Source organism: Nocardioides sp. J9 (assembly GCF_007829375.1).
Taxonomy (GTDB): domain Bacteria; phylum Actinomycetota; class Actinomycetes; order Propionibacteriales; family Nocardioidaceae; genus Nocardioides.
Genome location: NZ_VLJQ01000075.1, coordinates 1 through 44,502, shown reverse-complemented (window position 1 = coordinate 44,502; position 44,502 = coordinate 1). Strand labels below are relative to the sequence as shown.

Below are 44,502 nucleotides of genomic sequence, written 5' to 3'. Positions count from 1 at the left end.
CGCCGTACGAGCTGATCTACCTGCCCGCGCTCGAGAGCGGCGCCTTCACCGAGGTGGAGGCGGCCGGCTCCCTGCGCGTGCTGCAGCGCACGTCAGGCGCGGCCGGCGACCCGCTCGTCTGAGGTCTCGCGGCAGCCGCACTCGAGCGCAATCTCGTCGAAGTGCGGGGCCAGCGAGGTGCCGCGCATGATGCCCGAGCCCGGGGTGGCGTGCCCGTAGGTCTCCCCCAGCGCGTCGACGGCCAGCACCACGGCCGCCGCCGTGTACGTCGTGTGCTCGTGCGGCCAGTGCACGTTGCGCGGCTCGTCGGCCGGGCCCGGGCGGCGCGGGTCGTCGTAGACCCAGCCGGTCCAGTAGCGGCCGTCGTCCTCGCGCAGGTGCTGCACGTCGCGCAGGAGCGCCAGCGCCTTGCGCGAGGACTCCAGGTCGCCGACGGCGTCGAGCGCCATCGCCAGCTCGCAGGTCTCCGCACCGGTCACCCAGGGGTTGGTGTCGACGCAGTGGATGCCGAGGCCGGGGACCACGAAGTCGTCCCAGCGCTTCGCGAGCAGCTCGCGCGCGGCCTCGCCGCGCACCGGGCCACCGAGGACCGGGTAATACCAGTCCATGGAGTACGACGACTTGTCCGCGAACTCGTGCGCGTGCGAGCGCACGGCGTGGCCGAGCCGGCCACCGGCGAGCTCCCACTCGGGCTGCGGGTCGTCCATGAGGTCGGCGAGGGCCACCCCCGCACGCAGCGAGTGGTAGATGCTGGAGTTGCCGGTCAGCAGGCAGAAGTCGTCGACGGGCGTCCACCGGATGCCGCCGAACGGCTCCTGCAGCGAGACCACGAAGTCGAGCCCGGCGCGCACCGAGGGCCAGTACTTCTCGACGAAGCGGATGTCGCGGCGCACCAGCCAGTGGTGCCACAGGCCGACGGCGAAGTACGCCGACATGTTGACCTCGCCGCGCTCGTCCTCGGGCTCGCCGCCGACGATCTTCATCGGCCACGAGCCGTCGGCACGCTGCATCGTCGGGATCCACGCGTAGGCGCGCTCGGCGGCCTCGACCTGGCCACCGACGAGCATCGCCATCGCGGCCTCGACGTGGTTCCAGATGTCGACGTGCTCACCGGTCGTCCACGGCACGGCGCCCCACGGCTCCTGCATCGCGGCGATCGCGGCCGCGGTGTCGGCGACGTCCTGCGCCGACAGCACGCCGTCGACGTAGGGCAGGCGGCTCAGCGGGACCTCGGGCACGGTTCCCTTCGTCACGAGGCCTCCGGCTTGCGGAAGTAGAGGACCATGCTCTTGCCGACCAGGGGATCGAGCACCTTGCCGGCGAGGCGGAGCGCCCGGGGCTGCTTCATGATCTCCCACACCAGCAGCTGGTGGTAGGCCTTCGCGAGCGGGTGGCCGTCGTTCTCGACACCGACGGCGCACTTGATCCACCAGTACGGCGTGTGCAGGCCGTGCGTGTAGGACTTGCCCTCGAACACCATGGCGTCACCGGGGGTGCCATCGTTGGGGCGGCCGCCCTTGGTGACCTTGTCGATGAGCTCGAGGTCGGTGTAGATGCGGATGTGGCCGCCCTCGGCGTTGTGGTAGTCCGCCGACAGGCGCCAGTTGACGACCTCCGGCAGCCAGCGGGGCACGGTCACGGCCAGGGTGCCGCCGGGCCGCAGGACACGGATCAGCTCGCGGATCGCGGAGACGTCGTCGTGGATGTGCTCGAGGACCTCCGAGCACACGACGCGGTCGAACTCCTCGTCGGCGAACGGCAGCGCCAGGGCGTCGCCCTGCTTGATGTCGGCCTCGGCGCCCTCGGGCACCTCGCCGGCCTCCTTCATGGCGACGAACAGGTCGCGGACCTTCTCGAGCTCGTCGGCGTCGAGGTCGAAGGCGATGACGTCCGCGCCGCGGCGGTACATCTCGAAGCTGTGGCGACCCGCACCGGCACCCATGTCCAGGACGCGCTCACCCGGCCGGAGGCCGAGGCGGTCGAAGTCAACGGTCAGCATGTGTCAGTTCTCCTCGGTGGTCGGTGCGGCGGCGGCGTTGCGGCCCCGCTCGGCGTCGTACTCGGCGATCACGTCCTCCAGCACCTGGGCGGTGCTGGCCGCGACGGCGCTCCAGCTGAACAGCTCCTTGACCCGGCGGCGGCCGGCGGCCCCCATCTCGGCGCGGCGCTCGGGGTCGTCGAGCAGCGCGGCGAGGGCGGCGGTCAGCTCACCCACGTCGCCGGGCTCCACCACGTCGGCGCACAGCCCGTCGGGACCGACGACCTCGGGGATGGCACCGGCGCGGGACACCACGAGCGGGGTCTCGCAGGCCATCAGCTCCGCGGTCGGGAGCGAGAAGCCCTCGTAGAGGGAGGGCACGCAGGCGAGCTCGGCGGAGCCCATCAGCGCGACCAGCTCGTCGTCGGTGAGGCCGTTGGCGAAGGACACCCGGTCCTCGATGCCCAGCTTGGCGATGAGCTTCTCGGTGACCCCGCCCTCCTTGGGCTTGGTGACCAGGACCAGCTCGAGCTCGCGCTCGGTGACGAGCTTGGCGAAGGCCTCGAGCAGCACGGAGATGCCCTTGAGCGGGGCGTCGGCGCTGGCCATCGCCAGGATCCGGCCCGGGACGCGCGGCTCGGTCGGCGGCACGAAGCGGTCGTCGACGCCGAGCAGGATCGTCTCGATCCGCCCCGGGTCGACGCCGAACTCGCGCACGACGTCGCGCTTGGACGACTCCGACGGGACGATCACCCGGCGCAGCTGCGGGGCGGTGCGCTTCTGCTGGTTGAGGAAGGAGTACCAGCGCCACACACCGAGCTTCGGCAGCTCGACGCGGATCCTGGAGCCCTGCTTGCGCCTGAGCCACGGCGCCGCGGCCAGCTCGATGCGGCGGTCCATCGTGATCGGGTGGTGGATCGTGGTCGCCAGCGGCAGGCCGACAGTCGAAGGGCCCTCGATGCCCAGCAGCGGCGTCGCCAGCGTCTGGTTGTCGAAGACGATGTCGAAGTCGTCGCGGCGCTCCGCGAGCAGCTTGACCACGCGCTTGCTGAAGGTGACCGGCTCGGGGAAGGCCCCGCTGCGCATGGTCAGCCACTCCTCGACGTCGACGAGGTCTCGGAACTCGCTGGGGCGCGGGTTCCGGAACTCGTCACCGGGCCGGTAGAGGTCCAGGCTCGGCACCTTGGTGAGGGTGACGCCCTCGTCCAGCTCCGGGTAGGGCTGGCCGGAGAACACCTCGACGGTGTGGCCGAGCGCCACGAGCTCGCGGGTGAGCCGGCGGATGTAGATCCCCTGTCCCCCGACGTGTGGCTTGCTGCGGTAGGACAGCATTGCGATCCGCATTCAGTTACCTCTCCCCTTCACTAGCTCCCGGGGAGCAGGGCCGAAACAAAAACGTAGTGGAACGTGTTCCAAATTATGCGCTACCTGCCGGTAGCCTATCGACTGGGTCCGAACAACCCGCCTCGTCACACCACTCCAGGGGGTCAGTCCGTGAGCATCGCCAACCCGTCCACCTCCGACGACCTCGGGTCGGCAGCACAACGGGAGCGCCGCAAGCGGATCCTCGACGCGACCTACGAGCTCGCCAAGTCCGGCGGCTTCGACGCGGTCCAGATGCGCGCCGTCGCCGAGCAGGCCGACGTGGCGCTCGGCACGCTCTACCGGTACTTCCCCTCCAAGATCCACCTCCTGGTGAGCGCCCTGGGCCGGCAGTTCGACGAGGCCGCTGTCCGCCTGCGCGAGCGGGAGATCCCGGGCGACACCCAGGCCGACCGCGTGCTCTACGTGCTCAAGCGGATGGCGCGCGGCATGCAGGGCGACCCCAAGCTCACCGAGGCCCTCACCCGCGCCTTCATGTTCGCCGACAGCAGCGTCGCCAACGAGATCCACGTCGTCGGCATGGCGATGACCTCGATCGTGACCCACGCCATGCACGGCGGCGTGGCGGGCGAGGAGGCGGTCGACGACGAGGACGTCGCCATCGCCCGCGTCATCGGTGACGTGTGGCTCTCCGCGCTGGTCTCCTGGGTGACCGGCCGCTCCTCCGCGGCGGAGACGGCCGCCCACATGGAGACCGCGATCAGGCTGATCCTGCGCGACTGAGCGCACGATCAGGCGCCGAAGGCGTGGGTCGAGGTGACCCCGCCGTCGACGGCGATCTCGGCGCCGTTGACGTACGACGACTCGTCGCTGGCCAGGAAGACGTAGACCGGGGCGATGTCGCCCGGCTGGCCGACCCGGCCCAGCGGCACCTTGCTGGCGCCGAACTCCATCGCGGCGTCACCGCCGTGCACCCGCGTCATCGGGGTGTCGATCATGCCGGGGTGCACCGAGTTGACCCGGATCCCCTTCGGGCCGAGCTCCATCGCGGCGCACTTGGTCATGCCCCGGATCGCCCACTTGGTCGCGGCGTAGGCGGTGCACGACGGCATGCCGGCCAGGCCCTCGACGGACGAGGCGTTGATGATCGAGCCGCCGCCGTTCTTGCGCATGGTGCGGCTGACGGCCTGCATGCCGAGGAACACGCCGAGCTGGTTGACCCGCCAGACGAGCTCGACCTCCTCGGGCGACTGCCGCTCGATGTCACCGAAGCGCAGGATGCCGGCGTTGTTGGCGAGGATGTCCACGGGCCCGAAGCGGGCGTTGGTGTCCTCGACCAGCGCGGTCCACGAGGCCGCGTCGCTGACGTCGTGGTGGGCGAAGTGCGCGGCGTCGCCGAGCCCGTCGGCGAGGGCCTGGCCCTCGTCCTTGGCGACGTCGGCGATGACGACCTTCGCGCCCTCCTCCACGTAGGCGCGCGCGATCGCCGCGCCCTGGCCCTGCGCGCCGCCGGTGACGATCGCGACCTTGCCTTCCAGCCGTCCGGCCATCACACGCTCAGCTTCATGATCGAGTCGGCCGCGAAGCCGACGTTCGGGTCCCGGTCGGCGAAGAAGCCGCCGAGCTGCTTGTCGAGGTCCTCGCCGGTCCACAGCTCGCCGGAGGCGTCGAAGCGCTGCTCCACGACCGGTGCCGCGACGAGGGCCACCATGCCGCCGTACACGACGAAGACCTGGCCGGTGATCCGCTCGGCGGCCGGCGAGGCCAGGTAGGCGACCAGCGGCGCAACGTGGTCGGGCGAGTACGGGTCGACCTCGCGGCCGGACTGGTCCTCGCCGAAGACGGCCGCGGTCATGGCGGTGCGGGCGCGGGGGCAGATCGCGTTGGCGCGCACGCCGATCTTCGACAGGCCGCGGGCGCTGGACAGGGTCAGCGCCGCGATGCCGGCCTTGGCGGCGGCGTAGTTGGGCTGGCCCGGCGAACCACCGAGGAAGGCCTCGGAGGCGGTGTTGACGATGCTGCCGTAGACCGTGCCGGTCTCGCTCTCCTTGGCCTTGCCGCGCCAGTACGACGCCGCGTTGCGCGAGAGCAGGAAGTGCCCGCGCAGGTGGACCGCGATGACGGCGTCCCACTCCTCGTCGGACATGTTGAAGAGCATCCGGTCGCGGGTCATGCCCGCGTTGTTGACCACGATGTCGAGGCCGCCGAGCTGGTCGACAGCGGCCGCGACCATGGCGTCGGCCGTGGCCCGCTCGCTCACGTCGCCCGGTACGACGACCGCCTCTCCCCCGAGGCTGCGGATCTCCTCGACCGCGTCGTCACCGGCGCCGGGCAGGTCGTTGACGACGACCCGTGCCCCGGCGCGGGCCAGCGCGACCGCCTCCGCGCGGCCGAGGCCGGCGCCTGCGCCGGTCACGATCGCGACCTTGCCCTCCAGCGACGTCGTCGCGTCCGTCATGCTCACTCCTCAACCAGCGTGATCGCGGCCCGCGGGCACGCGGCGACCGCACGCCGGACGTTCTCGATGTTCTCGTCGGTGGTCTGCTCGGTGTGGAGCTGGAGGAAGTCGTCGTCGTCCAGCTCGAACACCTCGGGTGCCATGGCCTCGCACAGGCCGTTGGACTCGCAGAGGTCGAAGTCGACCTTGATCTTCATGTCTCGCCTCTCAGGTCATCTTCCGGTGGTCCCAGGACGCGACCCGGTCGGGGTGGATCACCACGCCGACCCGCTTGGTCGCCTGCTTCTCGACGGTCCTCATGCCGATGTCGCCGAGCGCCTCGAAGGAGTCGACGCCGAACATCCGCACCGAGACCGCCTTGCCGATCTCGAGGATCTCCTCGCGGTCGCGGACGATCTCCGCGCGCCCCTCGATGGAGACGCCGCGCAGCTCGAAGTAGTCGACGCCGTCCTCGACGAGGGCGGTGACGCGCGGGTCCCGCTCGAGGTTGACGACCTTCTGGCTGCGGCCGTAGGTCCAGAACGCGATCCTCCCGTCGCGCACGACGTAGAAGAGCGTGGTCAGGTGGGGGTGGCCGTCCTTGCCGTTGGCGGCGACCTGGACCTTGAGGTTCTCGTGCAGCAGCTGCTGCACCTCGTCGTCGGTCAGCCGCACCTGGTCGCGTCCGTTGCTCACCTCAGCCCCCTTCCGAGGAGTGGCCCGGGAAGACGTGGGCTGACGGGTCGATGACGACGGCGGCGTTGTTGACGGCGGTCGCCGCCTCGCCGAAGCCGACGGCGATCAGGCGCACCTTGCCGTCGTACTCGGTGATGTCGCCGGCGGCGAAGACCCGCGGCAGCGTTGTGCGCATCGCGCTGTCGACGACGATGTGCCGGCGGTGCGTCTCCAGGCCCCACTGCTGCAGCGGGCCGAGGTCGGCGACGAAGCCGAGCGCGGCGACCACGGCCTGGGCCGGGCGCACGGTCTTCTCGCCGTCGACGGCGACCTCGACCTCGGCGAGCGGGCCGCGGTCTCCCCCGTCGGCGTCGCGCAGGGCGGTGACCTCCGCCTTCGTGACGATCTCGACGCTGGAGGCCCGGACCTCCTCGACGGTGCGCTGGTGGGCGCGGAAGGCGTCGCGGCGGTGGACCAGGGTGACCGACCGGGCGACCGGCTCGAGGTGCTGGGCCCAGTCGAAGGCGCTGTCGCCGCCACCGACGATGACGACGTCCTTTCCGGCGTAGGGCTCGAAGCTGGGCACGAAGAACTCGACGCCGCGGCCGACCCAGCCGTCGGCGGCCGGCAGCGGTCGGGGGCTGAACTTGCCGATCCCGGCAGTGATGACCAGCGCCTTCGCGTGCACGACGGTGTCGTCGTCGAGGGTCAGCTCGACGCCGGTCTCCTCGTCCACGGCGAGGCCGGTCGCGGTGCGGCCGAGGAGCTGCACCGGCTGCGCGGTGAGCGCCTGCGCGACGAGGCCGTCGACGAGGTCGCGGCCCTTGACCGACGGGAAGCCGGCGACGTCGAGGATCGCCTTCTCCGGGTACATGGCGGTGACCTGGCCACCGAGCTCGGGCAGCGAGTCGACCAGCGCGACGCTCAGCCCGCGGAAACCCGCGTAGTAGGCGGCGTACAGGCCGGCGGGACCCGCGCCGATGATGGCGAGGTCGCAACGCACGGTGGTGTCCACGCCGGAACTGTAACGTGTTCTACTTGCTCTTGTCTCGCGGTGCGTCCGTGTCGAGGCCGTCGACGAGCCACCCGTTGTCGGTGTGCACCATCGTCACCAGCACCTTGAACGGCGTCAGCACCGTCTCCGGCTTGCCGTCCCGGGTGCGGGTCACGACCTGGTTGAGGAACACGAGCGCCTCGAGCCGGGTGCGGTTGGCGCGGACGACGCCCTGCGCGACCACGTTGGCCTGGACGACGGTCTTGTTCGCGACGAAGTCGTCGCGGATGTCACCGGCGGTCTTGCGGTACTGCGCCTCGAACTGCGAGGTCATCAGCTCCGCGGCGGCGTCGACCTCCTCGTCGTACTTCTGGAAGTCGACGGCGACGATCTCCTGCGCCGCCTTGGCGGCCGACTCGACGCCGTCCTGGACGGCGAGCTGGTCGGCGACGACCGGACGGTCGTCGGGCACGGTGACCGAGCCTGCGTCGACGGCCTTCGTGCCGCCGTCGTGGCGGATCCACCACACGGCCTGGCCGGCGAGCAGCAGCGCGAGCAAGCCCAGGGCGATGATCAGCACCCGCGTCGTCTTAGGCCGGGCGAGCACGCCCCGGCGGGAGCCGTCCTGCGCGGCCGGGGCCCCTGGCCCGGTCGCGGCAGCCCTCGGCATGCCTTCGCCCTTCGTCAACGAGACACCTGCCGAGGACGGGTGCGCCGTGGCGGTCTTCCCGGCCTTCTCCGCTGCGGGCGTGGCGGGTGTGGTCGACGTGGTGGGCGTGGTCGACGTGGTGGGCGTGCTCGACGTGGTGGACGCGCTGGGCGTGGTGGACGTGCTGGACGTCGTGGACGACTGGCCGGCGATCTTGCGCGGGCGCGGGGTCTGCCCGCGGGAGCTGGCGGGGCGGCGGGGCGTGGGGCGGCTCATCGGGTCACTCCTCAGCCCAGCTCGACGTACTGCAGGTCGCGGGTCAGCCACTGGCCGTCCTTGCTCACGAGCTCGACCTGGATCCGGTAGTTGCGGGCCTGCTCCTTGAACTTGGTCGTCTTGTTGGTGACGGTGCCGTCGGTGGCGACGATGACGGTCGCGGAGTCCTCGTCGCCGGCGACGAGGCCGGCCCACACGACGCGGGCGGTCATCGTCGACTTCGCCTCGGTGGCCAGCTTGCGCAGGTCCTTGGCGCCGGCGTCGTACTGCTTGCGGAAGTCGCCGGTCGAGAGCTTGCGGACCTTCTCGATCGTGGAGTCGGGATCCCGGTGGTCGAAGTTCACGAACGCGGTGACCATCGTGGTGGCGGCCTCGAGCTGGTCGGCGACGCGGTCCTGGTCGGCACGGTCGGCGAGGCGGACGGCCTGGACGGTGCCGCGGCCGACGTCCTGGCCGGCGCCGGGGACGATGTCGACGCCGCCGGCGCGCTCATCCCGGGCGTCCCAGAGGAGCACGCCGAGCAGCACGGTCACGCAGGCGAAGAGCACCGTCGCGGCGTACAGCGCGATGTTGAGCCGGACCCGGCTCCGCTCCTCCTCAGCAGCCTGCGCCGCGGTCACCGGCTCGCCACCGGCCCGATCAGCAGCCACTTCCACGCATCCCCTCCCAGGACCGACAGGTCCTCCGGCTTGTTCAGCTTGACGGGGTTCCCCGCGTTGTCCACGAGCCCCGGCACCCTCCCGGTCGACGGGTCGTAGACGCCACTGTAGACGCGTCCGGGCGACGCCTTGCCGGCACGGTTGCTCGGCGCGTACTTCGTGCCGCGCATGACGTACGGCGGCCCCGACTCGCAGCTGACGTCGGCGATGGGCCCGTCGGTGAGGTCCTGGGTCGAGCGCCACTCCTCCGGCGGGAGGTAGCCCTTCGTGCACGGCGGCACGCTGTAGTCGAGCTGCAGGTTGACGTGGCCCCAGCCGTCGGAGGTGGAGCCGGTCGGACCGCTCGCGAGCACCGCCGGGTAGGTCACGAGCAGCTGCTCGATGCCGTCGAGCTCGCTGACCAGGACCTGGTCGAGGGTGATCAGGTCGCTCAGCAGCACCGGCAGGGTCGGCTCGAGGTCCTTGAGCAGCCGGTCCAGGGCGCGGGCAGCGCCGGGAGTCGCCTGGAGCACGGTGCGCAGGTCGCGGTCGCTGCCGCGCAGCATCGACGTCACCGTGTTGAGGTCCTTCGCGAACCGGCGGATGTTCTCCTTCTGTCCGCGCTGGGTGCGCAGCACGGTGAGCCCGTCGTCGAGCAGCGCGATGGTCTCGTCGGTGTGCGCCTGGGCCTCCTCGATGAAGGCGGAGCCGCCGTCGAGCAGGCGCTCGAGGTCGCGGCCGGTGTCGCCGAACATCAGCCCGAGCTCCTTGACGACCTTCTTGAGGCTGTCGCGGTCGACGGAGCCGACGAAGCGGTTGAGGTCGACCAGCAGGTCGCCCTCGTCGACGGGCAGCGAGTCGGCACCGCCCTCGTAGCGGGTGCCGTCCTCGGCGTACGGGCCGCCCTCGCTGGTGGGCAGGAAGTCGAGGTACTGCTCGCCGACGGCCGAGAGGTTGTGCACCTCGACCCGGGCGTCGACGGGCAGCCTGGTGTCGTGGCGCAGGTCGATGGTGACGTCGACACCGTCGTCGGTCGCGTCCATGCGGGTCACCTTGCCGACCTTCACCCCGCGGTAGGTGACCTCGCTGCCCTCGAAGAGGCCGCCGGAGCCCGGCAGGCTGGCGGTGACCGTGATGTTGCGGCCGGTGACCCGGTCGACGACGCCGAGGTAGCTGGCGGTGATGTAGGTGATGCCGACGGCGCTGAGCACGACGAAGGCCATCAGCCGGATCCGTACCCCGCGGCTCATGCTGTGGCTCCCAGGAGGCTCTCGGTGCTCTGGTTGTCGTACGACGCCCCCGGCTCGGCCAGGCCCTTCGTCAGGCCGGACAGGATGCCGTCGGTGCCGAGCAGGCCGCCCTTGAGGAGGCTGCCGAGGTCGAGGTTCGGCAGCGAGTTCAGCAGCTTGCAGACCGGACTGGTGCGCAGGTCCGGCGCCTTGCACTTCTGCTTGAGGTCCTTGAGCAGGTCGAGGTCGTTGAGCACCTTCGCGCRGGCGGTGCCGGTGAGSCTGCCGCTCTGGAGGCAGCGCGAGACCTGGTCGAGGACCTGCCCGAGGTCGGGCAGCTGGATGTCGGGGATGCCCAGCGTGCGCAGCAGGTTCGCCAGGTCGATGTCGACGCGGGCGATGGTGTCGGCGTAGTCACCCTGGACGATCTTGTTGGCCGACTGCGGGAACGGGAAGCTGATCAGCAGGTTGAGGCCGGGGGCCAGCTGCTCGTCGGCCTCGCGCAGGCGGCGCAGGATCGGGCTGAGGTCCTCGAGGATCGCGAGCACGTCCTTCTTGCTGGCGTTGATCACCCGGGTGCCGACCTTGCCGAGCTTGTCGAGGGCGCCGAGCATCTCGACGAGCTCGTCGTGCTGGGCGGCGAGGACCTTGATCGCCGGGCCGGTGGCGTCCAGCGCCTCGCCGATCGTGTCCTTCTCGGCGTTGAGCGTCTCGGTGAGGTTGTTCAGCGACTCCAGGGCGTTGATGATCTCGACCTTCTGCTGGTCGAGCGTCCCGACGACGGAGTCCAAGGACGACAGCAGCGACTTGAGCCGGTCCTCGCGGCCCGACATCACCTGGTTGGCCTCGCGGAAGACGGTGCCGAGCTGGGCCACGCCACCGCCACTGAGCAGGAACGACAGCGCGCCGAGCACCTCCTCGACCTCCGGGTTGCGCCCGGTGGCGGGGAGCTCGATGACGTCGCCGTCGGCCAGCCGCCCGGTGGGCTGCTCGTGGCGCGGCGCCTCGAGGGCGACGTACTTCTCGCCGAGGAGGGAGACCTGGCGGATGTCGGCGATGGCGTTGTCCGGCAGCTCGACGTCCTTGCGGACGAGCAGCTTCACCTCGGCGTTCCAGCCGGACCGCTCGACCTCGGCGACCTCGCCGACGACGACGTCGTCGACCATCACCGGCGAGCGCGGCACGACGTTGAGCACGTCACGGAAGTACGCCGTCACCTCGAACGCGTCGTCGGCGTCGACCTCGTGCCCGGGCAGGGGCAGGTCGTAGGCGCCGTCGAAGTCGCTGCAGGCGGTCAGGCCGGCCAGCAGGGCCAGGCCGACACCGGTCGCGAGCGCGGTACGCGTGCGGCGACGCAGGGGGCGCGTGCTCATGAGCCACCTCCGAGCAGGGTCTCGACCGAGGCGCCGTCGCCGGTCGCGTAGGAGATCTCCGTGACCTCGGGCAGCCGCACGCCCTGGTCGGTGTCCGAGCCGGCCTTCGCGCCCTTGGCGCCCGCCCCGGTCTTCGCCTTGGGGAGCAGGGACTTGTACTCGGGTGGCAGCCACGGCAGCTTCGTCAGGATCGGCTCGAGGAGCTTCTCGATGACGGTGCAGGCAGTGTCCTTGAGGGCCGCGGGCATCGCCGGGTTCTGCTGGATGATCGCGCAGATGAACCCGTCGGCGTCCCAGATGTAGCCACCGATGCCGACGCGGCTGTTCTGCGACCCGGTGACGTGGTCGAAGCCGACGTGCAGGTTGCCGATCGCGGTCGGCGCGACGCGCAGCGCGGTCTCGATGCTGTCGGCCTCGGACACGATGGTGCTGAGGACGTCGGTCAGCTTGCGGACGTCGGTCACGAGCGCGTCGCGGTTGTCGTTGACGAAGCCCTTGACGCTGCCGACCGCGCGGGCGACGGCGGCGACCGCGCGCTGGAGCTCGTCGCTCTCCTCGGCCAGCATCGCGGAGACGCCGGTGAGGTCCTTCATGAACGCCTGGACGAGGCGGTCGTTGTCGGCGAGGGTCGCGGTGAACTTCGCGAGCTGGGTGACCGTCTCGAACAGCGGCCCGGCGCCGTTGCCGAAGGTCTCGGCCGCGGCCGCGAGGTCCCGGATCATCCGGTTGCCCTTGGCCCCCTGGCCGTCGAAGGCCTTCTCCCCTGCCTCCAGCAGATTGTCGAGGGTGCCGTCGGCGTTGACGCCGTTGGGCCCGAGTGCCCGGGTGAGGTCCTGGAGGCTGCTGTAGATGCGGTCGAGCTCGACGGGGACGCCGGTCCCCTCGAGCGGGATGTCGGCGCCGTCGGCCATCACGTCGTCACCCTCGCCGTAGACGGGCGTGAGCTGGACGAAGCGGTCGGCGACCAGGGTCGGGGTGACGATGACGGCCTTCGCGTCGGCGGGCACGCGGTACTTCGCGTCGTACTCGATGTCGACGCGCACGGAGTTGCCCTCGGGGATGACCGCCGTGACCCGGCCGACGTTGACGCCGAGGATCCGCACGTCGGTGCCCTTGTAGACGCTGACGGCGCGTGGGAAGTGCGCGGTGACGGTCTTCATCTCCGCCGGCGAGCGGAGCACGTTGACCATCACGCCGACGAGCAGGAGCACGCCGACGACGACCAGCACGCGGCGGTCGAGGCGCTTGAGGATCGTGGACACCATCGCCGTCACTCCTCCACGAACCCGGGCAGGAACTCACCCGTGGGCAGCGCGAGCAGGTTGGACGCGTAGGCGTCGAACCACGGGCCGGTGCCGAGGATGTTGCTCAGGATGGACACGTACGGGCCGAGGGCGTCGAGGGTCTCCTTGATCCGCTTCTTCTTCGACACCAGGAAGGAGACCAGGCCGTCGACCTCCTCCAGCGCCGGGCCGATCTGCTCCTCGTTGTCCTTCACCAGCGCCCGCAGCTCCTTGGCGAGGGTCTCGGCGTTGACGAGCAGGTCGTGCACGGCGTCCTTGCGGTTCAGCAGCTCCTTGAAGACCAGGTCGCTGTTCTTCATCAGCTCGACCAGGTCGTCGCTGCGCTCGGCGAGCACCTCGGTGACGACCTGCGAGCTCTCGAAGAGGGACTGCAGCTCCTCGTCGCGCTGGGCCACGGTGCGCGAGAGCCGGGAGATGCCGTCGAAGGACGCCTGGATCTCCGGCGCGGCGACGTCGAGGGTGTCGGCGACCGTGTCGAGGGCGGTCGCGAGCTGGTCGGTGTCGATCTCCTCGGTGGTGGCGGTCAGGTCACCGAAGACCCCGACGATGTCGTACGCCGCCTCGGTGCGGTCGAGCGGGATCGTCTCCCCCGCGGCGAGCTGGCCCTTGCCCACCGGCTGCAGGTCGAGGAACTTCTCGCCGAGCAGGTTGAGCACCTCGATCGAGGCCGTCGACTCCTCGCCGAACTCCACGTCTCCGTCGAGCTCGAACTTCACCCGCACCCGGTCGGTGTCGAGGGTGACGTCGGTGACCCGGCCGACCCGGATGCCGCCGACCTGGACGATGTTGCCCTTGTGGATGCCGCTGGCGTCGCTGAACTCGGCGTAGTAGGTGGTGCCGCGGAAGCCCGGGAACTTGCCGAGGTTGAAGGTCGCCGCGGAGACCACGGCGAGCACCACGAGGGTGATCACGCCGAGGCGCAGGACGCGTGCTTCGCTCGCCCGGGCCATCAGTCGTTGCACCTCGGCGCGGAGGAGTGGAACTCGATCTTGTTGAGGTACCTGTTGAGCTCCTTGAGCAGGGACTGCTCGCCGAGCAGGGGCAGCCGGATGCTCGCCGACACCCCGCAGACGTAGTACTGGTACCAGGAGCCGTAGGTGCCCGTGCGGGTCTGGTCGGTCATCGTCTCCGGCATCCGGTCGAGCAGCTCGGCGAGGTTCTTCTGGTTCTCCGGCTTGTTGAGCAGCTTCGCCAGGGAGCGCAGCGCCGCGATGTCCTCCTTGAGCAGCGGACGGCCGCGGCGCACGAAGTCGGCGACGGTCACGGTCAGCTGCGAGATGTTGTCGAGCGAGGAGCCGATCGCGTCGCGGTCGCGGGCCAGGTCCGTCATCCAGTCCTTCAGCTCGACGACGAGGGTGCTCAGCTGGCCGCGGCGATCCTGGACGGTCTCCATGGTCTCGCTGAGGTTGGTGACGACCTCGCCGATCAGCTTGTCGCGGTCGGCGAGCGCCGAGGTCAGCGACGCGGTGTTCGCGAGCAGGCTGCGCACCGTGCCGCCCTCGCCCTGCAGCACCTGGATCAGGTTCATGCTGAGCTCGTTGACCTGGTCGGGCGTGAGCGCGGCGAACAGCGGCTTGAAGCCGTCGAAGAGGACGGTCAGGTCCAGCGCGGGCTTGGTGTTCTCGATCGGGATGGTCGCGCCGTCGCGCAACGGCTCGGCGTCCTTCGCCTCGTTGCCCTGCACGAGCGCCATGTAGCGGTCGCCGACGAGGTTGAGGAAGCGGATCTCGGCGCGGGAGGCGGTCGTCATCTCGACGCCGGAGTCGACCTTGAAGGTGACCAGCGCCTGGGAGCGGTTGTGGTGCTCGACCTTCTTGACCTCGCCGACGTTGACGCCCGCGACCCGGACGTCGTCACCCTTCTCGAGCATGGTCGCGTTGGCGAAGACCGCCTTGAACTCGTTGCGGTCGCCGAAGCCGATGTTGCCCATGATCACGGCCAGGGTGCCGGTGACCACGACGGAGATGATCGTGAAGATGCCCAGCTTGACCGCCGCGGCGGTCGTGGCGGCGTTGCGCCTCCTCAGCAGGGCACTGGTCGCGTCCTTCACCCGGCAGCCCTCCCCTGACGCACGACCGGGCCGTAGAGCAGCGAGCCGAGGGCACCGTACGCCGTGGGGTCGCCGCCGCTGCGCTCGGCGAGCATGACGTTGACGATCTTCTGCTCGCTCGAGGTGCCGGCGTAGCCGCTGTCGATGCCGGAGCGGTGCGCGACCGGGTTCGGGTTCGACAGGCCGGGGACCGGGAACGGCAGGTAGCCGCCCTTCTCGTCCTGGTCGGTGCCCTGGTCCAGCGGGTTCCGGTCGCTGGGGACCTTGAAGCTCGGCAGGCCGGCGCACCACGGTCCGTGGCCGACCTCGCCGTAGGTCGGCAGGTCGCGCTCGTCGTACACGCGGAACTGCGGGGCGCCGAGCTCGATGTACTGCTTCACCCAGTTGCCCTCGAAGGTCTTGGAGAGGATGGGCTCGTAGTTGGCGGCGCCGCGGATGAGGCACGGGAACTCGGGCGAGTACTCTGCGAGCAACGCGATCACCGGCGCGGTCACCTCCCCCATCCGGATCAGGTTTTGCTCGTTGTTGCCCAGCACCCGCGTGGCGGTGTTCGCGAGGCCGGTGAGGTCGGAGAAGAAGACGTCGAGGTCAGCGGCCTTCTCCTGCAGCGTCTTGCTGGTGACGGTGACGTTGTCGAGCACGTCGAGCAGGTCGGGCGCGGCCAGGTCGTAGGCGTCGGCGACGTCGGCGAGGGCCTCGAGGTCCTGGCGCAGCGTCGGCAGCGAGTCGTCGATGGCGCCGATGTAGGTGCCGAGCTGGTCCATGGTCCTGCCGAGGTCCTGCCCGCGGCCGTCGAGCGCGGTCGACAGCGCATTGAGGGTCAGGTTGAGGTCGACCGGGCGCACGGCGCGCAGCAGCGGGAAGAGGTCGGCGAGGATCTGGCTGAGCTCGACGTTGGTCTCGACCCGGTCGGAGGGGATCACGTCGCCGTCCTCCAGCGGCCGGCCGGGCTCGCCGTCGGGCTTCATGAAGGCCACGAACTTCTGGCCGAACAGCGTGGTCGGCAGGATGTGCACGCCCGAGTTGGCCGGGATCTTCTTCGCGGCGTCGGGCTGGAGGGCGAGGGTGATCTCGGCCTCCTTGCCGTCCTGGTCGATCTTCTCGACCCGCCCGACGAGCACCCCGTTGATCCGCACGTCGCCGAACTTCGCCAGCTGCAGGCCGGCCCGGTCGGCCTTGACGGTGACGCGCGTGACGTCCTCGAACGTCTTGTTGTAGAGCGCGATCGAGAGCCACAGCAGCAGCGCGATCACCGAGATGAACGCGATGCCCGCGACGACCAGACGGTTGTGCTCGCGGGCGCTGTCGTGATGGATGTTCACCAGCACCTTGGAATCACCCCGTGATCCTGACGGTGGTCGTCGAGCCCCAGATCGCGAAGCTCAGGAAGAAGTCCGCGACCACGATCGTCACGATGCTCGTCCGGATCGCCTTGCCGACGGCGCGGCCGACACCGGSGGGACCGCCGGAGGCCGTGTAGCCGTAGTAGCAGTGGATGAGGATCACCGCGACGGCGAGGAAGAGCAGCTTGAAGAACGACCACACCATGTCGATGGGCGGCAGGAACTGCAGGAAGTAGTGGTCGTAGGTGCCGGCGGACTGTCCGTAGATGAGCGTCACGATCAGCCGCGGCGAGAGGTACGACGCACAGAGGGCCACGATGTAGAGCGGGATGACCGCGACGAAGGCCGCCACCATCCGGGTGGTGACCAGGAAGGGCAGCGACGGGATGCCCATCACCTCGAGGGCGTCGATCTCCTCGGAGATCCGCATCGCGCCCRGGCGGGCGGTGTAGCCGCAGCCGACCGTCGCAGCCAGCGCGATCGCGGAGACGAGCGGCGCCACCTCGCGGGTGTTGAAGTAGGCCGAGATGAAGGCGCTGAACTTCGCGACGCCGATCTGGCTGAGCGAGGCGTAGCCCTGGATGCCGACCTCGGTGCCGGCGAAGAACGCCATGAACGCGATCACGCCGACCGAGCCGGCGATCAGGCTGAGCCCGCCGGCGCCGAAGGCGACCTCGGCGAGGGTGTTGCTGATCTCGCGGGGGTAGCGGCGGATCGCGCGCGGCGCCCACATCAGCGCCTTCGTGTAGAAGAGCAGCTGGTCGCCGTACCCCTCGAGCGTGGAGCGGCCGGCCCGTACGCCGTCGGACATGAAACCGGGGAAGCCCGCCATCACAACCCCACCGGCGGTGCGACCTGGAAGTAGATGGCCGTGATCACCGCGTTCAGGAAGAACAGCGCCATGAACGCGACGATCACCGACTCGTTGACGGCGCGGCCGACGCCGCTGGGGCCGCCGCCCGCGCCGAGGCCCTTGTAGGCCCCGATGATCGCGGCGAGCCACCCGAAGATGACCGCCTTCACCATCGCGATGTAGAGGTCGGGCAGCGAGGCGAGGGCCGTGAACGAGGACAGGAAGGCGCCCGCGGAGCCGCCCTGCACGATGACCGTGAAGAAGTAGCCGCCACCGATGCCGGTGCCGATCACGATGCCGTTGATCATCAGCGCGACGAACATGGTGGCGACGACGCGGGGCACGACCAGGCGCTCGAGCGGGTCGATGCCGAGCACCTCCATCGCGTCGATCTCCTCGCGGATCTTGCGGGCACCGAGGTCTGAGCAGATGGCCGAGCCTGCGGCACCGGCGATGATCATCGCCGCGGCCATCGGTGCTGCCTCCCGGACGGTCGCGAGCACGGCCGTCGCACCGGCGAAGGACTGGGCGCCGAGCTGTCCGGTCAGGTTGCCCACCTGCAGCGAGATGACCGCGCCGAACGGGATCGAGACCAGGATCGTCGGCATCAGCGTCACGCTGGTGACGAACCACGCCTGCTCGAGGAACTCGCGGACCTGGAAGGGGCGGGTGAAGATCCGCTTGGTCACCTCGACGACCATGACCGCGATCTCACCGGGGCCGCGAACGACCGAAACGGCGTTGAACGCCACGCCCCACTCCTCTCCCCGTACTGACTGCGCCGGGACCGGGCCCCTTGCGCCCGGCAATACTAGAACACGTTCTCGTTGTGACCAACGCGACATGTTGTGACGGCGCCCACAGGCGTCCTCCCTCTGAGGGCTCAACGGACCCCCTCCGCGTGGGTCACGGGAAGTGACGCCACTCACATCCGGGTCCCTAGGATCGTTCCGTGCCGCCTCCCGCGTCCGACCTGCCCACGCCCCTGCGGGCGGTGGTGGGGCACCCCTCAGCGGTGCTCCTGGTCACCCAGCTGCTGCTCGTGCTCGCCTACCCCGGCCTCCAGGGCTCGACCGTCGGCCGCGCCGTCGCGGGCGTGGCCCAGATGGCCGTCGTGCTCAGCGCAGTGTGGGCCGTGCGCCGCACGGAGGTGCTCACCTGGGTGGCGCTGCTGCTCGGCGGCCCGTCCGTCGTGCTCGCCGTCGCGGAGGCGGTCCAGCCGGACGTCGGCTGGGTCGTGGTCGCCTCGGCGGCCTTCCACGTGCCGTTCTACCTCTTCGTGTCCTACGCGCTGGTGCGCTACCTCTTCCACGACGACAAGGTCACCCGCGACGAGCTCTTCGCGACCGCGGCTGCGTTCACGGTCGTGGCCTGGGGCTTCGCCTACCTGTACGCCGCCGTGCAGGTGCTCTGGCCGGGCTCCTTCGTCGGCTGGTCGAGCCCCGAGGGCGCGACGGAGCTGCCCTGGTTCGAGCTGCTCTACCTGTCGTTCACGACGCTGACCAGCGTCGGGCTGTCCGACATCTACCCCGTCCTCGCCCAGGCGCGCGGCGTGGTGATGGTCGAGCAGGTCGTCGGGGTGTTCTACGTGGCCCTCGTCGTGGCACGCATCGTCGGGCTCACCGCGCGTCGGCGGGGCTGAGCAGGGCCGCGTCCCTCAGGGGCGGCCGAGGTCGACCATCGTGCTGCCGCCCGCGACCTGCTCGCGGGTGGTCAGCGAGCGGACGCGCCGGCGGTAGCGGAGCACCTGCGCGGCCCCGACGGCCCACAGGACGTACTGGACGGCCATCGCCCAGCGGAACGCCTCCGGCGTGTAGGTGCCCTCCGCGCCGCCCGGCGAGAGCAGGTCGAGGACCACACCGACCGCGACGATCACGAGCAGCGAGGACGTGAAGCCACCGACGTTGATGATGCCGCTGGCACTGGCCGTGCGGTGGTCGGGGTTGCTGGTGCGGGCGACGTCGAAGCCCACCATCGAGCCCGGTCCGCCGGCGCCGGTCACCAGGATCAGCAGGACCAGCAGCCACAGCGGGGCGTCGCCGGGCCACAGCAGCACGGCCGCCCACACGCTGGCCATCGCGGCGATGATCGTCAGCCCGAGCGTAGAGCGGTGCCACGGCTGCCGTCCGACCAGCCACCCGAAGAGCGGGCCGTAGACCAGGTTGGTCAGGAAGAGCACCGAGATGAGCACGCCCGCGGTCGTCCGTGAGGTGTGCTCGGCGGTGACGAGGAACGGGAAGCCCCACAGCAGGCCGAGCAGGGCGGGGCTGAACGGGGTGGAGAAGTGGATCCACAGGCCCAGCCGCGTGCCCGGCTGCTCCCACGACGCCGCCAGGCTCCGGCCGAGGGCGCGGGCCGTCATCGGCACGCCCCGCAGGTGCGCCTGCGCGGGCGTGTCGTGCAGCACCAGGCGCAGCACGACCAGCATGACCAGGCCGGCGACCGCGCCGGCGAGGTAGGCACGGGTCCAGCCGAACTGGCCCAGCGCCCAGGTCATCGGGGCCGCGGCGCCGAGGGCGCCGAGCTGGCCCAGGTTGCCGGTCAGCTGGCTGACCAGCGGGACCTGCCGGGCCGGGAACCACGACGTCACCAGCCGCAGCACGCAGATGAAGGTCATCGCGTCGCCCACACCCACCAGCGCGCGGGCGACCAGCGCAGTCGGGTAGTCGCCGGCGAACGCGAACGCCGCCTGCCCGGTGCTGACCACCGTGACCGCCGCGGTGAGCACCGTGCGGGAGCCGAAGCGGTCGACCATGAGGCCGACCGGGACCTGCATGGCGGCGTACACGAGCAGCTGGAGCATCGTGAACGACGCCAGCTGGCTGGCCGAGATGTCGAAGCGCTCGGTCGCGGCGAGGCCGGCGACTGCGAGGCTGCTGCGGTGGAAGACGGCGAGGCCGTAGACCACCAGGCCGACCGCCCAGACGATGTAGCGCCGCCCAGGCCTGGACCCGGGCTCCGCACTCACCAGAGCAGGTTACCCACGCCAGGGGGCGCAGCCGGCGTCGAGGACGACGTGCCCCGGCTCACTCGAGCTCGTCCCTCCCTCCTCACTTGGTCGCTTCCATCATCTGGCGGAGCTCCTTCTTGAGCTCGCCGATCTCGTCACGCAGGCGGGCGGCGAGCTCGAACTGGAGCTCGGTGGCGGCGGCCTTCATCTGGTCGGTGAGGTCCTGGATCAGCTGGGCCAGGTCGGAGCTGGGCATCCCGGCGAGCTCGGCGGCGTGTCCGCCGACGTCGGTGGAGCGCAGTGCCGGGGTCGGGGACTTCGCCGGCTTCACGCCGCCGGCGCGGCCCTTCTGACCGACGTCGGCCCAGGTCTGCAGCAGCTGCTGGGTGGTCTCGTCCTCGCGGGCGAGCATCTCGGTGATGTCGGCGATCTTCTTGCGCAGCGGCTGCGGGTCGATGCCGTGCGCCTCGTTGTAGGCGATCTGCTTCTCGCGGCGCCGGTTGGTCTCCTCGATCGCCGACTCCATCGACGGGGTGATCCGGTCGGCGTACATGTGCACCTGGCCGGACACGTTGCGGGCGGCGCGGCCGATGGTCTGGATGAGCGACTTGTCGGAGCGCAGGAAGCCCTCCTTGTCGGCGTCGAGGATCGCCACCAGCGACACCTCGGGCAGGTCGAGGCCCTCGCGGAGCAGGTTGATGCCGACGAGGACGTCGTAGAGGCCGAGCCGCAGGTCACGCAGCAGCTCGATCCGCTTGAGGGTGTCGACCTCCGAGTGCAGGTAGCGGGTGCGGATGCCGGCGTCGAGGAGGTAGTCGGTGAGGTCCTCCGACATCTTCTTCGTCAGCGTGGTCACCAGGACCCGCTCGTCCTTCTCGGCGCGGGTGCGGATCTCGTGGATCAGGTCGTCGATCTGTCCCTTGGTCGGCTTCACCACCACCTCGGGGTCGACCAGGCCGGTCGGGCGGATGATCTGCTCGACCACGTCGCCCTGCACCTTGTCGAGCTCGTAGTCGCCCGGGGTCGCCGAGAGGTAGACGGTCTGGCCGATCCGCTCGAGGAACTCCTCCCAGCGCAGCGGCCGGTTGTCCATCGCGCTCGGCAGGCGGAAGCCGTGCTCGACCAGGTTGCGCTTGCGGGACATGTCGCCCTCGTACATGCCGCCGATCTGCGGGACCGCGACGTGCGACTCGTCGACCACGAGCACGAAGTCCTCGGGGAAGTAGTCGAGCAGGGTGTTCGGCGCGCTGCCACGGCTGCGGCCGTCCATGTGCATCGAGTAGTTCTCGATGCCGGAGCACGAGCCGACCTGGCGCATCATCTCGATGTCGTAGGTCGTGCGCATCCGCAGTCGCTGCGCCTCGAGCATCTTGCCCTGCTTCTCGAAGACGGCGAGCTGCTCGGCGAGCTCGGCCTCGATGCCGGCGATCGCGCGCTCCATCCGCTCGGGCCCGGCGATGTAGTGGCTGGCCGGGAAGACGTAGAGCTCCTGGTCCTCGGTGAGCACCTCGCCGGTCACCGGGTGCAGGGTCATCAGCCGCTCGATCTCGTCGCCGAAGAACTCGATGCGCACCGCCATCTCCTCGTAGACCGGGAAGATCTCGAGGGTGTCGCCGCGCACCCGGAAGGTGCCGCGGGTGAAGGCGAGGTCGTTGCGGGTGTACTGGATCTCCACGAGGCGGCGCAGCACCGAGTCCCGGTCGTGCTCCTCGCCCACGCGCAGGCGGATCATCCGGTCGACGTACTCCTGCGGGGTGCCGAGACCGTAGATGCACGACACGGTGGAGACCACGATGACGTCGCGGCGGGTGAGCAGGCTGTTGGTCGCCGAGTGCCGCAGCCGCTCGACCTCCTCGTTGATGGAGGAGTCCTTCTCGATGTAGGTGTCGGTCTGCGGGACGTAGGCCTCGGGCTGGTAGTAGTCGTAGTACGAGACGAAGTACTCGACCGCGTTGTCGGGGAAGAGCTGGCGCAGCTCGTTGGCGAACTGCGCGGCCAGGGTCTTGTTGGGCTGGAGCACCAGCATCGGTCGCTGGACCTGCTCGGCGACCCAGGCGACCGTGGCGGTCTTGCCGGTGCCGGTCGCGCCGAGGAGGACGACGTCCTGGACACCGTCGTTGAGCCGCTTGGTGATCTCCGCGATCGCGGTCGGCTGGTCGCCGGAGGGTGTGTACTCCGACTTCACGTGGAAGGGGGCGACACGACGCTCGAGATCGGTGACCGGACGCATGGGCTCCAGCGTACGAGGGGCCGCCGACAACCCCTCCGCGCCCGGCCCCCGGCCGGCTAGCGGGGACGGTCCGGGCGGACCCGGAGGGTGTGCAGCGCCGTCGCGAGCATCGCATAGTGGCCCACCAGCAGGAGCACCTCGATCCGCTCCCGGTCGTCGAAGTGTGCACCGAGCTCGGCCCACAGCTCGTCGGACAGGTCGTCCTCGGCGAGCAGCTCGTCGGTCGCACGCAGCAGCAGCAGCTCGCGGGCGCTGAACGTCTCCCCCGCTCCCCCGGCCCCGGTCTCGTTGGCCTCGATCGCCGCGACCTCGTCCGCGCCGAGCCCGGCGCGACGGCCCAGCCGCCGGTGCTGGGTGAGCTCGTACGCCGACCCGCGACGGCTGGCGACGCGCAGGATCACCAGCTCCGACTCCCGGCGCGACAGCCGGCCGCCGGGCATCAATCGGCCGGCGAAGTGCAGCCAGCCCCAGAACAGCCGGCGGTGGCGGCCGAGGGTCAGGAAGACCGCGGGCGGCTCGGTGCCCTGAACCCGTCCGGCGACGCGGGCGAAGAGCGCCACGAACGGGCCGACGTCGCGCCAGCCGCCGGGGCGGATCCGGGGCTCGGCCGGCGTGCTCACGCGAGGTCCGATCGCCGGGCCTGCTCGACGGCGGGCAGGACCCGGTTGGCGCCGTAGCTGAACACCCGCATCGCGACCGCGTAGCCCGGCGGGAAATAGCGCTGCAGCCAGTGCACCAGGCGGATGTCGGGCGAGGTGTAGACCCAGTACCGGTTGCGGAGCGCGCCCCGCCAGATCGCGGCCGCCGCCTGCTCGGGTGACACCGCACGCTTCTGGAAGTGGCGACGGGCCCGGACGAAGGCTCGCGACTGCTGGTCGATGCCGGCGATCCGGATGGTCTCGACGAGCCCGGTGTCGACGCCCCCCGGGCAGACCAGGCTGACCCCGATCCGGTGCTTGCGCAGGTCGTAGCGCAGCACCTCCGAGACTCCCCGGAGGCCGAACTTGGTGGCGCTGTAGGCGGCGTGCCAGGGCATCGCGATGATGCCCGCCGCGGACGAGACGTTCACCAGCTGGCCGCCGCGGCCGGCATCGATCATCGGCGGCAGGAACTCCTCGATCACGTGGATCGGGCCCATCAGGTTGACGTCGACCAGCCGCTGCCAGTGCTCGGGCTCGAGGCTGCGCACGGTGCCCCAGATCGCGATGCCCGCCACGTTGAGCACCACGTCCATCGGGCCGTGCTGCTCCGTCACGAGGCCTGCGAGGCGTCGTACCTGCTCGTGGTCGGAGACGTCGGCGGGCTCGGCGGTGGCGACCCGTCCCCCGCGGGCCCGGATGGCGTCGGCGACCTCGGCCAGCCGGTCCGCCTGGAGGTCGGTGAGGTGCAGCACCGCGCCGGCCTCGGCTGCCTGCTCGGCGACGGCGCGACCGATGCCGCTCGCCGCACCGGTGACGAGCACCTGCTTGCCGGCCAGGTCACGGACGGGTGCGCGGAACCACATGGGGCCTCCTCGGGGCCTACAGCAGCGGGCGGAGCGGTGCGAGGACCAGCTCGGTGAACTTGCGGTGCATGTCCCGGGCCTCCCACTCACCGCTGGTGAGCTCCAGGCAGTGGGACTGGTCGACCTCGAAGACCCGCTCGAGCTCCCGGGCGAACGCCTCGTCGATGACCTCGACGTTGATCTCGTAGTTGCCCTGCAGGCTCAGCCGGTCGATGTTGGCGGTGCCGACGGTCGCCCAGTTGCCGTCGACGGTGGCGGTCTTGGCGTGCACCATCGCGTCGCGGTAGCGCAGGATCCGCACCCCGGCGTCGAGCAGCTGGCTGAAGTAGCCGCGGGAGATCCAGTCGGCCACGATGTGGTTCGACTTCAGCGGCAGCAGCAGGCGTACGTCGACGCCGCGGCGGGCGGCGTCCTTGACCGCGTCGATGAAGTCCTGGTCGGGAAGGAAGTAGGCCTGGGTGATCCAGATGTTCCTGCTGGCCCGGTTGATCGCCTCGAGGTACATCGAGCGGATGGGGAACATCCACAGCCGCGGCACGTTGCGCTGCACGCGCACCCGCGGCTCCCAGGTCGAGGCGGTCTCCAGCAGCAACGGCCGCTCGGAGCTGCGCAGCCGCCGCCGGCGGTTGAGGTTCCAGAAGTCGGCGAACGCCCGCTTGAGGTCCCAGACCGCGGGGCCGGTGATCCGCACGTGGGTGTCGCGCCACTCGGTCTCGTAGGCCGAGCCGATGTTGTAGCCGCCCACGAACCCCACGTTGTCGTCGACGACGAGGATCTTGCGGTGGTCGCGGCCGTAGCGGCGCAGGTCGAAGAAGCGCCAGCCTGCGGCGTAGACCGGGTAGCGCAGGACCTTGACGTTCGAGGGGAACCGGAGGAACGCCGGGGAGACGACCAGGTTGGCGAACGCGTCGTAGATGACGTGCACGTCCACGCCCCGGTCGGCGGCGTCGATGAGTGCGCGCTTGAACCGCTCCCCCGTCGCGTCGCCCTTCCAGATGTAGGTCTCGAAGAGGATCTGCCGCTCGGCGGACGCGATGGCCGCGAGCATGTCGTCGTACAGGTCGCGGCCGTAGGTGTAGGTCGTCACCTCGCCGTCGCCGACGGCGACGGTCTGCGGCTCCCGGGTCGGGAACGCCTTGGGCCGCTTCCCGCGCCGCCGGTAGGAGTCGACCAGGGACATCGCGATCGCGACGACGAAGGGCACCCCGACGAGCGCGAGCAGGGTCCGGCGCAGCACGGTCCTCAGCCCGTCCAGCGGGTCGTCACGGTGCGCCACGGGCGTCACCCTAGTCGTCCCGCCGCGGCCCCGGGGCGGAGGCACGGGCAGACGCCCGGCCGGACGCTCAGGCGCCGACCTCGCTGAGGAACTGGAGGGACTCGACCTTCCACTCGCCACCCGCCAGCTTCATCGTCATCAGGATGCTGCCGTCCTGGACGCTGACGTCGCCGGCCTCGTCGGTGATCGCCTGGCTGTAGTAGGCCAGCACCTCGACCTGCTCGGCGCTGACCACCCGGCCTGCGGACTCCACGACCTGGCCCTTCGCGGACGTCTTGCTGACCCGGATCGCCTTCTTGAGGTCCTCGGCGTTGGCCTGCAGGCGCTTGCGGACCTCGTCGTCCTGGAGCTCGTCGATCCAGGCGAAGTCGTGCTCGCCGTCCTTCCAGGAATAGCTCGTGGCCTTGACGACGAAGGCCCCGGCGGCGGACACGGCCGCCTGGTTGGCGTCCTTCTCGGCCCGCAGCTCCCGGGCCTGCTCGCGGGCATCGGCCCCGTCGTCGGCCCTGCGCTCCACGAGCAGCCAGGCGCACGCCGCCAGGGCGACGGCCAGCGCCGCCGCGAGCGCGATGACGAGGTTGCCGGGTCCCGTGCTGCCGTCCGTCGTACCGGAGTCCGTCACGCCTGTCACCGTACCGGCCCGGGCGCACTGGCCGCGCCGCGCTGGAGGGTGGCGAAGGACGACGAGCAGCGCCCGTTCTTCTGCAGCGCCCGCCGCTCGTCCACCTTCGGGTCGAGGCGGCTCACGCCGTAGTCGCAGCGCGGGTCGGCGGAGGGCAGGATCGTGATCCGCAGCTCTCCCCCGCGGACCTTCGACAGCAGCGACCGCAGACCGGGCGAGTAGTTCTGCAGCAGCGCCCGCAGGTCCGGCTCGTAGGAGCGGAACACGTCGGTGAAGCTGACCCCGGTCGACAGGAAGCCGGGAAGGACCTCGTTGGCGTCGCGGACCAGGGCGATGAGCTCGTCGACCTGGCCGGGGCCGCGCTTCAGCATGCGGCGCAGCTCCGGGTCGTACTCGCGCAGGAACTTCGCGAACTGCTTCGAGGAGCGGGCGAGCTGCCGCAGCGAGTCCGCGTTGTCGGTGGTGATCGACAGCACCGAGCCGGCGTTGCTGATCACCCGGTCGGTCTCGGGCCAGACCGCGTCGAGCGTCGCGAGGATCGCCGAGCCCTGGTCGAGGATCAGCCCGAGGTCCTCGCCCGTGCCCTTGAGGCCGGTGCTGAGCTCGCCGAGCACGGTGCGCAGCTTCTTGTCGTCGATCTGGCGCAGCACGTTGTTGACCGCGACCACGGTCGAGCTGAGGCTCTTCGGCAGGTCCGTCGACTCCGCGGGTACGACGTCCCCGCTGGCCAGGAAGGGGCCCTCGGCGGTCGTGGGCTGGAAGTCGAGGTACTGCTCACCGACGGGCGACAGGCTGCGGACCCGGGCGAGCGACTCCTTCGGGATCTCGGTGCCGGACGTGATCGCGACGGTCGCCAGCACGCCCTCCTCCGAGGGCACGATCGAGCGCACCTTGCCGACCTTGATGCCGCGGTAGGTCACGGCCGACCCCTCGAACAGGCCGCCGGTCTGCGCGAGCTCGACCTTGACCTCGACGGGGCGCGACGTGAGCGGCTGGTCCAGGACGGAGGCGAACACGTAGGCCACCGCGAGGACGAGCACCGCGATGATGCCGATGAGGCTCAGGTAGAGCCTGTCGGTCAGGATCTTCATCTCAGCGTCCCCCTCCGAACAGCCCGTTCACGAGGGCGTCGATGCCGAGCGGGTCGCTCGTGTCGGTGCCGCCCCGGCCGCCGCCGGACTTCGCGCCCGGCTTCGCGCCCGGCTTCGCGCCGGACCTCGTGCCGGTGCTGGTGGCACCCAGCCCGCTGAGCAGGCCACCGAGGCCGAGCTTGTCGAGCAGGCCGCCGATGCCGGGCGCCGCGGTGTCGATGCCGAGCAGGCGCAGCAGGTTGGCGAGGGTGCCCTCGACCACGCCGCCCACGTCGAGGCCGTCGAGGTGCAGCTCCAGCGCGATGTTGAGGTAGTCGGTGGCGATCACCTCGTCCGCGGAGCCGGCGGCCTGGATCACCCGGCGCAGGGACCGGTCGAAGGTGCCGTTGTTCTTCGCGAACTCCGCGAGCACCGGCTCGATCTCCTTCAGCAGCGTCAGCAGCTGGGAGCGCGTGGCGTTGACCGTGTCGTTGGCCGCACCGGTGAACTTCTCGACCTCGGCCAGCAGCTCGGTGAACTCCGGTGTCTTCTCCCGCAGCACACGGGCCGCCGGCGCGATCTCGCGCACGGCCCGGTTGATCGTGTCCTCGCGCGAGCTCAGCGTCCTCGACAGCGAGCTGAGCGAGGTGAGCACCTCGTCGATGCTCTGGCTGGTCGCGTTCGCCCGGGTCAGGAAGACCGAGGCGCGGTCGAGCAGCGTGCGGTAGTCGCCCTCGTTGCCGCTGAGCGCCGTGTTGAGCTCCTCGGTGACGGTCTGCAGCTGGTCGAGGCCACCGCCGTTGATGAGCAGCGAGGCCTGGGCGAGCGCGTCCTCGACGGTCGGCGCGGTCTCGGTGCTCTCGCGGGTCAGTCGCGCGTCGTCGCCGAGCAACGGGCCCTCGGTGGGGTTGGTGACGTCGACGAAGAGCTCGCCGAGGGGGGTGGTGTAGCGCAACCTCGCTCGTGCGCCCTCGCGCAGCCCGGCGTCCGCCTTGAGCGTGAGGGTGGCCTCGGCGACGAAGTCGCTGACGGTGATCTCCTCGACCTTGCCCATGTCGACCCCGTTGACCTTGACCGGGGCGCCGACGGCGAGGTTGAGGGCCTCGTCGAACTCGGCTCGCACCTCGATGGTGTCCCCCGAGACGCCCGTCCCGGGGATCGGCAGGTCCCGCATCGTCGTGCTGCAGGCGGTCGTGGTCGCCAGGCCCAGGGCCAGCATCGCGGCGGCGCAGGCCCGGGCGGCGCGGCGGCCGCGCATCGGCGTCGTCGTGGTCGTCGTCATGGCCGGGGCCCGATCGGTGCGGTGAGGAACTGGCAGAGGTCGAGCGGGAGCCGGTCGCACACCGACTGCAGGATCCCGCCCAGCGGGTCGAGGATGAGGGGGTTGATCCGGACCGGGAGGCGGTCGCCGGGCATCATCCGCAGGTTCTCCAGGGCGACGGGCATGACCCGCAGGATCTCCTCCAGCCGCTCCTGCTTGGACAGCACCGTCCTCATCAGCCGGGTGGAGCCGTCGACGCCAGCGACGATCGCCTCGCGGTTGTCCACCGCGAACTTCGCGACCGTGGTGACCGCGGAGTCGAGCGCGCGCAGCGCCTCGCGGAAGTTCTCGCGCTCGTCGGCGAGCAGCTTCGAGGCCCGGGACACCTGCCGGATGAAGGTACGAGCAGTCGCCTCGTTGCTCGCGATCGTGGTCAGCAGCACGTCGAGGGACTTCAGGGTGGCGGCCACGTCCTCGCGCTGGGAGGCGAGGCCGTCGACGCCGTCTGCCAGCGAGTGGATCGTCTGGTTGAGCAGGGGGCCACGGCCGCGCAAGGCACGGGTGCCGGCGTCGATGAAGCGCTGGACGGCCTTCGTGGTGCGCTTGTTGCCCCCGATGCCGGTGGCGAGCTCGTTCAGCGACGCGAGCACCTGGTCGAAGTCGACCGGCGTGCGGGTGCGGTCCAGCGCGATCGTCGCGCCGTCCCTCATCTTCGGCCCCTCGCGGTAGACGGGGGTGAGCTCGACGTAGCGGTCGGTGGCGACGGAGCGGGCGACCACCACGGCGCCGGCGTCGGCGGGAACCGGCTGGTCCGCGTCGACCTCCATGGTGACGAGCACCTTGTCGCCGTCGGGCTCGATCGATTTGATCTCGCCGACGGTGACCCCGAGGACGCCGACGTCGTTGCCGACGAACAGGCCGGCGGAGTCGGCGAGGTAGGCCTTGATCGTCATCTTGTCGCCGCCGCCGACGACGCTGCACGCCGAGGTGAGCAGGACGGCGGCGACCGCGACCAGGGCGGCGAGGGTGCGCAGGACGTTCCGGTCGGTCATCAGCATGCCCCCTGCAGCTTGCAGGTCGTGTCGTCGGCCGGGATCGCCGGCGCCTCCAGGTAGAGCGGCRGGAAGGGCCCGCTGCCGGTGGCGTTCGCGACGTACCGCACCGCGGGCGCCATCACCTCCAGCAGGTGGGTCAGCTGCTTGCTCTGCCCGTTGAGGGTCTTGATCACCTTGTTGAGGTCGTCGAGCGCCGGGTCCAGCTTGCCGTTGGTCGACTTCACGACCGCGGTCAGCGCCTTCGACAGGTCGGTGGTCTCGACGAGGAGGCGGTGGATCGCGTCCTTGCGCGCGGTGATCTCGCTGACCACCAGGTTCGCCTGCTTCATCAGCCCGACGATGTCCTTGCTGCTGTCGGAGAGCTGGTCGGTCACCTTGCGAGTGGACTCGAGCAGGTCACCGACCTGGTCGGAGCGCTTGGCGACGACCTCGGAGAGCCGGGCGACGCCCTGGAGGGCCGGACCGATCTCCTTCTCGCTGGCGCCCAGGGTGCCGGCCATCGCGGTCAGCGCCTCGGCCAGCAGCTCCGGGTCGAGCTCGTCGAGGGCGGTGGTGCCCTCCTCGATGACGTCCTGGAGGTTGTAGGGCACGCCGGTGCGCTCGATCGGGATCCGGCCGTCGGCCAGGCTGCCCGTGCCGTTCGGGTCGACCTCGAGGTAGTGGCTGCCGAGCAGGGTGGCGACCTTGACCGTGGCCGTGGTCCGCTCCCCCAGCTCGATGTCGCTGTCGAGCGCGAAGGTCACCACGACGTGGTCCTCCTCGAGCCGGATGCCGGTGACCTTCCCGGAGCTCACCCCGTGCACCTGCACGTCCTCGCCGGTGCGGAGCCCGGCGGTGTGCTCGAGCTCGGCGGTGTAGGTCCTGGTCCCGAAGTTGGCGATGCTCAGGGCGACCACGGCGGCCCCGATGAGGCCGATGACGACCAGGGTGATGACGCCGATCCGCAGGGGGTCGCGCTCGTTCATGGGCTTCATCGGCACACCTGCCGCCAGGGGCCGTTGCCGCCGGCCGGGTTGATCCCGCTGCTGTCCGGGCCGATGGCGATCGACAGCGAGCAGACGTAGACGTTGAGCGCGTTCTCGTACGACGTGGTGCGGCCCAGCGACTCGAAGACCGTCGCGAAGGCGGGCAGCACGTCCTTGAGGTTGCCGCGGGACTTCTCGAACATGTCGGCGACGGTCACCAGCTGGTCGGTCGCGCCGACCAGAGGGGCGCGGACCTCCTTCAGCAGCGAGCTGGTCGCCCCGACCAGGCGGCTGACGCCGTCGATGGACGCGCCGATCGACTTGCGGTCCTTCGCCAGCCCGGTCATCAGCGCCCGCAGCTCGCGCACGGTGGTGGTGATCTCGTCACCCTGGCCGGCGAGGTTGTCGAGGACGGGCTTGAGGTTCGTCATCACGTCCCCGATGACCGCGTCGCGGTCGGCGAGGAAGTTGGTGAGCTGGCCGGTCTGCGCCAGCAGCTGCCGCACGGTGCCGCCCTCGCCCTGCAGCACCTTCACCAGCGACGTGGCGAGCGTGTTGACGTCGCCGGGCTGGAGCACCTTGAGCAGCGGGCGGAACCCGTTGAGCAGCTCGGTCAGGTCGAAGCCCGGGTCGGTCTGCCCCATGGGGACCGTCGCCCCCTCCTCGACCTCGGGGCCGCGCTCGGCGGGCTGGACGAGTCCGATGTAGCGCTGGCCTAGCAGGTTCTGGTAGCGCATGCCGAGCTTGGTGTTCTGCAGCAGCGCCTGGTCCTCGACCAGCTCGAGCCCGATCACCGCTCCCTCGGTCGTGGCCTCGATGCTGGTGACCTTCCCGACGCGGACACCCGCGGCCTTGACGTCGTCACCGACGCGCAGGCCGCTGACGTCGCGGAACTCTGCGGAGAACTCGCGGGTGCCGCCGGTGACGCCGTTGTTCATGGTGTTGACCAGCAGCACCATGAGCAGGCCGCTGACGAGCGCGAACGCGGTGAACTTGGCCGCGATGGTGCGGATGCCGGTCATCGCTCGGCCCCCAGGGCCCCGAAGCCCACCTCCGAGGTCCGGAAGCGCGGCTTGCTCGTGTAGTACGGCGGCGGGGCCAGCCGGATCGTGCCGTCGGTCTTCACGAATCCTTCCTCGACCGCCTCGGGCAGCGTGGTGCCGAGGGCGATGTTGACGGCGAGCGCGTCGGTGATGCCGGCCCGCCGGTTGTCGTGGACCGCGTCGAGCAGCACGGCCGAGCCGTTGATGAAGCGGACCAGGTCGCGCTGGTTCTTCGCCAGGAACCTGCTGGAGGTCCGGGCCAGGGTCGTGCCGCCGCTGATCAGCGCGGTGATGGCGGCCTCCTGGGTGACGATCGTGTTCATCGTGACCAGGGCGTCCTCGGTCGCGTCGAGCAGGTCCGGCGCGATCTCGTCGACGAGGCGGGTGGTGCGGGCGAGGGCCCGCAGGTCCGCACCGACCTGCGGCATCCGCGGGTTGAGCCGGTCGAGGTAGGAGTTGAGCTGGCGCACCGTCGTACCGATCTGGTTGCCGCGGCCGTCGAGGGCCTCTGCCGCGGACCCGATCGCCGAGGCGAGCTCGGCGGGGCCGAGCGCCTTGACGAGGCGGTCGATGTCGTCGAGCGCCTGCTGGAGCTCGAGCGTCTCCTGGGTGGCGTCGGCCTTGATCCGGTCGCCCACCCGGAGCCGGCCGGTCGGCGCGCCGTGGACGACGAGGTCGACGAACGTGGTGCCGAAGACGGTGGCCGGCAGGATGCGGGCCACGACGTTGCCGGGGACCGAGTCGAGGTCGTCGGAGGACATCGCCATCTCGACGGTGACGCCCTTGCCGTCGTCGGCGCGGCGGATCTCGCGGACCTTGCCGACGATGACGCCGTTCATCTTCACGTCGGACCCGGCGCGGAGGGCGCCGCCGGCGTTGGCGACGTCGGCGGTGACGTGCGGCTGCGCCCCGAAGGTGCCGTTGGTCCGCAGCGTGACGAAGGCCCCGATGACCGCGAGGGCCACGAGGGTGATCAGCCCGCGCCGGGCGAGCTGGCTGCGTGAGGTCTCTCGAGCCATGGTCACCTCACCCCGAGATCCTGAAGCCCGGGTCGCCGCCCCAGAACACCAGGGTCAGGACCATGTCGAGGACGACGATGGACACGATGCTGGCGCGGATGCCCGTCCCGGTCGCCTCGCCGACGGCCTGCGGCCCGCCGCCGACCTTCATGCCGTACCAGCAGTGGATCAACGCGACGGTGAGGGCGAAGACGAGGATCTTGATGATCGAGAAGAAGATGTCGCGGCCCTGGATGAAGGTCGAGAAGTAGTGGTCGTACTGCCCTGGTGACTGCCCGAACAAGATGACGACCGAGGCCTGCGAGGCGGCGTAGGAGCCGATCAGGCCGATCATGTAGAGCGGCAGGATCGCGACCATGCAGGCGATCACGCGGGTCGTGACGACGTAGCGCATCGCGCTGACCGCCATCACCTCGAGCGCGTCGACCTCCTCGTGGATCTTCATCGAGCCGATCTGGGCGGTGAAGCGGCAGCCGACCTGGGCGCCGAGGGCGAGCGCCGCGATCAGCGGGGCGAGCTCGCGGGTGTTGGCGCTGGCGGAGATGAAGCCGGTGAGCGGGGCGAGGCCCACGATCTCGAGGCCGTTGAACCCCTCGATGCCGATGGACGTGCCCGCGGCGACCGACAGCAGCACCATGACGCCGACCGTGCCGCCGCCGACCAACAGCGCGCCGCTGCCCCAGGCGATGTCCTTGATCTGGCGCAGGCACTCCCTGGGGTAGAGCGCGACGGTGGCAGGGACCTCGCGGAAGACCTTGAGCGCGAAGGTGACGAAGTCGCCGAGGACCGCGAGGTTCTTCATCACCGCGTCGGCGGTGCCGACGACCGCGTCGGAGACGCGGGCGCCGACGCCGCGCCCGAGCTGGACCTGGGACATCTCAGGCACCTCCGGGGAAGAGCATCACGTACGCCTGGGTGAGCCCGACGTTGATCACGGCGAGCAGGATCACGCTGAGCACGACGGCCTGGTTGACGGCGTCGGCGACGCCCTTGGGGCCACCGCGTGCGGTGAGGCCCTTGTGGGCGGCGACGATGGTGGCGACGAACCCGAAGATGAACGCCTTGAGCTCCGCGAGGACGAAGTCGGCCGGCTGGGCCAGCCCGACGAACGAGTCGAGGTAGGTGCCCGACGAGATCTGGCCCTGGCCGACCACGATCATGAACGCGGTCGTCATCGCGGTCATCGCGACGATGACCGTCAGCAGCACCGAGACCAGGAGCGCGGCGAGGATGCGCGGTGCGACGAGGCGCTGGATGGGCGAGATGCCCATGACCTTGAGCGCGTCGATCTCCTCCCGGACGGTGCGGGCACCGAGGTCGGAGCAGATCGCCGAGCCGACGGCACCGGCGATCATCAGCGAGGTCACCAGCGGGGCGCCCTGCCGGAGGACGCCGATGCCGTTGACGGCCCCGATGAAGGACTGCGCGCCGATCTGGTTGGCAGCTGCGCCGATCTGGACCGAGGTGATGATGCCGAACGGGATCGAGACCAGGATCGTCGGCAGCAGCGAGACCCGGGTCATGAACCAGCACTGGAGGAGGAACTCCGACCAGGAGAAGCGGCGGGCGACGATGTCGGAGAAGCCCCACTGGATCGACTCGACGGCGAGCTTGACCAGCTCGCCGGTCGTGACGACGCCGGCCCGGAACCGGCCGGTGAGGTTGTCGACGACGGAGCGTCCGGTCGCAGCGACGGCGCTCATCCGGCGGCCGCCGTCGGGATGTCGAAGGCGGCGTTGAGGCGGAGCGCGGCGACCTTGTCGCCGCGCACCTTGAGCTGGCCGCGCAGCACGCCGGACACCGCGCTGAGGTGACCGGTCACCAGGCGCAGGAAGTCCGCCGCCTCGCAGGTCACGGTCGCGTCGCGGTCCCCGACGGGCACGGCGTCGGCCGCCGTGCCGCTGAGGACGCTCGCGCGACCGTCGCTGAGTCGGAGCACGTAGCGGTCCACCTCTCCGTCGGGGCGTCCGGTCAGCCGGAAGCCGACCGTCACCTGCACTCCGGCCGCCTTCCGGCCGTTCACGAACGACGGCATCCGTCCGAAGACCTCCTCGAGCACGACCGGCCGGAAGTCCGAGGCCAGCACCGCTCGCAGGTGGGCGGCGGGGACGCCGTGGAGGGCCTGGGCGATCGCGACCGGGTCGATGTCTCGGACGTCGACGGGGGTGCCGGTGACGGGGTCCGTGCCGTCGACGGCGAAGAGCGAGGCGGTGGCGATGGCGAGGTCGCCGCTGCCGTCGATGCCGATGCGGTCGGCGAGCAGCTCCGCCGCGACGTCCAGCTGTCCGGCGACCAGGCGCAGCAGCTGCAGGTCCGTGCCGCGGACGACGACGTCGGCCGCCCCGGACCGGCGCCCGGCCGGCGCGACCTCCGCCGCTCCGTGCTGCAGGTCGAGGTGCCACGACTCCCGTGCGCGCGTCGCGGAGTCCCAGCGCACCCGCCCACGGGTGGCGGCCAGCCGGTCGGGCACGGCGACATCGCCGATGCGACGCATCACGCCCTCGACAACGGCCGGACCCCGCTCCGCGTCATGGCCGACCGCGAGGATCTCCTCGTCGGTCGCGGTGCGGATCGCGCGGACGAGGGCCGCGGGGTCGGCGTCACGCAGGGTCGCCGCGACGTCTGCGGGCGCGGCCTGCCCGAGGGCAGCCCAGTCGAGCGTCCCCATGTGTCCCCCTCGTCCGTCCACCGCCGCCAGGAGCCGTCCGGCCCGGCCGGACCGACTGACTGTTGCTCGGTGTAACAGATATCACGGACGAAGGTCACGCACCGAGGTGATCGCGGGGTGACATGCGGGGTCCGCGCCGCGGTCGGTACAGTCCCGCGGCGGCCACCAGGAAGGGCACCCGACCGCGCTGCCCGGCCCACGGCTCGAGGTACGACGCCAGCCGCGCGTCGTCGAAGAGCACGCCCTCGAGCGCCCAGCCCACGTCCTTGGCGACGTGGTAGTCGCCAAACGAGACGGCGTCGGGGTCGCCGAGCGCGCGCTGGCGCACCTCGGCACTGGTCCACACCCCGATCCCCGGCAGGCTGCGCAGGCGTCGGTCGCTCTCGGATCCGGTCACGCCGACGACCCGCTCGAGCGCCTCGGCGTGGCGGGCCGCGGTCACGACCGCACGCGAGCGGGCCGGGTCGACGTGCAGGCGCAACCACTCCCACGACGGGATCCGGCACAGCGTGGCGGCGTCCGGGGGCAGCATCAGGCGCAGCTCGGCCACCGGTCCGGGCGCGGGCTCGCCGTGGCGTCGTACCAGCGCGCGGAAGCCGGCGAAGGCCTCCTGCCCGGTGACCTTCTGCTCGATGATCGAGGGGACGATCGCCTCCAGCACCCGCTCGGTCCGCCCCAGCCGCAGGTGCGGGTGACGGCGCCGGGCCTCGGCGAGCACCGGGTGCCGGGGCTCGAACGGGGTCCAGTCGTCGAGGTCGCCGAGGAGCGCGGGCAGCTGCTCGAGCGCCCACGCGGCGCCGGGCCCCCACGCCCGGGCGGCGACCTCGCCGGCGGCGTCCTGGTCGGCGACGGCGAGGGTGACCGGCCCCTCCGGCGTGCGGCTGGCTCGCCAGTGCCACCGGCCGACGGCGAGGCGGTGCGTGGGGTCACCGGCGCCGCGCCGCTGCTGGCGCAGGATCGCGCCCACCGGGACGACCCGCCCGGGGCGCCACACCCGTTCGCCGTCCGGACTGGTCACCCCGTCGAGCCTATCCGGGCTGCCTCTCGGTCCCGGTGTCCGGTTTGCACTACGCTCTGTCGCAGAAGAACGAAGGACTTTCACCGCCTCAGGCTCCCGGAGGGGCAGTTGACCATGGACACCACGCGCGCCCGGCGCGGCCGCCTCGACCAGGAGGCCGTGCTGCAGGCCGCCGAGGCGCTCGTCGACCGCGACGGGTACGACGCCCTCACGATGACCTCGCTCGCCGCCGAGCTCGAGGCCCGGGTGTCGTCGCTCTACAACCACGTCGCGAACCTCGAGGACCTGCGCGCGCTGGTGCAGGTGCGCGCGATGCGGATGCTCGGCGAGCACGTCCGCGCCGCCGCCATGGGCCACGCCGGCACCGACGGCCTGCGGGCGCTGAGCCGCGAGCTGCGCAACTTCGCCCGCAGCCACCCGCAGCGCTACGCCGCGCTCACCCGGCCCCCGATCGACCGCGAGAGCTTCTACGCCGCCGCCCTCACCGCCATCGAGGCGCTGGCCGTCATGGTCCGCTCGGCCGGCCTCCCCGAGGAGCGGATGCTGCAGACCGCGATGGCGCTCTTCGCCTCCCTCCACGGGTTCGTGTCGCTGGAGGTGGCCGGCTACTTCGGCGACCTCGAGGGCACCAGTGCCGAGCTGCTCGACCTCGACGAGGTCTACGAGCAGGTCATCGACGGCGCCGTGCTCGCCGCGTCCCTCGAGTCGACGCACTGACGGCCATGCTGCTCCGTGCCCTGGTGGACACCTCCGGCGCGGTGGCAGCCACGCGGTCGCGCAAGGAGAAGGTCCGGCTCATCGCCGACCTGCTGCTCGCGGCCGAGCCGGACGAGCGCGCGCTCGCCGCGCACTACCTGAGCGGCCGGTTGCGGCAGCGCCGCACGGGACTCGGCTGGCGCAGCCTGCGCGAGCTGCCCGAGCCGGCGGACGAGCCGACCCTCACCATCACGGCCGTCGACGACGCCTTCGCGGCGATGGCGGACCTGTCCGGCCCCGGCTCCGCGGGCGTCCGCGCCGCCTCGGTCGGCTCGCTCTTCGGCCGGGCGACGGCACCGGAGCAGGCCTGGCTGCGCTCGGTCGCGGTCGGCGAGGTGCGGCAGGGCGCGCTCGAGGCGGTCACCACCGAGGCACTGGCGCTCGCCGCCGGGGTCCCGCTGGCCCGGGTGCGCCGCGCCGCGATGCTCGCGGGCGGCACGACCTGGGTCGTCGACGCGGCCTTCGAGGGCGAGGCGGCCCTCGCGCAGGTCGGCCTCACCGTCGGCCGCCCGGTGCTGCCGATGCTCGCCTCGTCCGCGCCCGACGTCGCCGCGGCGATGGACAAGGCGGCCGGCGACGACGGCGTGTGCGGCGTGGACGCCAAGCTCGACGGGATCCGCATCCAGGTGCACCGCCGCGGGGACGACGTCGTCGTGGCGACCCGCAGCCTCGACGACATCACCGGCCGCCTCCCCGAGGTCGTGGAGGTCGTCCGCTCCCTGCCGGCACAGGAGGTCGTGCTCGACGGCGAGGCGCTGTGGCTCGCCGCCGACGGCCGACCCCGCCCGTTCCAGGAGACCGCGTCCCGCACGGCGAGCCAGGGCTCCGACCAGGCCGCGGTGACGCCGTACTTCTTCGACGTGCTGCACCTGGACGGCACCGACCTGCTCGACCTGCCGGCGCACCAGCGGTGGGCCGCCCTGGAAGGCCTGGTGCCCGAGGAGCACCGGGTCCGGCGCTGGGTGGGCACCGACCGCGCCGCCGCCGAGGTGTTCGCGCAGCAGGCGCTCGCCGACGGCCACGAGGGCGTCGTGGTCAAGGACGCGGAGGCGGCGTACGACGCCGGCCGGCGCGGCTCGGCGTGGGTCAAGGTCAAGCCGGTGCACACCCTTGACCTCGTCGTGCTGGCCGTCGAGCACGGCTCCGGCCGGCGCCGCGGCTGGCTGTCCAACATCCACCTCGGCGCGCGCGACCCGTCGTCCCCCAGCGGCTTCGTGATGCTCGGCAAGACCTTCAAGGGGATGACCGACGAGATGCTCGCGTGGCAGACCGCACGGTTCCGCGAGCTCGAGGTGTCCGACGACGGCTGGGTCGTCACCGTGCGCCCCGAGCAGGTCGTCGAGATCGCCTTCGACGGCCTGCAGCGCTCGACCCGCTACCCCGGCGGCCTCGCGCTGCGCTTCGCCCGGGTCGTGCGCTACCGCGACGACAAGACCGCCGCCGAGGCCGACACGATCGAGGCGGTGCGCGCCCACCTCGCCGCACCCTGAGTCCCGGCAACATTGTGGCTCGACGTGCGTCACGGATGTTGCAACACCGAGTTGCACGAGCCGTACACTCAGCCCATGACGAACGCACCGGCGACCGACGGACGCCGCAAGGCGGCAGCCGCCCGGCGGCGCGCCCGGCAGGCGGAGATCATCGCCGCGACCCGCGAGATCTTCGACTCCAGGGGCGTGCGCGACGTCCAGATCGAGGAGATCGCGTCCGCGGTCGGCATCAACCGCGCGATCGTGTACCGGCACTTCACCGGCAAGGAGGAGCTCTTCGCGCTCACCCTCGTCGGCTACCTCGAGGAGCTGCACGAGGCGATGGTGTCCGCCGCGCAGAGCTCGGACGTGCCGCGCGAGCAGCTGGCCGCCATCGTGGGGGCCTTCGTCGACTACGGCGTCGCCCACCCCGCCTTCGTCGACTGTGCGCAGGCCCTCATGGTGCGCCCGGGCGACGAGCTCCTCGACGAGATCGCCGAGGGCGCCCTGTTCCGGCTCGGTCGCGGCATCACGTCCTGCCTGACGGTCCTCTCCGACACCCTCGCCCACGGGGTCGAGCAGGGGGCGTTCACGCTGCGCGAGGAGCCGGTCCTGCTCGCCAACGCCCTCTACGCCAGCGGCCTGGGCGCGCTGCAGCTGGCCCGGCTCGGCATCCTGGTCAGCGAGGTCGCCCCGGGCATCCCGACCGTCGGGGAGATCTCGGCGGCACAGGTGCGCTCCTACATGGTCGACTCGGCCCTGGCGCTGGTCTCCCCGCACCCGTCGGCCTGACCGACGGCGCGACCTGGGCGTCCAGGTGCGCGACAAGCACGTCCGCGCCCCCGGTCATCCGTCGTGCCAGGTGCGCCATGTGTTCCTCCGGGGGCCGAAAAACGGACGTGCCGTGCGCGCCCGATCATCCCGGGCGGGCACGGCACGTCGTGCAGCGGGTCGGCGCTCAGCGCTCCATGATCGCGACGACGCCCTGGCCGCCGGCGGCGCAGACCGAGATCAGCGCACGGCCGCCACCGTTGGCCTTGAGCAGCTTGGCGGTGTTGGCGACGATCCGTCCGCCGGTCGCGGCGAACGGGTGGCCCGCGGCCAGCGAGGAACCCTTGACGTTGAGCCTGGCGCGGTCGATCGAGCCGAGCGGCGTGTCGAGGCCCAGGCGCTCCTTGCAGAAGACCGGGCTCTCCCACGCGGCGAGCGTGGAGAGGACCTGCGAGGCGAAGGCCTCGTGGATCTCGTAGAAGTCGAAGTCCTGCAGCGTCAGCCCGTTGCGCTCGAGCATCCGCGGCACGGCGTACGCGGGGGCCATGAGCAGGCCCTCGGCGCCGTTGACGAAGTCGACGGCGCCGACCTCGGAGTCGACGAGGTAGGCCAGCACCTCGAGGCCGTGCGCCTCGGCCCACTCCTCGGAGCCGAGCAGGACGGCGGAGGCACCATCGGTCAGCGGGGTGGAGTTCGCGGCGGTCATGGTGGCCGCCTCGCCCTTGCCGAAGACCGGCTTGAGCTTGGCCAGCTTCTCCAGCGAGGAGTCGGGGCGCAGGTTGTTGTCGCGCTCGAGGCCGCGGAACGGGGTGATCAGGTCGTCCTGCCAGCCCTCGTCGTACGACGCCGCGAGCTTGTGGTGCGAGGAGACGGCCAGCTCGTCCTGGGCCTCGCGGGTGATCTGCCACTCCAGCGCGGTCAGCGCCTGATGGTCCCCCATCGACAGCTTCGTGCGCGGCTCACCGTTGGACGGGATGGCCAGGCCGATGTCGCCGGGGCGGATGGTGGCCAGGATCGCGAGGCGGTCCTTGGTGGAGCGCGCGTTGTTGAGCTGGATCAGCTTCTTGCGCAGCTTCTCGCCGATCGCGATCGGCGCGTCGGAGGTGGTGTCCACGCCGCCGCCGATGCCGGAGTCGATCTGGCCGAGCTTGATCTTGTTCGCGATGTAGTTGATCGCCTGCAAGCCGGTGCCGCACGCCTGCTGCAGGTCGACGGCCGGGGTCTCGGGCGCGAGGCGGGTGCTGAGCACGGACTCGCGGACCAGGTTGAAGTCGCGGCTGTGCTTGAGCACGGCACCACCGGCGACCTCGCCGAGGCGCTCACCCTCGAGGCCGAAGCGCGCCACCAGCCCGTCGAGGGCCGCGGTCAGCATCTCCTGGTTGGACGCGGTGGCGTACGCGCCGTTGGAGCGGGCGAACGGGATCCGGTTACCGCCGAGTACGGCAGCACGGCGAACAGTGTTGGTCATGGATCAATCCTCACTCAGCGTGGCCCTCCGCAGAACCCTTTGAGGGCGAGATCACGAAATGTGGACTCAGAGTTACACATCTAGTTACATGGTGCACATGACTGACAAGTACCAGGGCTTCGTGAGCACCCCGATCGGCAAGCTCCTCGTCAAGAACCTCGGGCTGCCGAACCCCACCCGGCTCGAGCGCTACAAGGCCGGCGACCCGCTGGTCAAGGGCACCGTGCTCGTCGGCGGCCGCGGCCGGCTTGCCGAGTCGCTGCCCGGCCTCCTCGACGTCCTGGGTGTCACGTCGACGACCGCCCAGGCCGACGGCGAGCGCTACAAGGGCCTCGTCTTCGACGCCTCCGGCATCACCTCCGTCGAGGAGCTCGTCGAGCTCCAGCAGTTCTTCACCCCGCTGATGCGCAGCCTCGAGAGCTGCGCGCGCATCGTCGTCATCGGCACGCCGCCGGCGCTGGTCGAGGGCAGCGAGCGGATCGCGCAGCGCGCGCTCGAGGGCTTCACCCGCAGCCTCGGCAAGGAGATCGGCAAGGGCGGCACCGTCCAGCTGGTCTACGTCGCCGAGGGCTACGAGGACTCGGTCCTCTCCACGCTCGGCTTCCTGCTGAGCCCCAAGTCGGCGTACGTCTCCGGCCAGGTCGTGCGCATCGGCGCCCACGACGAGCAGCACGGCTCCGCGCTCGCCGACTGGACCGCCCCGCTGGCCGGCAAGGTCGCGTTCGTGACCGGCGCGAGCCGCGGCATCGGCGAGGAGATCGCCCGCGTGCTGCACCGTGACGGTGCGACGGTCGTCGGCCTCGACGTGCCGCAGGCCGCCTCCGACCTGCAGAAGGTGATGAAGGAGATCGACGGCGACTGGCTGACCCTCGACATCACCTCGGTCGACGCGCCGCAGCGCATCGCGCACCACCTCAAGGAGAAGCACGGCGGCGTCGACATCGTCGTGCACAACGCCGGCGTCACGATGGACAAGAAGCTGGCGAACCAGAACCCCGAGCGCTTCGGCAAGGTCCTCGAGATCAACCTCGCCGCGCCGGAGAAGATCACCGCCGAGCTGCTCGAGCAGGGCGTCGTCAACGCCAACGGCCGCATCATCGGCGTCGCGTCGATCGCCGGCATCGCGGGCAACCTGGGCCAGACCAGCTACGCCGCCTCCAAGGCCGGCGTCATCGGCCTGGTCGACTCGCTCAGCGAGAAGCTCTCGGACGGCATCACCGTCAACGCGGTGGCGCCGGGCTTCATCATCACCCAGATGACCGCCGCCGTGCCGTTCGCGACCCGCGAGGTCGGCCAGCGCCTCAACGCCATGTCGCAGGGCGGCCTGCCGGTCGACGTCGCCGAGACCATCGCGTGGTACGCCTCCCCCGCCTCGACCGCCGTCAACGGCAACGTCGTGCGGGTGTGCGGCCAGATGATGCTGGGGGCCTGACCATGGCCCTCCCCGTGATGCTGAAGGCCGCCCTGCCGGCGGTCCCCGGCGTGAACCAGCTGCCGGGCATCAAGAAGACCGGCCGCACGCTCCCGGACCTCACGCTCGAGCGCACGGACGTGGTCGTGGAGCGCTCGGCCGTGGAGCGGTACGCCGCCGTCTGCGGCTTCCCGAACCGCGACGTCGCACCGGTCCCCTACCTGCACATGCTCGCGTTCCCGCTGCACATGCAGCTGATGACCGACGCGGCCTTCCCCTTCCCGGCCATCGGCTCGGTGCACCTGGAGAACACGATCGTCCAGCACCGACCGGTCGCCATCGGCGAGACGGTGTCGCTGCGGCTGAGGGCCCAGAACCTGCGGGCCAGCACCAAGGGCCGGGCGTGGGACATGAACGTCACCGGCACGGTCGGCGACGAGGTCGTGTGGGAGTCGGTGTCGACGTACCTGCGCGTCGGCGGCGGCGACAAGGAGCACGGCGACCCGGGCATGAGCCTGGCGAAGGTCGAGGCGAAGGGCCCGGTCTGGAGCATCCCGGAGAACATCGGCCGCACCTACGGCGCCGTGTCCGGTGACCGGAACCCGATCCACCTCTACCCGCTGACCGCCAGGGCGCTCGGCTTCCCGCGCCACATCGCCCACGGCATGTGGAGCAAGGCGCGTTGCATCGCCGCGCTGGAGAACCGGCTGCCCGACGCAGTGAAGGTCGAGGTCGCCTTCAAGAAGCCGATCTTCCTGCCGGGCAAGGCGCAGTTCGGCGCCGATCGCACCGACAGCGGCTGGGACTTCACCCTGGTGAACCCGAAGAACGGCGCACCGCACCTGCTGGGCCGCACGACGGCACTCTGAGCGGTACGACGAAGGGCCGGTCCCCACGCGGGGGCCGGCCCTTCTCGTCCGTCCGGGACGGTCAGCGTGCGGGGCGCGGCCGGATCAGGCCCTCCTGGGCCACGGTCGCGACCAGGGTGCCGTCCTGGGTGAAGATCCGGCCGAGCGCGAGTCCGCGGCCGCCGCTGGCCGACGGCGACCACTGGTCGTAGAGCCACCACTCGTCGGCGCGGAAGGGCCGGTGGAACCAGATCGTGTGGTCGAGCGAGGCCATCTGGACCTCGTGCGGCCCGGACTGGGGGTGCGCCGCGAGGGTCGCGCCGAGCAGGGACACGTCGCTGGCGTAGGTGAAGGTCGCGAGGTGCTCCAGCGGCTCGTCGCTGAGCGGGCCGTCGACCCGGATCCAGACCTGGGTCCGCGACGGGCGCATCGGGTCCTCCTCGATGCCGCCGTGGCCGGAGTTGCCCAGCCAGCGCACGTCGAGCGCCGCCCACTCCTTGCTGAGCCCGTCGTCGGCGCCGCGCTCGGTCATCAGCTGCATCATGTCCAGGCCCTCCTCGGGAGGCCGGACCTCGGGCATGACGTCCTGGTGCTCCAGGCCCTCCTCGGGGCGCTGGAAGTTCAGCGACTGGTAGTAGATCGGCCGGCCGTGCTGGCGGGCGAGGACGCGGCGGGTCGAGAACGACTTGCCGTCGCGGATCCGCTCGACGTCGTAGATGATCGGCACGTTGTAGTCGCCGGGCAGCAGGAAGTACGAGTGCAGCGAGTGCACCTGGAAGCCCTCGGGGACCGTCCGGGACGCGGCGATGAGCGCCTGCGCGGCCACCTGACCGCCGTACACGCGCTGGCGGATCGTCTCGGGCTGCTGGCCGCGGAACAGGTCGGTGTCGAGCTGTTCGAGGTCCAGGAGGTCGACGAGCTTCTTCGTCGCCTCCCCCATCACGCGGTCGGTCACGCCTGTCCTCCGGTCTCGTCAGGGCCCTCCAGGCCGGCAAGGAACTGCTCGAACTGCTGACCGATCTCCTCACCGGTCGGCAGGGGCTCGTCCTCGGCGAGGAGGCTGCTGCCCTCCGCCTCGGCACGGGCGAAGGTGTCGTACTGCTGCTCCAGCGCGGTCACGACGTCCTGCACCTCCTCGTTGGCGGAGAGGTAGCGGGCGATCTCCTCGTCGCGCTGCTCGGCCAGCTCGCCGAGCTCGTTGAGGTCGATGGTGAGCCGCGCGGCGAGCTCGACGTGCTCGAGCAGGCTGCGCGCCGCGCGCGGGTAGTCGAGCTGGGCGAGGTAGTGCGGGACGTGCGCGACGAAGCCCTGCGCGTCGTGGCCCCACTCGCCGAGGCGGATCTCGAGCAGCGCCTGCGCGCTGCCGGGCACGCGCAGCTCGCCGCGCCACGGGCTGGTGCCGGTCAGCAGGTCGGGGTTGTTGGCGTGGTGGGTGATCGCGATCGGCCGGGTGTGCGGGACCGCCATCGGCACCGAGCCGATCGACACGACGAGGTCGACGCGGAACCGCTCGACCACCTCGCGCACCGCGCGGCAGAACGCCTCCCAGCGGATGTCGGGCTCCGGGCCGTGCAGCAGCAGGTACGGCGTGCCGCCGTGGTCGTGGAGCAGGCGCACCACCAGCCGGGGCGCCTCGTAGCCCTCGTAGTGGTCCCGGGCGAAGGTCATCGGTGGGCGCCGCGCCCGGTAGTCGTGGAGCTGGTCCGCGTCGAAGGTCGCGACGACAACGCCGCCACCCTCGGGCGTCGACGCCCCGGTGCGGACGAGGTGGCGGCAGGCGAGCGCCCCCGCGTTCCCGGCGTCGAGGAAGCCGTCAAGGGCGACCACCATCCGCAGGGTCTCGACGTCGGCGAGCTCGGGCACCTCGTCGACGATGTGGACGAGGCGGGTCGGCGAAGTCACGTGAGAAGCCTATTCCCCGCACCCCGGTGACCGGTCGGAAGGCGGCTGTGACGCTCGTCCTGCCCGTCTGCCGG

Annotated in this window: 44 protein-coding genes; 7 read left to right on the top strand and 37 right to left on the bottom strand. The window is 71.0% G+C overall.

Annotated elements, in window-relative coordinates:
* Positions 1-92: 92 nt before the first annotated feature.
* From L615_RS12190 to L615_RS12180, 3 genes are read right to left on the bottom strand one after another with little or no spacing between them, the layout of a single operon-like run.
* Complete coding sequence (locus L615_RS12190; protein WP_084254880.1) at positions 93-1,253, bottom strand: prenyltransferase; 1,161 nt, start codon at positions 1,251-1,253, stop codon at positions 93-95.
* Positions 1,250-1,999 carry a class I SAM-dependent methyltransferase gene (locus tag L615_RS12185; protein WP_145725229.1) on the bottom strand — a complete coding sequence of 250 codons (750 nt, stop codon included), beginning with the start codon at positions 1,997-1,999 and terminating at the stop codon, positions 1,250-1,252. The genes L615_RS12190 and L615_RS12185 overlap by 4 nt, the downstream gene beginning before the upstream one ends.
* Positions 2,000-2,002: 3 nt before the next feature.
* Positions 2,003-3,322, bottom strand: a complete 1,320-nt coding sequence (locus L615_RS12180) for a glycosyltransferase family 4 protein (RefSeq protein WP_145725228.1) — start codon at positions 3,320-3,322, stop codon at positions 2,003-2,005.
* Positions 3,323-3,472: 150 nt separating this feature from the next.
* Here L615_RS12180 and L615_RS12175 point away from each other — a divergent pair, with 150 nt between their 5' ends.
* Positions 3,473-4,084 (top strand): TetR family transcriptional regulator, encoded by a 612-nt coding sequence (locus L615_RS12175; protein WP_261376665.1) that lies wholly within the window; start codon positions 3,473-3,475, stop codon positions 4,082-4,084.
* A gap of 8 nt (positions 4,085-4,092) precedes the next feature.
* On the opposite strand, the gene L615_RS12170 is transcribed toward L615_RS12175, so the two are convergent.
* From L615_RS12170 to L615_RS12100, 15 genes are read right to left on the bottom strand one after another with little or no spacing between them, the layout of a single operon-like run.
* On the bottom strand, positions 4,093-4,851 hold the full coding sequence (locus L615_RS12170) for a glucose 1-dehydrogenase (RefSeq protein WP_145725226.1): 759 nt from the start codon (positions 4,849-4,851) through the stop codon (positions 4,093-4,095).
* Positions 4,851-5,759, bottom strand: coding sequence for a 3-oxoacyl-ACP reductase (locus L615_RS12165; RefSeq protein WP_036516624.1), 909 nt, complete (start codon positions 5,757-5,759; stop codon positions 4,851-4,853). The genes L615_RS12170 and L615_RS12165 overlap by 1 nt, the downstream gene beginning before the upstream one ends.
* Before the next feature lie 2 nt (positions 5,760-5,761).
* Positions 5,762-5,956, bottom strand: coding sequence for a ferredoxin (locus L615_RS12160; RefSeq protein ID WP_028654259.1), 195 nt, complete (start codon positions 5,954-5,956; stop codon positions 5,762-5,764).
* Between the two features lie 10 nt (positions 5,957-5,966).
* The gene (locus L615_RS12155; RefSeq protein ID WP_145725225.1) at positions 5,967-6,434 is read right to left on the bottom strand and encodes a pyridoxamine 5'-phosphate oxidase family protein; all 468 of its coding nucleotides are present in this window, start codon (positions 6,432-6,434) and stop codon (positions 5,967-5,969) included.
* 1 nt (position 6,435) lies between these two features.
* Positions 6,436-7,428, bottom strand: a complete 993-nt coding sequence (locus L615_RS12150; protein WP_028654261.1) for an NAD(P)/FAD-dependent oxidoreductase — start codon at positions 7,426-7,428, stop codon at positions 6,436-6,438.
* A gap of 19 nt (positions 7,429-7,447) precedes the next feature.
* Positions 7,448-8,332 (bottom strand): hypothetical protein, encoded by an 885-nt coding sequence (locus tag L615_RS12145; protein WP_145725224.1) that lies wholly within the window; start codon positions 8,330-8,332, stop codon positions 7,448-7,450.
* Positions 8,333-8,343: 11 nt separating this feature from the next.
* Entirely contained in the window at positions 8,344-8,982 is a 639-nt protein-coding gene (locus L615_RS12140; protein WP_051485404.1) for a hypothetical protein, read from the bottom strand.
* Positions 8,949-10,220, bottom strand: a complete 1,272-nt coding sequence (locus L615_RS12135) for an MCE family protein (protein WP_145725223.1) — start codon at positions 10,218-10,220, stop codon at positions 8,949-8,951. Before L615_RS12135 ends, L615_RS12140 begins: the two co-directional genes overlap by 34 nt.
* Positions 10,217-11,572: an MCE family protein gene (locus L615_RS12130; protein WP_145725222.1), complete on the bottom strand. Its 1,356-nt coding sequence runs from the start codon at positions 11,570-11,572 to the stop codon at positions 10,217-10,219. The genes L615_RS12135 and L615_RS12130 overlap by 4 nt, the downstream gene beginning before the upstream one ends.
* The gene (locus L615_RS12125; RefSeq protein WP_145725221.1) at positions 11,569-12,837 is read right to left on the bottom strand and encodes an MCE family protein; all 1,269 of its coding nucleotides are present in this window, start codon (positions 12,835-12,837) and stop codon (positions 11,569-11,571) included. The genes L615_RS12130 and L615_RS12125 overlap by 4 nt, the downstream gene beginning before the upstream one ends.
* A 5-nt stretch (positions 12,838-12,842) precedes the next feature.
* Positions 12,843-13,826 (bottom strand): MCE family protein, encoded by a 984-nt coding sequence (locus tag L615_RS12120; protein WP_028654264.1) that lies wholly within the window; start codon positions 13,824-13,826, stop codon positions 12,843-12,845.
* Positions 13,826-14,926: an MCE family protein gene (locus tag L615_RS12115; protein ID WP_232221658.1), complete on the bottom strand. Its 1,101-nt coding sequence runs from the start codon at positions 14,924-14,926 to the stop codon at positions 13,826-13,828. The genes L615_RS12120 and L615_RS12115 overlap by 1 nt, the downstream gene beginning before the upstream one ends.
* Positions 14,923-16,248, bottom strand: a complete 1,326-nt coding sequence (locus L615_RS12110) for an MCE family protein (RefSeq protein ID WP_261376664.1) — start codon at positions 16,246-16,248, stop codon at positions 14,923-14,925. Before L615_RS12110 ends, L615_RS12115 begins: the two co-directional genes overlap by 4 nt.
* Positions 16,249-16,261: 13 nt before the next feature.
* On the bottom strand, positions 16,262-17,080 hold the full coding sequence (locus L615_RS12105) for an ABC transporter permease (protein WP_145725219.1): 819 nt from the start codon (positions 17,078-17,080) through the stop codon (positions 16,262-16,264).
* A gap of 20 nt (positions 17,081-17,100) precedes the next feature.
* The gene (locus L615_RS12100) at positions 17,101-17,823 is read right to left on the bottom strand and encodes an ABC transporter permease (protein WP_051485442.1); all 723 of its coding nucleotides are present in this window, start codon (positions 17,821-17,823) and stop codon (positions 17,101-17,103) included.
* Between the two features lie 251 nt (positions 17,824-18,074).
* Here L615_RS12100 and L615_RS12095 point away from each other — a divergent pair, with 251 nt between their 5' ends.
* Entirely contained in the window at positions 18,075-18,764 is a 690-nt protein-coding gene (locus L615_RS12095) for an ion channel (RefSeq protein WP_051485407.1), read from the top strand.
* A gap of 15 nt (positions 18,765-18,779) precedes the next feature.
* Here the strand turns inward: L615_RS12095 and L615_RS12090 are convergent, their stop codons facing one another.
* The 16 genes from L615_RS12090 to L615_RS12015 form a co-directional block, all read right to left on the bottom strand.
* Positions 18,780-20,090 carry a nitrate/nitrite transporter gene (locus L615_RS12090; protein ID WP_261376663.1) on the bottom strand — a complete coding sequence of 437 codons (1,311 nt, stop codon included), beginning with the start codon at positions 20,088-20,090 and terminating at the stop codon, positions 18,780-18,782.
* A gap of 82 nt (positions 20,091-20,172) precedes the next feature.
* On the bottom strand, positions 20,173-22,302 hold the full coding sequence (gene uvrB / locus L615_RS12085) for an excinuclease ABC subunit UvrB (RefSeq protein ID WP_028654271.1): 2,130 nt from the start codon (positions 22,300-22,302) through the stop codon (positions 20,173-20,175).
* Positions 22,303-22,358: 56 nt separating this feature from the next.
* The gene (locus L615_RS12080; RefSeq protein ID WP_028654272.1) at positions 22,359-22,922 is read right to left on the bottom strand and encodes a carboxymuconolactone decarboxylase family protein; all 564 of its coding nucleotides are present in this window, start codon (positions 22,920-22,922) and stop codon (positions 22,359-22,361) included.
* Entirely contained in the window at positions 22,919-23,806 is an 888-nt protein-coding gene (locus L615_RS12075; protein ID WP_145725217.1) for an SDR family oxidoreductase, read from the bottom strand. The genes L615_RS12080 and L615_RS12075 overlap by 4 nt, the downstream gene beginning before the upstream one ends.
* 16 nt (positions 23,807-23,822) lie before the next feature.
* The gene (locus L615_RS12070; protein ID WP_232221660.1) at positions 23,823-25,082 is read right to left on the bottom strand and encodes a phosphatidylserine/phosphatidylglycerophosphate/cardiolipin synthase family protein; all 1,260 of its coding nucleotides are present in this window, start codon (positions 25,080-25,082) and stop codon (positions 23,823-23,825) included.
* A 67-nt stretch (positions 25,083-25,149) separates the two neighbouring features.
* A complete protein-coding gene (locus L615_RS12065; RefSeq protein WP_028654275.1) occupies positions 25,150-25,704 on the bottom strand; it encodes a hypothetical protein in 555 nt (184 codons plus the stop codon).
* A 5-nt stretch (positions 25,705-25,709) separates the two neighbouring features.
* On the bottom strand, positions 25,710-26,795 hold the full coding sequence (locus L615_RS12060; RefSeq protein WP_145725216.1) for an MlaD family protein: 1,086 nt from the start codon (positions 26,793-26,795) through the stop codon (positions 25,710-25,712).
* Between the two features lies 1 nt (position 26,796).
* Positions 26,797-28,056 carry an MCE family protein gene (locus L615_RS12055; RefSeq protein WP_145725215.1) on the bottom strand — a complete coding sequence of 420 codons (1,260 nt, stop codon included), beginning with the start codon at positions 28,054-28,056 and terminating at the stop codon, positions 26,797-26,799.
* Entirely contained in the window at positions 28,053-29,087 is a 1,035-nt protein-coding gene (locus tag L615_RS12050; RefSeq protein ID WP_186449844.1) for an MCE family protein, read from the bottom strand. The genes L615_RS12055 and L615_RS12050 overlap by 4 nt, the downstream gene beginning before the upstream one ends.
* Positions 29,087-30,064, bottom strand: a complete 978-nt coding sequence (locus L615_RS12045) for an MCE family protein (RefSeq protein ID WP_145725214.1) — start codon at positions 30,062-30,064, stop codon at positions 29,087-29,089. Before L615_RS12045 ends, L615_RS12050 begins: the two co-directional genes overlap by 1 nt.
* A complete protein-coding gene (locus L615_RS12040) occupies positions 30,061-31,077 on the bottom strand; it encodes an MCE family protein (protein WP_145725213.1) in 1,017 nt (338 codons plus the stop codon). Before L615_RS12040 ends, L615_RS12045 begins: the two co-directional genes overlap by 4 nt.
* Positions 31,074-32,117, bottom strand: coding sequence for an MCE family protein (locus L615_RS12035; RefSeq protein WP_145725212.1), 1,044 nt, complete (start codon positions 32,115-32,117; stop codon positions 31,074-31,076). The genes L615_RS12040 and L615_RS12035 overlap by 4 nt, the downstream gene beginning before the upstream one ends.
* Before the next feature lie 7 nt (positions 32,118-32,124).
* Positions 32,125-32,994: an ABC transporter permease gene (locus tag L615_RS12030; RefSeq protein WP_232221661.1), complete on the bottom strand. Its 870-nt coding sequence runs from the start codon at positions 32,992-32,994 to the stop codon at positions 32,125-32,127.
* Between the two features lies 1 nt (position 32,995).
* Positions 32,996-33,820, bottom strand: a complete 825-nt coding sequence (locus tag L615_RS12025) for an ABC transporter permease (protein WP_028654281.1) — start codon at positions 33,818-33,820, stop codon at positions 32,996-32,998.
* Positions 33,817-34,785: an SCP2 sterol-binding domain-containing protein gene (locus tag L615_RS12020; RefSeq protein ID WP_145725211.1), complete on the bottom strand. Its 969-nt coding sequence runs from the start codon at positions 34,783-34,785 to the stop codon at positions 33,817-33,819. The genes L615_RS12025 and L615_RS12020 overlap by 4 nt, the downstream gene beginning before the upstream one ends.
* Before the next feature lie 94 nt (positions 34,786-34,879).
* Complete coding sequence (locus L615_RS12015) at positions 34,880-35,803, bottom strand: DNA-3-methyladenine glycosylase (protein WP_051485412.1); 924 nt, start codon at positions 35,801-35,803, stop codon at positions 34,880-34,882.
* 114 nt (positions 35,804-35,917) lie between these two features.
* Between L615_RS12015 and L615_RS12010 the strand changes: the two genes are divergently transcribed.
* From L615_RS12010 to L615_RS12000, 3 genes are all read left to right on the top strand, one after another.
* A complete protein-coding gene (locus L615_RS12010; RefSeq protein WP_028654284.1) occupies positions 35,918-36,520 on the top strand; it encodes a TetR/AcrR family transcriptional regulator in 603 nt (200 codons plus the stop codon).
* 5 nt (positions 36,521-36,525) lie between these two features.
* Entirely contained in the window at positions 36,526-38,049 is a 1,524-nt protein-coding gene (locus tag L615_RS12005; RefSeq protein WP_145725210.1) for an ATP-dependent DNA ligase, read from the top strand.
* A gap of 75 nt (positions 38,050-38,124) precedes the next feature.
* Complete coding sequence (locus L615_RS12000; RefSeq protein ID WP_145725209.1) at positions 38,125-38,820, top strand: TetR/AcrR family transcriptional regulator; 696 nt, start codon at positions 38,125-38,127, stop codon at positions 38,818-38,820.
* 166 nt (positions 38,821-38,986) lie between these two features.
* Here the strand turns inward: L615_RS12000 and L615_RS11995 are convergent, their stop codons facing one another.
* Positions 38,987-40,267 (bottom strand): acetyl-CoA C-acetyltransferase, encoded by a 1,281-nt coding sequence (locus L615_RS11995; RefSeq protein WP_145725208.1) that lies wholly within the window; start codon positions 40,265-40,267, stop codon positions 38,987-38,989.
* Positions 40,268-40,364: 97 nt separating this feature from the next.
* Here L615_RS11995 and L615_RS11990 point away from each other — a divergent pair, with 97 nt between their 5' ends.
* Together L615_RS11990 and L615_RS11985 are read left to right on the top strand one after the other, a co-directional pair.
* The gene (locus L615_RS11990) at positions 40,365-41,699 is read left to right on the top strand and encodes a 3-oxoacyl-ACP reductase (protein ID WP_028654289.1); all 1,335 of its coding nucleotides are present in this window, start codon (positions 40,365-40,367) and stop codon (positions 41,697-41,699) included.
* A 2-nt stretch (positions 41,700-41,701) separates the two neighbouring features.
* The gene (locus tag L615_RS11985) at positions 41,702-42,547 is read left to right on the top strand and encodes a MaoC/PaaZ C-terminal domain-containing protein (protein ID WP_036516627.1); all 846 of its coding nucleotides are present in this window, start codon (positions 41,702-41,704) and stop codon (positions 42,545-42,547) included.
* 61 nt (positions 42,548-42,608) lie between these two features.
* Here L615_RS11985 and L615_RS11980 read toward each other — a convergent pair whose 3' ends face one another.
* On the bottom strand, positions 42,609-43,481 hold the full coding sequence (locus tag L615_RS11980) for an acyl-CoA thioesterase II (RefSeq protein ID WP_315897789.1): 873 nt from the start codon (positions 43,479-43,481) through the stop codon (positions 42,609-42,611).
* A complete protein-coding gene (locus L615_RS11975; RefSeq protein WP_261376662.1) occupies positions 43,478-44,428 on the bottom strand; it encodes a proteasome assembly chaperone family protein in 951 nt (316 codons plus the stop codon). The genes L615_RS11980 and L615_RS11975 overlap by 4 nt, the downstream gene beginning before the upstream one ends.
* Positions 44,429-44,502 lie beyond the last annotated feature (74 nt).

Excerpts from the sequence above, each read along its gene's own strand:
- L615_RS12185 (WP_145725229.1), bottom strand. The coding sequence starts at position 1,999 with ATGCTGACCGTTGACTTCGACCGCCTCGGCCTCCGGCCGGGTGAGCGC.
- L615_RS12180 (WP_145725228.1), bottom strand. The coding sequence starts at position 3,322 with ATGCGGATCGCAATGCTGTCCTACCGCAGCAAGCCACACGTCGGGGGA.
- L615_RS12170 (WP_145725226.1), bottom strand. The coding sequence starts at position 4,851 with ATGGCCGGACGGCTGGAAGGCAAGGTCGCGATCGTCACCGGCGGCGCG.
- L615_RS12165 (WP_036516624.1), bottom strand. The coding sequence starts at position 5,759 with ATGACGGACGCGACGACGTCGCTGGAGGGCAAGGTCGCGATCGTGACC.
- L615_RS12160 (WP_028654259.1), bottom strand. The coding sequence starts at position 5,956 with ATGAAGATCAAGGTCGACTTCGACCTCTGCGAGTCCAACGGCCTGTGC.
- L615_RS12145 (WP_145725224.1), bottom strand. The coding sequence starts at position 8,332 with ATGAGCCGCCCCACGCCCCGCCGCCCCGCCAGCTCCCGCGGGCAGACC.
- L615_RS12135 (WP_145725223.1), bottom strand. The coding sequence starts at position 10,220 with ATGAGCCGCGGGGTACGGATCCGGCTGATGGCCTTCGTCGTGCTCAGC.
- L615_RS12125 (WP_145725221.1), bottom strand. The coding sequence starts at position 12,837 with ATGGTGTCCACGATCCTCAAGCGCCTCGACCGCCGCGTGCTGGTCGTC.
- L615_RS12120 (WP_028654264.1), bottom strand. The coding sequence starts at position 13,826 with ATGGCCCGGGCGAGCGAAGCACGCGTCCTGCGCCTCGGCGTGATCACC.
- L615_RS12100 (WP_051485442.1), bottom strand. The coding sequence starts at position 17,823 with ATGGTCGTCGAGGTGACCAAGCGGATCTTCACCCGCCCCTTCCAGGTC.
- uvrB (WP_028654271.1), bottom strand. The coding sequence starts at position 22,302 with ATGCGTCCGGTCACCGATCTCGAGCGTCGTGTCGCCCCCTTCCACGTG.
- L615_RS12075 (WP_145725217.1), bottom strand. The coding sequence starts at position 23,806 with ATGTGGTTCCGCGCACCCGTCCGTGACCTGGCCGGCAAGCAGGTGCTC.
- L615_RS12060 (WP_145725216.1), bottom strand. The coding sequence starts at position 26,795 with ATGAAGATCCTGACCGACAGGCTCTACCTGAGCCTCATCGGCATCATC.
- L615_RS12055 (WP_145725215.1), bottom strand. The coding sequence starts at position 28,056 with ATGACGACGACCACGACGACGCCGATGCGCGGCCGCCGCGCCGCCCGG.
- L615_RS12050 (WP_186449844.1), bottom strand. The coding sequence starts at position 29,087 with ATGACCGACCGGAACGTCCTGCGCACCCTCGCCGCCCTGGTCGCGGTC.
- L615_RS12040 (WP_145725213.1), bottom strand. The coding sequence starts at position 31,077 with ATGACCGGCATCCGCACCATCGCGGCCAAGTTCACCGCGTTCGCGCTC.
- L615_RS12035 (WP_145725212.1), bottom strand. The coding sequence starts at position 32,117 with ATGGCTCGAGAGACCTCACGCAGCCAGCTCGCCCGGCGCGGGCTGATC.
- L615_RS12030 (WP_232221661.1), bottom strand. The coding sequence starts at position 32,994 with ATGTCCCAGGTCCAGCTCGGGCGCGGCGTCGGCGCCCGCGTCTCCGAC.
- L615_RS12025 (WP_028654281.1), bottom strand. The coding sequence starts at position 33,820 with ATGAGCGCCGTCGCTGCGACCGGACGCTCCGTCGTCGACAACCTCACC.
- L615_RS12020 (WP_145725211.1), bottom strand. The coding sequence starts at position 34,785 with ATGGGGACGCTCGACTGGGCTGCCCTCGGGCAGGCCGCGCCCGCAGAC.
- L615_RS12010 (WP_028654284.1), top strand. The coding sequence starts at position 35,918 with ATGGACACCACGCGCGCCCGGCGCGGCCGCCTCGACCAGGAGGCCGTG.
- L615_RS12005 (WP_145725210.1), top strand. The coding sequence starts at position 36,526 with ATGCTGCTCCGTGCCCTGGTGGACACCTCCGGCGCGGTGGCAGCCACG.
- L615_RS12000 (WP_145725209.1), top strand. The coding sequence starts at position 38,125 with ATGACGAACGCACCGGCGACCGACGGACGCCGCAAGGCGGCAGCCGCC.
- L615_RS11995 (WP_145725208.1), bottom strand. The coding sequence starts at position 40,267 with ATGACCAACACTGTTCGCCGTGCTGCCGTACTCGGCGGTAACCGGATC.
- L615_RS11990 (WP_028654289.1), top strand. The coding sequence starts at position 40,365 with ATGACTGACAAGTACCAGGGCTTCGTGAGCACCCCGATCGGCAAGCTC.
- L615_RS11985 (WP_036516627.1), top strand. The coding sequence starts at position 41,702 with ATGGCCCTCCCCGTGATGCTGAAGGCCGCCCTGCCGGCGGTCCCCGGC.